We start from the raw sequence: 47,611 nt of genomic DNA on the forward strand, positions 1-47,611 counted from the left end.
ATCCAACTCATTGATATTCAAGGAGTTTTTCGTTCCTGCTACGCTGGAAGTGGGGCGAAGTATAAAGACTTCTGGAAACCCGTCAAGCGCTATTCGCAATAAATCTGTCACATCGGTCAAAAACGCTGAAAAACAAAAGAGGGAGGCCTTGCGGCCTCCCTCCTTTCAGCCCGCCCTCAAAGGCTTGGGAATGCGAACTGCGATGCTTCATGGCTGGCGCGCTGCGGCCAACGCTGGGTGATCGCCTTGCGCCGGGTATAGAAGCGCACGCCATCCGGGCCGTAGGCATGCAGGTCGCCAAACAGCGAGCGCTTCCAGCCACCGAAGCTGTGATAGGCCACCGGCACCGGCAACGGAACGTTGACCCCCACCATGCCCACTTCGATCTCGTCGCAGAACAGACGCGCCGCTTCCCCATCACGGGTGAAGATGCAGGTACCGTTGCCGTATTCATGATCGTTGATCAACTGCATGGCCTGCTCGAGGCTATTCACCCGTACCACACACAGCACCGGGCCGAAGATCTCTTCCTTATAGATACGCATCTCGGGGCTGACCCGATCGAACAGCGTACCGCCCACGAAGTAACCTTGCTCATGCCCCGCAACACTGTAGCCGCGGCCGTCCACCACCAATTCGGCACCGGCGGCCAGGCCGTCATCGATATAGCCAACCACCTTGTCGCGCGCAGCCGCAGTCACCAACGGCCCCATGTCCAGACCGCAACTGGTACCGGCACCGATCTTCAGCGCCTTGATCTGCGGCACCAGCTTGGCCACCAGTGCATCGGCCACCTGGTCACCCACGCACACCGCTACCGAGATTGCCATGCAGCGTTCACCGCACGAACCGTACGCCGCGCCCATCAGTGCGCTGACCGCGTTGTCCAGGTCGGCATCGGGCATCAGCACCGCGTGGTTCTTCGCACCACCCAGCGCCTGCACACGCTTGCCACGACGAGTGCCCTCGGCATAGATGTACTCGGCAATCGGCGTGGAGCCCACAAAGCTCAGCGCCTTGACCTCTGGGGCTTCGATCAGCGCGTCCACCGCCACCTTGTCGCCATGCACCACGTTCAGCACGCCCTTGGGCAAGCCGGCTTCCAGCAACAGCTGGGCAATGAACAGCGACGAGCTCGGATCGCGCTCGGACGGTTTGAGAATGAAGCAGTTGCCACAGGCAATCGCCAGCGGGTACATCCACAGCGGCACCATGGCCGGGAAGTTGAACGGGGTGATCCCCGCAACGATGCCCAGCGGCTGGAAGTCGGACCATGCATCGATGTTCGGGCCCACGTTGCGGCTGTATTCGCCTTTGAGCACTTCGGGGGCAGCGCAGGCGAACTCGACGTTCTCGATACCGCGCTTGAGTTCACCCGCCGCATCCTCGAGGGTCTTGCCATGCTCTTCGCTGATCATCTGCGCAATGCGCGACTCGTTCTGCTCAAGCAGTTGCTTGAAGCGAAACATCACCTGGGCCCGCTTGGCCGGCGGGGTATTGCGCCAGGCCGGGAATGCCGACTTGGCCGAATCGATGGCCTGCTGCACGGTTTCCCGGCTGGCCAGCGCCACCTTGCGTACCGCCTGGCCGGTGGACGGGTTGAACACATCGGCGGTGCGCTCACCGCTGGAAACCATTTCACCGTGGATCAGATGCTGAACAATGCTCATGCAGAACTCCAGAAAGGGGGTTCAGGCGCGGCACCGCGCGCCTGCTTATATAAAGAGAAGGATCAGCCGACCTGGTTGATCGCTTCGCCCACCGCATCGAACAGGCGATCCAGTTCTTGCGGGGTGGTGTTGAAAGTCGGGCCGAACTGCAGGGTGTCGCCGCCGTAGCGAACATAGAAGCCGGCGTTCCACAGCTTCATGGCGATCTCGAACGGACGCACGATGGCATCCCCGTCCCGCGCGGCAATCTGGATGGCACCGGCCAGGCCGTAGTTGCGAATGTCGACGATGTTCTTCGCGCCCTTGACTCCGTGCAGCACACGTTTGAAATGCGGTGCCAGGTCGGCAGCCGACTGCACCAGGTTCTCCTTCTCCAGCAGGTCGAGTGCAGCCAGGCCGGCAGCGCAGGCAACCGGGTGCGCGGAGTAGGTGTAGCCGTGCGGGAATTCGACCGCGTATTCCGGGGTCGGCTGGTTCATGAAGGTCTGGTAGATCTCGCTACTGGCGATCACCGCGCCCATCGGGATGGCGCCGTTGGTAACCTGCTTGGCGATACACATCAGGTCGGGCGTCACACCAAAGGCGTCGGCACCGAACATGGCACCCATACGGCCAAAACCGGTGATCACTTCGTCGAAGATCAGCAGAATGTTGTGCTGGTCGCAGATCTCGCGCAGGCGCTTGAGGTAGCCCTTGGGCGGTGGCAGTACACCGGCGGAGCCGGCCAGCGGCTCGACGATCAGTGCCGCGATGTTCGACGCATCGTGCAGCTCGATCAGCTTGAGCATCTCGTCGGCCAGGGCGATACCGCCCTCCTCCGGCATCCCCTTGCTGAATGCGTTGCCCGGCAGCAGGGTGTGCGGGATATGGTCCACATCCAGCAACTGGCCGAACATCTTGCGGTTGCCGTTGACGCCGCCCAGGCTGGTGCCGGCGATGTTCACGCCGTGGTAGCCACGGGCACGGCCGATCAGCTTGGTCTTGGTCGCCTGGCCTTTGAGGCGCCAGTAGGCACGCACCATCTTCAGCGCGGTATCGGCGCATTCGGAACCGGAGTTGGTATAGAAGACGTGGTTCAGGTTGCCCGGGGTCAGGTCGGTGATCTTCTCGGCCAGCTGGAACGACAGCGGGTGGCCGAACTGGAAGGCCGGCGAATAATCCAGCACACCCAGCTGACGCGACACCGCTTCCTGAATCTGCTTGCGGGTATGCCCGGCGCCGCAGGTCCACAGCCCCGACAGCGCATCATAGATCTTGCGCCCCTTGTCATCCGTCAGGTAGCTGCCTTCAGCGGCGACGATCAGGCGCGGGTCGCGCTGAAAGTTGCGGTTGGCGGTATAGGGCATCCAGTGCGCATCCAGCTTGAGCTGGCTGGCAAGGCCGAGGGGAGCGTTTTCAGGCAGATTCATGGGACAAACCTCGCAAGGCAATGAGCAACATGAGGGAGGCAAACGTTGTTGCAGCTAAGTTGTCACGGGGATAAAGTCTGAAAAAGCCTACTTTTCTAATCTTCAGTTAGCTGGACACTAAACTATGAGCCGTCGCCCGGAGCCGCTTGCGCAGGTCAGTGATTTCGACATCCGCCTGTTGAAAATCTACCGCAGCGTGGTGGAATGCGGCGGCTTCTCCGCAGCCGAGAACGTGCTGGGCATCGGCCGCTCGGCCATCAGCCAGCAGATGAGCGACCTGGAGCAACGCCTGGGCCTGCGCCTGTGTCAGCGTGGCCGTGCCGGGTTCTCGCTGACCGAAGAGGGCCGCGAGGTGTACCAGAGCGCACTGCAACTGCTCGGCGCGCTGGAAAGCTTTCGCACCGAAGTCAACGGCCTGCACCAGCACTTGCGCGGCGAGCTGAACATCGGCCTCACCGACAACCTGGTGACCCTGCCGCACATGCGCATCACCCATGCCCTGGCGCAGCTCAAGGACCGGGGGCCGGAGGTACGCATCCAGATCCGCATGATCGCTCCCAGCCAGGTCGAACAGGGCGTGCTCGACGGCAGCCTGCACGTCGGCGTGGTCCCCCAGACCAGCCCGCTGTCGGGGCTCGAGTACCAGCCACTGTACAGTGAGCGCTCACTGCTCTATTGCGCGGTCGGGCACCCGCTGTTCTATGCCGATGACCGCCAGCTGGACGACGACCGCCTCAACAGCCAGGACGCGATCGCCCCCACCTTCCGCCTCCCGGCCGAGATCCAGGCCCAGTATCAGGACCTGCACTGCACCGCCAGCGCCTCGGACCGCGAAGGCATGGCGTTCCTGATTCTTACCGGGCGCTACATCGGCTACCTGCCCGACCACTACGCCAACGCCTGGGTACAGCAGGGGCGCCTGCGCGCCCTCAAACCCGACGAACGCTTCTATGACCTGAGCCTGTGCTGGGTTACCCGCAAGGGACGGCGCCCGCACCTGGTGCTCGAGAGCTTCCTGGACAGCCTGGCGGCCACCCGCTGATGCGGTTTATCGGCTTTTTCGCCGATGAGCGCTTGCCCGCCTGCCACGGCTGGGTTATCAGTGCATGTGCCACACTACCCCGCTCTGTCCGGAATCGCCCATGACCTTCGAAGTCCCCGCACACCGCCTCCAGGCTGCCAGGCCTGCCGGCCGTATCCGCCAGAAGAACGAGCAGGCCATCATCCAGGCTGCCGAAGACGAGTTCGCCCGTCACGGCTTCAAGGGCACCAGCATGAACACCATCGCGCTGAACGCCGGGCTGCCCAAGGCCAACCTGCACTATTACTTCACCAACAAGCTGGGCCTGTACGTGGCGGTGCTGAGCAACATCATCGAGTTGTGGGACAGCACCTTCAACACCCTGAGTGCCGACGACGACCCGGCCGAGGCGCTGAGCCGCTACATTCGCGCCAAGATGGAATTCTCGCGGCGCAACCCGCAGGCCTCGCGGATCTTCGCCATGGAGATCATCAGCGGCGGCCAGTGCCTGACCGACTACTTCAGCCAGGACTACCGCGACTGGTTCAAGGGCCGGGCCGCCGTGTTCGAAAGCTGGATGAATGCCGGCAAGATGGACCGCCTCGACCCGGTACACCTGATCTTCCTGCTCTGGGGCAGCACCCAGCACTATGCCGACTTTTCCACACAGATCTGCCAGGTAACCGGCCGCAGCCGCCTGACCAAGCAGGACATGGAAGACGCCAGCAACAACCTTATCCACATCATCCTCAAAGGCTGTGGCCTGACCCCACCGAACTGAACCCTGCTTATGCCTTTTACCCTGTTGGACACTTGCGAGTTTCGCGAAGAGATCCGCAAGAGCCGCTTCATCACCCTGGCCGGCCCCATCAGCAGCCCGGCCGAGGCCCAGGCCTTCATCGAACGGCACAGCGACCTGGCCGCCACCCACAACTGCTGGGCCTGGAAACTGGGGGCGCAGTACCGCAGCAGCGACGACGGCGAACCCGGCGGTACGGCCGGGCGCCCGATCCTGGCGGCCATCGAGGCGCAGGACTGCGACCAGGTAGTGGTGCTGGTGATTCGCTGGTACGGCGGCATTCAGCTGGGCACCGGTGGCCTGGCCCGGGCCTATGGCGGTGGCGCCAACAAGTGCCTGCAACAGGCCGAAAAGCGCCTGCTGGTAAGCCGTGTCGAGCTGCACTGCAGTTGCGCATTCAGCGAACTGGCCCTGCTCAAGCTACGCGTCGCCGAAGCCGACGGCCTGGTGATGGACGAGCAGTTCACCGCCAACGGTGTCGACCTGTTGCTGGCGCTTGGCGAGGAGCAGATCGAACCGGTGCAACGACAACTGGCCGACCTGAGCCGCGGGCGCATTCTGCTCGAACGGCGCTGACACTTGCCCACATCCACTGTGGGCCCGGCTGTGGATAACCTCTTAGCACTCGGCTGCAGCCCTTCTGGATCAAGGCTCGCAGAGAAACGATCATATTTTGATCAAGATTTGATGACAGGCCATCAAGCGGCGTCGAATCAGTGACTTATCCCCAGCCAGGTGTCCTTTAGGGCCGGCTCCATGGCCACAAAACCGTGCCTGGCGCTTGCACACAAATACTGTGGAGCAAGCTGTGGATAAACCGTGAGCGCCTGCGCCAAAGGCCTGCCGGCCAATGCTCAGCGTCGATTGATCATTTTATGAGCAGCCTCCAGGCCATGCTACGCTGCGTATCCTCTGCCCACCTGTACGGAGTTATCCCATGACCGCCCCCAAAACCGCACTGATCATTGGCGCATCCCGTGGCCTGGGCCTTGGCCTTGTGCAGCGCCTGCGCGAGCAGGGCTGGAACGTGACCGCCACCGTTCGGGACCCTGCCAGGGCCCCTGCGCTGGCCGCGGTGCCCGGCGTACAGGTCGAGACCCTGGAAATGAACAGCACCGATCAGCTCGATGCACTGCAGGCGCGCCTCAAGGGTCAGACCTTCGACCTGCTGTTCGTCAATGCGGGGGTCAAGGGCCCTGATGACCAGAACCCGGAGCGGGTACAACTGGCGGATATCGGCGAACTGTTCATGACCAACAGCGTCGCGCCGATTCGCGTGGCGCAGCGCTTGAGCCCGCAGCTCAACGACAAGGGTGGGGTGATCGCCTTCATGAGCTCGGTGCTGGGCAGCGTGAGCATCCCCGACGCGCCCGACCTGGCCCTGTACAAGGCCAGCAAGGCGGCGCTCAATTCCATGATCAACAGCTTCGTCGTGCAGCTGGGCGACACCGGCCTGACCGTGCTGGCCATGCACCCGGGCTGGGTCCAGACCGACATGGGCGGCGAAGGCGCTGAAATCGACGTGCCTACCAGCACGGGCGGGATGGTTGAACAGGTCACCCTCAACAGCGGCAAGGGTGGCCTGCATTTCATCAACTACAAGGGCGAAAAACTGATCTGGTGATCTGACGCGCGGTGGGTGTAGACTCGGCCCTTCGCCCACCGCGGCGGACCTGGATCAGCAGACAGGGCAACACTGAGCTGGCTAACCTGAACCCACTTTCAGAGGAGCCGGCACCATGCCTGCGACCCGTATCTGGTTGAAAAACCCGCTTGCCATCTTTACCGCCAACACCCTCGACGCCCGTGGCGGCCTGGTGCTCGAAGGCGGCATCATCCGCGAAGTCCTCGGCCTCGGCCAAACCCCCGCCACACCTTGCCAGCAGACCTTCGATGCCCGTGAGCACGTGGTACTGCCAGGCCTGATCAACACCCACCACCACTTCTACCAGACCCTTACCCGTGCCTGGGCTCCGGTGGTCAACCAGCCGCTGTTCCCCTGGCTCAAGACGCTGTACCCGGTGTGGGCCCGGCTCACCCCGGCCAAGCTGGAGCTGGCGACCCAGGTAGCCCTGGCCGAACTGCTGCTGTCGGGCTGCACCACCGCTGCCGACCACCACTACCTGTTCCCCGACGGCCTGGAAAACGCCATCGACGTACAAGTGGAGAGTGTGCGCAAACTCGGCATGCGCGCCATGCTCACCCGCGGTTCCATGAGCCTGGGTGAAGCCGATGGTGGCCTGCCACCGCAGCAGACGGTGCAGCAGGGCGAGGTGATCCTGGCCGACAGCCAACGACTTATCCACAGTTACCACGAGCGTGACGCGGGCGCGCAGATCCAGATCGCCCTGGCCCCCTGCTCACCGTTCTCGGTCACGCCCGAAATCATGCGCGCCAGCGCGACCCTGGCCCAAGAGCTGGACGTGCGCCTGCACACGCACCTGGCCGAAACCCTCGACGAGGAAGACTTCTGCCTGCAGCGCTTTGGCCTGCGTACCGTCGACTATCTGGACAGTGTCGGCTGGCTCGGCCCGCGCACCTGGCTGGCCCACGGCATCCACTTCAACCCCGACGAGATTGCCCGCCTGGGCGCCGCCGGCACCGGCATCTGCCATTGCCCCAGCTCCAACATGCGCCTGGCATCGGGCATCTGCCCCACCGTGGAACTGACCGACGCGGGTGCGCCAGTGGGCCTGGGTGTGGATGGCTCGGCCTCCAACGATGCGTCCAACATGATCCTCGAAACCCGCCAGGCCCTGTACCTGCAGCGCCTGCGCTACGGTGCCGAGGCCATTACCCCCGAGCGCGTGCTGGGCTGGGCCACACGAGGTTCGGCGCAACTGCTGGGGCGCGACGACATCGACGAGCTGGCCGTGGGCAAGCAGGCCGATCTGGCCCTGTTCAAGCTGGATGAACTGCGTTTTTCCGGCAGCCATGATCCGCTCTCCGCTCTGCTGCTGTGCGGTGCCGACCGAGCCGACCGGGTGATGGTCGGCGGCCGGTGGCGAGTGATCGATGGCCAGATCGAAGGGCTGGACGTGAAGGGCCTGATCGCCGATCACCGCCAGGCCGCCGCGCAACTGATCGCCGGCTAGGCAGCTACAGGCCCAGCAGCGCCAGCATGATGAACGTGGCGAACAGCACGAAGTGGGTCATACCCTCGATCGCGTTGGTTTCGCCATCGTTCAGGTTGATGGCGCTGACGATCAGCGTGATGAAGATCATCACCGTCTGCACCGGGGTCATGGCCATCTGGAACGGCTGACCGGTGTACAGGGCCATGGCCTCCATCAGCGGCACGGTGAGGATCACCGTCGACAGCGAGGCCCCCAGGGCGATGTTGACCACCGATTGCATGCGGTTGGCCAGCGCCGCGCGCAATGCGGTGAGAATCTCCGGCGCGGCAGAGATGGCCGCCACCACGATTGCCGTCAGTACCGGCGGTGCTCCGCTGCCCTCCAGGCCATAGTCCAGGGTCTTGGACATGACTTCGGCCAGCAGGCCGATCACCACCACCCCCGAAATCAGAATCGCGATCGATCGCGCCTTGTGGCCGCCCGGCGTACCTGCCACCGGGTCGCGGCGTTTCTTCTGCGGGTAGCTGTAGCTGAAAAAGTAGCTGTGCGGCCCCACCTGCATGCGCAGAAACAGCGTATACAGCACCACCATCGCGCCGATGGTGAAGGCCGAATACAGATGCCACTGGGCTTCGGGAATGAACTCGGGCACCACCATCGACACGCCCATCGCGGTCATGATCATCACGCTGTAGGTGCGTGCCGAATCGTCGTTGTAGCTCTGCTCGCCGTGCTTGAGCCCGCCCATCAACGCGGCCAGGCCCAGGATCCCGTTGATATCGAGCATCACCGCCGAGTAGATGGTGTCGCGCACCAGCGTCGGCGAGGCCTCATTGCTCATCATGATGGCCAGGATCACCACCTCCACCAAGACCGCCGAGAGGGTCAGGATCATGGTGCCGTAGGGGTCGCCGACCTTTTCCGCCAGCAGCTCGGCATGCTGTGCAACCCGCATCGAGGCGCACACGATCGCCCCCACCAGCGCGAACCCGGCCAACAACGCCACGCCATGGCCGTGCCCCAGCAACAACGGCTCCAATGGCCAGGCCAACAGGGCGGTCACCACGGCCAGCAGCAAGAGCTTTTCCTGGGTCAGTAGCTTGAGCATCGGCGGCCTTGAACAGAAGGGGTGTGGCTAGAGACTGTAGCTGCTGTGGAAGGTTTCCTGCTGCCGGACCATCCGGCCAGGTTTCGCGCCGCCCCTCGTCAACCGCTGTAGAATGGCGCGCAACCGCTCCTTGATGAGAACACGCTATGTACGACTGGCTTAACGCGCTGCCCAAGGCAGAATTGCACCTGCACCTAGAGGGATCGCTCGAGCCCGAACTGCTGTTCGCTCTGGCCGAACGCAATGGCATCGCCCTGCCCTGGAACGATGTGGAGGCCCTGCGCGCGGCCTATGCGTTCAACAACCTGCAGGAGTTCCTCGACCTGTACTACCAGGGCGCCGACGTGCTGCGCACCGAGCAGGACTTCTACGATCTTACCTGGGCCTACCTGCTGCGCTGCAAGGCACAGAACGTGATCCACACCGAACCGTTCTTCGACCCCCAGACCCATACCGACCGGGGCATCCCATTCGAGGTGGTACTGGCCGGCATCAGCGCAGCCCTCAAGGATGGCCAGCGCAAGCTGGGCATCAGCAGTGGCCTGATCCTGAGCTTCCTGCGCCACCTGAGCGAAGACGAGGCCCACGCCACCCTCGATCAGGCCCTGCCCTTTCGCGATGCCTTCATCGCCGTGGGGCTGGACAGCTCGGAGCAAGGCTACCCGCCCAGCAAGTTCCAGCGCGTGTTCGACCGCGCCCGTAGCGAAGGCTTCCTGACGGTCGCGCACGCCGGCGAGGAAGGCCCGCCCGAGTACATCTGGGAAGCCCTGGACCTGCTCAAGATCCAGCGTATCGACCACGGCGTGCGCGCCATCGAGGACGAGCGCCTGATGCAGCGCATCATCGACGAACAGATCCCGCTGACCGTCTGCCCTCTGTCCAACACCAAGCTGTGCGTGTTCGACCACATGCGCGAACACAACATCCTCGAGATGCTCGAACGTGGCGTGAAGGTCACGGTGAACTCGGACGACCCAGCCTATTTCGGTGGCTACGTGACCGAGAACTTCCATGCCCTGCATACCCACCTCGGCATGACCCAGGACCAGGCCAGGCGTCTGGCGCAGAACAGCCTGGATGCGCGCCTGCTCAAGCCCTGACCTCTGCGCGGGCAGGTCGACCCATCACCGGTGGGTCGGCCTTGCCCGCCACCTGCGGCTACTCCCCCACCGCCAACGGCATGGGCGACTGTGCAATCAGCGGGATTTCACGCAACCCGGCGGGGGTGACGTGCAAGGCGCGCGAGTCACCGTTCATGCGCACCCAGCCCGACTGCACGAAAAGCCTGAGCAGGCTGCTGCCCAGGGCCCCGCCCAGGTGCGGGCGCTGCTCGCTCCACTCGCTGCAGCAACTGCACGCGCTGCAGGCTCTGCCCTCGCGCAGTGCCAATGCCTCGACGAAGATGCCAAAGTCGGCAAAGTGCAGGCGCCCCAGCGAGCTGACCTCCAACTGGCGGTCGCAAAGCTCCAGCCACTTGGCTTCCTGCAAGCGCTGGTAAAGGTCGGCCGCCAGCTCACCGCCCAGGTGGTCACGGCACAAGCGTGCGCGGCGCATCGCCAGCGGGATCCCCGGCGCCTCCCGGCTGACACGCACGCCCTGACGAAAATGCTCGCGCACCGGCACACTGGCCAGCGCCTCCACAGCGGCGCCCACCTCCGGGGCTGCCAGCCGAAAATACCGTTTGCGCCCGCGCGCCTCTATCTTCAGCAGCCCCCCTGCCAGCAGGCGCCCAAGGTGAGCGCAGGTGGAAGAAGGTGTCAGGCCGGTCATCCTGGCCAACTCGTCGGAGGGGCGGGCCAGACCGTCGATCAAGGCCCACAGCATGGCGCTGCGCTTGGGGTCAGCCAGCAGGCTGGCGATCACACTGATACTTGCTACAGGTTTCATATCTGCACTCCCTGCGGATTCCGAAGACGTAACTTGCCCGCCCCTGCAATGGAAACGTCTCTTGCTGGTAACGACTGCGGGGGCAAGTATATGCCGGCCTGTAAGCACTTAAACGGCCTCTATCTCCGGCAAAATTGCCCGTTTTGGGCAACCATGTGGCCTTCTGCAAAGGTCACTTTCGGGTGACGGGCCTTCCGCCCCTGGCACCACAGCCGCATGGGGGCGGCTTTCCCTGCAGAGCGAGGGTTGCGCTCAAGGGCCGATGAGCGCGCAACACCCTACATCCAAGGTAAACAAGTCATTCAACCTAAAATGAAATGTATGACCCTGATCCAGCGCCCGACAGGCGGCCCTGCCTAGCCGGTCATCGCCAGCAGCGGCTCCAGCAGGTGCCGGCATCTGGCCTTGAGTTCGTCGCGCAGCAACTGCACCGGCTTGCCAAGCTGCGCCCGGTGGGTGCACAGCAGATTCAGCGGCGCAGCTTCACCCCGCACCCCGGGCAGCAGCACTTCGAGGCGCCCGGCCTTCACATCGGCTGCCACATCCAGCCAGGACTTGTAGGCAATGCCCACACCTGCCACGGCCCAGCGCCGTACCACGTCGGCGTCGTCGCAAAAGCGGTCGCCACGCACCAGCACCGTCTGTGTCGCGGCCCCGTCACTGAAGCGCCACTGGTCATGCACACGGCCACCCAACTGGTACAGCAGGCAGTTGTGCTCGGCCAGCTGTGCAACCGTCGCCGGTTGGCCATGGCGCGCCAGATAATCAGGTGCGGCGCACAGCACCCGGCGGTTGTCGGGGCACAGGGGCAGCGCCACCAGGCTCGAGTCTTCGGGGGTGCCGTAGCGCAGCGCCACATCCACCGGCTGGCGAAACAGGTCGGCATTGCGATCGCCCAGCAGCAGGCGCACGTTCAGCAACGGGTGCGCCTGCTGCAACTGGTCCAGCCAGGGCAACAGCACATTGCGTCCGAAATCCGACGGTGCCGACAACTGCAGCACGCCGCTCACCTCGGCCTGGCCCTGAGCCAACGCCCGCCGCCCCTCCTCAAGGCTGGCCAAGGCTACCCGGGCGTGGTTGAGGAACCCCTCGCCTTCAGCGGTCAGGCGCAGACTGCGCGTCGAACGGGCCAGCAGCCGCACCTTCAATTGCGCCTCAAGGCGCTTGAGCGCTGCGCTCGCCACTGCCGGCGAAAGGTCGAGCTGGCGCGCAGCGGCCGACAGGCTGCCCAGTTCCGCGGCGCGCACGAACAGTTGCAGATCATCGGTACGCAGCACTTGTCGGCCTCATTATCAAAAACAAATTGAAAGTATCTGCCGTTTTATCGGGTTTTAACCCCAAGTGAAAGCACTGATGATGGCGGCACTCCCCCCTCAAGGACCTCTTCATGAAAGCCATTGCCTACTATCAATCGTTGCCGATCGCCGACCCCGCCGCGCTGCAGGACATCGAGCTGCCCGCCCCGCAGCCTGGCCCGCGCGACCTGCTGGTGCAGGTGCACGCCATCTCGGTCAACCCGGTCGACACCAAGGTGCGCCAGAACGTGCAACCCGAGGCCGGCGTGGCCAAGGTGCTGGGGTGGGACGTTGCCGGTGTGGTCAAGGCGGTGGGCAGCGAGGTCAGCCTGTTCCAGCCTGGCGACAAGGTCTACTACGCAGGCTCCATCGCCCGCGCCGGGGGCAACAGCGAGCTGCACGTGGTCGACGAGCGCATCGTCGGGCACATGCCCCGAACCCTGGGTTTCGCCGAAGCCGCCGCATTGCCGCTGACCGCCATTACCGCCTGGGAGCTGCTGTTCGAACGCCTGCAGATCGCCGAAGGCAAGGCCGACCTGGGCCAGAGCCTGCTGATCGTCGGTGGCGCCGGCGGCGTCGGCTCGATCCTGACTCAACTGGCCAGCCAACTGACCGGGCTCAAGGTCATCGCCAGCGCTTCACGCCCCGAAACCCAGGCCTGGGTAAGGGAGCTGGGCGCCGATGTGGTAGTCGATCACCGTCAGCCCCTGGCCCAGGGCCTGAAGGCGCAGGGTATCGATAGCGTTACCCACGTTGCCAGCCTGACGCAGACCGACCAGCACCTGGACCAGCTGGTCGAGGCACTCGCCCCGCAGGGCAAGCTGGCGCTGATCGACGACCCCAAGCAGTTGGACGTGACCAAGCTCAAGCGCAAGAGCCTGTCGCTGCACTGGGAATTCATGTACACCCGCTCGCTGTTCGAAACCGCCGACATGCAGGCGCAGCACACGCTGCTCAACCGCGTGGCCGAGCTGATCGACGCAGGCACCCTCAAGACCACCCTGGGCGAGCATTTCGGCCCGATCAATGCAGCCAACCTGCGCCGGGCCCATGCGCTGCTCGAAAGCGGTGCAGCCAAGGGCAAGATCGTGCTGGAAGGGTTCTGAGCCCCTCCGGGCCCCGGCATGACCGTCAGTCAGTACACTGACGCCGGTCATGCCGGGGCCCGGTCGCGGCGCTACAATGCTGCTGCATTTACCCAACCACACAGGTAGGCAGCGATGAAGATTATCGTCAGTGCATCAGCCCGCAAACCCGGGTGCCCGTGGCAGGTTCAGCTCGACCAGCATGTGGTCAGCTTTCGCAGTGAGGCCGAGGCTCGCGCCTTTGTCGACACCCTGCAACAACGCTTGCGGGCCCCGCACCCGCTCAAGCAGGTCGGCTGAGCTGCAGGCGTCGGGTCAACATAGCCACGCCCACTGCCGCCGTACCGCACAGGCTGATGACCAGCGCCATCGGCAGCGCGCTGCCGTCATGCAGCACTCCCACCAGGGCAGCCGCACCCGCCGCCACGCTGAACTGCACGCACCCCAGCAACGCCGATGCACTGCCGGCGCGGGCACCCTGCCCGCTCATGGCGCAGGCCGAGGCGTTGGGGATGATGCAGCCAAGGCTGGCAATGCACACGAACAGCGGCACCAGCAACGGCCACAGCGCCTGCGTATGCAGCGCGCTGATTCCCAGCAGCACCAGCCCGGCCGCCAGGTATACCCACACCGTGCGGGCCAGCAAAAAGGCAGGCCCACGCTTGGCCAGCAATCGCGCATTCACCTGCGCCACCAGGATGAAGCCCGCCGCATTGCTGCCGAACAGCCAGCCGTAATGTTCGGCCGGTACGCCATAAAGCTTGATGAACACGAAGGGCGACCCGGCGATATAGGCGAACATGCCGGCAATCGCGATGCCGCCGGTCAGTGCATGCCCCATGAACACGCGGTCCTTGAGCAGGCGCCCGTATTGGCGCAACGCCCCCGACAGCGGCTGGCGTGGTTGGTTGGAAGGCAGGCTCTCCGGCAGGCCCAGGGCAACGGCCAGCGTACAGCCGGCGCTGAACAGGGTGAGCACGAGGAAGATCGACTGCCAGCCATACAGGTTGACCAGCACCCCGCCCAGCATCGGGGCAAGGATCGGCGCCAGGCCCATCACCAGCATCAGTTGCGAGAACACCTTGGCCGAAGCCACTGCATCACACTTGTCGCTGACGATGGCCCGCGACAGCACCATGCCTGCGCAACCACCCAGGGCCTGTACAAAACGCGCGGCGATCAGGGCGTCCAGGCTCGGTGCAAAGGCACAGGCCAGCGACGCCAGGGTAAACAGGGTCACCCCGACCAGCAGCGGAATGCGTCGACCGAAGCGGTCGGCCACCGGGCCATAGGCCAGCTGCCCCAGCGACAGGCCCAGGAAATAGGCCGCCAGGGTGGTCTGGATGTGTTTTTCGTCGGTCGCAAAGGCCAGGGCCATTGCCGGGAAGCCGGGCAAGTAGAAATCGATCGCCAACGGCCCGAACGCACTGAGTGCGCCGAGAATCAGGATGGTGCGCAGGTTCATCGGGAATCCATAGCAGGCTAAGCAAGTGCCTTAGTCTAACCGGGCTGCCATGGATAAGCCGCGAATCTTTTGCCGAATTCGCTGGCACGTGTGCCCCTTGTTGGAGCCGGCCTTGCCGGCGATCGAGCGCGCAGCGCTCGCACACCGGAATGCACAGTGCAGCAGACACACCGCCCATGCAGGGTCGGTAGCCGCTTCGCGCCGGTTCGCCAGCAAGGCTGGCTCCTACAGGCGAAGCGGCTACCGGCTTGTTCAGGCCACAAGCTCGGCCTTGTAACCCTCATCGACAATCGCCTGCACGATCTGCGGCGCCTGCAGCGAACTGTCGACGCGCACCTGCTTGCTGGCCAGGTCCACCTCAACGATGGCCTGTGCATCCTGGCTCTGTACCGCACGGGTCACGGCCTTCACACAGTGGCCACAGGTCATGCCTTGAACAGTGAATACTTGCATGGGAACTACCTCCTTGGGATTTGAGCGCAGTCTCAAGCTTGCCATCGGGACAAGGTCAAGTGCATGCCGAACTGGAAATCCGCGCCAAGCTCGGCCAAGCTGCGCCCTTGTCGAACGATCAGCAGGAGATTCATTCATGGGCAGGGCAGCATTGGGCCTTATCGGTTTGCTCGGGTTGTGCAGCATCGTGCCCCTGGCCAGCGCCGAAGGGCCGTCGGACTACAGCGTGTTGATCATTTCCCGCGAGCGTCTGGAGGTCGCCACGTCCTGCGAGATCGGCATCTATCTCAACGACCAGCTGTCGGCGCGACTGTTCCAGGAACACTCCACCTCGTTCAACCTGCCGGGCGGCCCGGTGAACGTGCGCCTGCGCCTGCTTCCCGGGCAGGCACCGGGCTGCAACAACGGCATCGAGAACCAGCGCAGCACGCGAATCAACGTACTGGCGGGCCAGGTCAACAAGTACCGCATCGTCATGGACAACAATGGCCTCAGCCTGAAGAAGGCCGCTCTGGGCTATTGACCTTGCCAATGGGGTAAGGTTGATGCTTGGCGCCTGTCCAAGGAGGAGAGCCCCATGTCCGCATCAACCACCTTCGATCTGCCGATTCAAGGCATGACCTGCGCCAGCTGCGCCGGTCGTGTCGAGCGCGCCCTGCGCAAAGTCGCCGGCGCCGAACACGTCAGCGTCAACCTCGCTACCGAACACGCCCGGGTGCAAGCCCCTGCCGACGCCCTGCCGGCACTGGTCGACGCCGTCAGCCAGGCCGGTTACAGCGTGCCCGCCCAGAGCCTCGAACTGCAGATTGGCGGCATGACCTGCGCCAGCTGTGCCGGGCGCGTGGAGCGGGCCTTGAACAAGGTGCCCGGCGTACAGCGGGTCAGCGTCAACCTGGCCAACGAGCGCGCGCACATCGAGCTGCTGGGGCAGGTCGACAGCGCGCTGCTGATCGACGCGGTGACCCAGGCAGGTTACACGGCCAGCCTGCCGCAAGCGGGCAAGGCCGACCAGGCCGACGCCGAGCGACGCCTGCGCAAGGAGCGCTGGTCGGTCGGCCTGGCCATACTGCTGGCCCTGCCGCTGGTGCTGCCGATGCTGCTGCAGCCCTTCGGCATCCACTGGATGCTGCCGGCCTGGGCACAGTTCGTACTGGCCACCCCCGTGCAGTTCATCCTGGGCGCACGCTTCTATGTCGCGGCCTGGAAGGCGGTACGCGCCGGGGCCGGCAACATGGACCTGCTGGTAGCCCTGGGCACCAGCGCCGGTTACGGCCTGAGCCTGTACGAATGGGCGCGGGCCACCGCAGGCAGCATGCCGCACCTGTATTTCGAAGCCTCGGCGGTGGTCATCGCCCTGGTGCTGCTGGGCAAGTACCTGGAAAGCCGCGCCAAGCGCCAGACCGCCAGTGCCATCCGCGCCCTCGAAGCCCTGCGCCCTGAGCGCGCCCTGCAGGTGATCGACGGCCAGGAGCGGGACGTACCCATCAGCGCCCTGCGCCTGCATGACCTGGTACGCGTGCTGCCCGGCGAACGCTTCCCGGTGGACGGTGAGGTGATCGAGGGCCAGAGCCATGCCGACGAAGCCCTGATCAGCGGCGAAAGCCTGCCCGTGCCCAAGCAGCCGGGCGACCGCGTGACCGGCGGCGCCATCAACGGCGAAGGCCGCCTGCTGGTAAGTGTGCTGGCCCTGGGTACTGAAACCGTGCTGGCGCGCATCATCCGCCTGGTCGAAGACGCCCAGGCCGCCAAGGCCCCCATCCAGAAACTGGTCGACCGGGTCAGCCAGGTGTTCGTGCCAGCCGTGCTGGTGCTGGCCCTGGCAACCCTGGTCGGCTGGTGGCTGGCCGGCGCGCCAATCGAAACCGCGCTGATCAATGCCGTGGCCGTGCTGGTCATCGCCTGCCCCTGTGCCCTGGGCCTGGCCACACCCACCGCGATCATGGCCGGTACCGGCGTGGCCGCGCGCCACGGCATCCTGATCAAGGACGCCGAAGCGCTGGAGCGTGCCCATGCAGTCAACCGCGTGGTGTTCGACAAGACCGGCACCCTCACTTCCGGCAGCCCGCGCATCGTTCACAGCAAGGCCCAGGGCATCGAGGCAGGCGAACTGCTGCAACTGGCCGGCGCCCTGCAACGCGGCAGCGAACACCCGCTGGCCAAGGCGGTACTGGATGCCTGCCAGGAGCAGGGCCTGACCGTACCCGACATCGACGACAGCCAATCGCTGACCGGCCGCGGCATCGCCGGCCACCTCAATGGCCGCGACCTGGCCCTGGGCAACCGTCGCCTGCTGGAAGAAAGCGGCCTGCAACCGGGTGAACTCGCCACCAGCGCCCAGGCCTGGGAGGCCGAGGGGCGCACCTTGTCGTGGCTGATCGAGCGCGGTGCGCAACCACGGGTGCTGGGCCTGTTCGCCTTCGGCGACAGCCTCAAGCCTGGCGCAGACGCCGCCGTACGCCAGCTGAGCCAACAGGGCATCAGCAGCCACCTGCTGACCGGCGACAACCGCGGTAGCGCCAAGGTGGTGGCCCAGGCCCTTGGCATCAATGACGTGTACGCCGAGGTGCTGCCGGCCGACAAGGCCGCCACTGTTCTCGAACTGAAGAAATCGGGTGTGGTAGCGATGGTGGGTGACGGTATCAACGACGCGCCGGCCCTGGCCGCCGCCGACATCGGCATCGCCATGGGTGGCGGCACCGACGTGGCCATGCAGGCCGCCGGCATCACCCTGATGCGCGGCGACCCGCGCCTGGTACCGGCCGCCCTGGAGATCAGCCGCAAGACCTACGCCAAGATCCGCCAGAACCTGTTCTGGGCCTTCATCTATAACCTGATCGGTATTCCGCTGGCGGCCTTCGGCCTGCTCAACCCGGTGCTGGCCGGTGCGGCCATGGCCCTGTCGAGCGTCAGCGTGGTCAGCAACGCCTTGCTGCTCAAAACCTGGAAACCGCAAACGCCGCCACAGGACGATGCCCCATGAACATCGGACAAGCCGCCAAACGTACCGGCCTGAGCGCCAAGATGATCCGCTACTACGAGTCCATCGGCCTGCTCAAGCCGGCCTCGCGCAGCGACAGTGGCTACCGCCTCTACCAGCAGGACGACCTGCACGCGCTGGCATTCATCAAGCGCTCGCGAGACCTGGGGTTTTCATTGGAGGAAGTGGCCAAACTGCTGACCTTGTGGCAGGACCGCCAGCGCGCCAGCGCCGACGTGAAAGCCCTGGCCAACGAGCATATAGCCGACCTGAACCGGCGCATCGACGAGCTGGTGAGCCTGCGCGATACGCTGAGCGAGCTGGTCGCCCACTGCCAGGGGGACGATCGCCCCGACTGCCCGATCCTCAAGGACCTGGCAGCCGGCAGCTGCTGTCACTAGCGCATTACTGCATCCATGGCGGTGGCGGTTCCTCGGCCTTGGCCGGGCCGTTCTCCGCCTCGGCGCGTGCAGCCTGCCGGCGCGCCTCGTCCAGGCGCGCCGCTTCGATCTCGCGCATCACCCCGTCGACATCGGCGCTGTGCTCGTCCTCCGCGAACTGCCCGCTCAGCGGGCTTTCCGGAGTCAGCTCGCCGGCCTCGTACAACGCCCACATTTCCTTGGCGTAGCGGGTGGCCTTGAGCTCCGGGGCAAACTGGCCGAAGTACCCGGCCATGTTCCCCACGTCGCGCTCGAGCATGCTGAACGCATGGTTGTTGCCGGCCGCATCCACCGCCTGGGGCAGGTCGATGATCACCGGGCCGTCAGGGCCGAGCAGCACGTTGAATTCCGACAGGTCGCCATGCACCAGGCCGGTGCACAGCATCAGCACGATCTGGCGGATCACGAAGTCGTGGTACTCGCGGGCCTGATCGGCCTCCAGGTGCACGTCGTTCAGGCGTGGCGCCGCATCGCCATGGGCATCGGACACCAGCTCCATCAACAGCACGCCATCGAGAAAGTCGAACGGCTTGGGTACCCGCACGCCGGCACTGGCCAGGCGAAACAGGGCTGCCACCTCGGCATTCTGCCAGGCCTCCTCGGCCTCCTTGCGCCCATACTTGGAGCCCTTGGCCATGGCCCGCGCCTGGCGGCTGTTGCGCACCTTGCGGCCCTCCTGGTATTCGGCGGCCTGACGGAAGCTGCGCTTGTTGGCCTCTTTGTAGACCTTGGCGCAGCGCAGCTCGGTACCGCACCGCACCACGTACACCGCGGCTTCCTTGCCACTCATCAGGGGTCGGATGACTTCATCGACCAGCCCGTCTTCTATCAGTGGTTCTATGCGTTTTGGAGTCTTCATCGGCTTTTGTTCTGGGTCCTGTTTTGCCAAACACACGGGTATCACGGGTTGCCGGCCATCGTCTCACAGCCATGAGCCAGATGCGCGCTCACGATACAACAAGGCCCTCAAAGGAAGTGGACCCGATAATGTCCAAATAATTTAATCCCGCCTGCACCGAGTGCCCCCTGGCTTCCCGGACATGGCAGACACTCACTGCCTGAACAGTTCCCCCGGCGTTGCCCCGAACAAGCCCTTGAACGCCACGATGAACGCCGACGTCGACTCATAGCCGCAACCCAGCGCCGCCTGGGTCACACTCTGCCCCTGCTCCAGCGCCTGCAGCGACGACAGCAGGCGCATGCGCTGGCGCCAGCCGCGAAAGCTCAGCCCCGTCTCGCGCTGAAACAAACGCATCAGGGTCTTCTGCGAACGCCCCAGGCGCTCGGCCCAATAGGCCAGGCCGGCGTCCCGCTCCGGGTGCGCCAGCAATGCATTGCACACCTCGAGCAGGCGCGGGTGCTGCGGCAGCGGCAACGAAAAACCCACCTCCGGCAGCCCCTGCAACTGCTCCAGCAGCACCTGCACCAGATGGGCCTCGGGGCTCTCGCCTTCGGCGTAATCCACCGGGAACAGGCAGAACTGCTTGATCAGCTCACGGGCCAGCGGCGTCACCTCCAGCACCCGGCAGCGCGGCCCGGCCCACGCCGCATCGGCCTGACGCACATACAGGCTGCGCATTTCGGCACGAGTCGAGGTAATCACCTCATGCTCCACCCCGGCCGGTATCCACACGCCCCACTGCGGCGGTGCAAAAAAACTGCCCTCGGCGGTGTACACCCCCAGCACCCCGCTGATCGCATAGGAAAACTGTATCCAGTCGTGTCGATGACGCGGCGTCCACGAGCCGGCCCCCAGGCTTTCGGCACGCGCATACAGTGGCCGCGGCAGGGCATCGAGCAGTGGGATTGGGCGTGGCAGCAGATTTTGTCCGTTACTCGGCATCGCTTGGCCTTGTGTCGCGAGACGGAAGAATGGCCACAGGTTAGCCTGCCGCTTCGTTATTACAAGATGATTCGCAGGCCCGCCTATGCAAGCTCACCTCAAGCGCGTGGTAACCGACTGGTTTCTGTGCGGCATGTTTCTCGCCACCTTCCTCGCCTGGCTGTTCCCGCACTTCGGTGCCAGCGGCGGCTCGATGCACGCCGAATACGTGATCAACATCGGCGTGTTCGTGGTGTTCTTCCTGCACGGCATCAACCTGTCCAGCGAACAGATCCGCCATGGCCTGAAGAACTGGCGCCTGCACCTGATGGTGCAGGGCTTCACCTTCGTGGTGTTCCCGCTGCTGTGGTGGCTGGGCAACAGCGTGCTGGGCAGCCATGTGCCGGCGCTGCTGATGCTGGGCTTTCTGTACCTGTGCGCCCTGCCCTCGACCATCTCCTCGTCGGTGGCGCTGACCGGCAGCGCCGGCGGCAACGTGCCCGCCGCGATCCTCAACGCCAGCCTCTCCAGCGTGCTGGGCATCTTCCTGACCCCGTGGCTGGTGAGCCTGGTGGTGGGCAACGGCAGCGATGGCATCGACCTGGGCGCCACCCTGCTCGACCTGTGCGCCATGCTCCTGCTGCCGCTGGTGCTGGGGCAGTTGCTGCGCCCGTGGCTGGGCCGCTTCTTTGCCCGCCACAAGCGCTACACCAACGTGATGGACAAGGTGGTGATCCTGCTACTGGTGTACGCGGCGTTCTGCAACTCGATGATCTCGGGGCTGTGGCAGCAGCAGGGTGGCTCGGTACTGCTCACCGCCGTTCTGGGCAGCGCGTTGCTGCTGGCGCTGATCCTGTGGCTGACCACCCGCAGCGCGCGGCTGCTCAGGTTCAGCCCGGCCGACGAGATCGCCGCAGTGTTCTGCGCCAGCAAGAAATCCCTGGCCGCCGGCGCACCGATGGCCGCATTGATCTTCGGCGCCCATCCCGGGCTGGGACTGATTCTGCTGCCGATCATGATCTATCACCCGCTGCAGTTGATCGTGTGCTCGATCATGGCCGAACACTACGCCAACCGCCCGGCGCCCCTGGCCAAGGAGGCACCGCTGGTCAGCGCTCGATGATCGCGGTCACGCCCTGCCCGCCCGCGGCGCAGATCGAAATCAGCCCGCGGCCCTGGCCGGCCTCGTCCAGCAGCTTGGCCAGGTTGGCCAGAATGCGCCCGCCGGTGGCGGCGAACGGGTGCCCTGCTGCCAGCGAACTGCCCTTGACGTTGAGCCTGTCGCGGTCGATGGCACCCAACGGCTCGCTCAGGCCCAGCCGGCTCTGGCAGTAGTCGGCGTCTTCCCAGGCCTTCAGCGTGCACAGCACCTGGGCGGCGAAGGCTTCGTGGATCTCGTAGAAGTCGAAGTCCTGCAGGGTCAGGCCGTTGCGCTCCAGCAGTCGAGGTACCGCATAGGCCGGCGCCATCAGCAGCCCCTCCTGGCCTTTGACGAAATCCACCGCAGCATTCTGACCATCGAGAAAATACGCCTTGATCGGCAGCCCGCGCTCGCGGGCCCACTCTTCGCTGGCCAGCAGTACCACCGAAGCGCCATCGGTCAGTGGCGTGGAGTTGCCCGCCGTCAGCGTGCCCTTGGCGCTGCGCTCGAACACCGGCTTGAGGCTGGCAAGTTTCTCCAGGGTCAGGTCCGGGCGCAGGTTGTGATCGCGGGTCAGGCCCAGAAAGGGCGTGAGCAGGTCGTCCTGCCAGCCTTCGGCAAACGCCCGGGCCAGGTTCTGGTGGCTGCGCAAGGCCAGCTCGTCCTGCTCGGCACGCCCTATCTGCCAGGTCTGCGCCATCAGCTCGCAGTGCTCGCCCATCGACAGCCCGGTACGCGGCTCGCCATTGCGCGGCAGCTCGGGCTTGAGGTGCCAGGGCCTCAGTTGCAGGAACACCTTGAGCTTGTCGCCCGTGGTCTTGGCCCGATTGGCCTGCAGCAGCAACTTGCGCAGCCCCTCGTTGACCGCAATCGGCGCATCGGAGGTGGTGTCCACACCGCCGGCAATGCCGCTGTCGATCTGCCCCAGGGCGATCTTGTTGGCCACCATCAGCGCGGTTTCCAGCCCCGTGGCGCAGGCCTGCTGCAGGTCATAGGCCGGGGTCTGCGGCGACAGCCGCGAGCCCAGCACGCATTCGCGGGTCAGGTTCATGTCGCGCGAGTGCTTGAGCACCGCGCCCGCCGCCACTTCGCCCAGTTGCAGGCCATGCAGGCCGAAACGCTCCACCAGCCCTTCGATTGCCGCAGTCAGCATCGCCTGGTTGCTGGCCGTGGCGTAGGGCCCGTTGGAGCGGGCGAACGGGATTCGATTGCCGCCGATGATCGCGACCCGACGTAAAGCGCGCATGCACAGACTTCCTTATTCCGAGACGGGATAGACCCGCTATAGCGTAGGTGTTTTTTCGCCAGTCGAACGACCGAAGGCGAAACATGGTCCACACTTTGGTGCTTAATTTCCGGGAGACGTTCACATGAGCGACCGCTATATCGACTTCGCCAACTCTTCATTCGGTCGGCGCGTGGCCGGTGCCGTCGGCCTGCCCACCCCCGCCCGCCTGGAGCGCTGGGAAGCCGGCAGGCTGCGCCCGGTCGAAGGCGCCCTGCTGCTCGGCGGCGGGCCGCTGGTGACGAACGTGGCCGCCTTTGCCAGGCGCCTGACCGACGAGGTCTACAGCTATGCCGATGAAAGCCTCGAACTGCCGGCCTGGGTCGCGGGCCTGGGGCCCAAGCTCAAGGCCGTGGTGTTCGACGCCAGCCACCTGACCGACAGCGACCAGCTCAAGCAACTGCGCGAGTTCTTCCAGCCGCTGCTGCGCAGCCTGGCTGCCAGTGCGCACATCGTGATCCTGGGGCGCGCGCCCGAATCGCTGGACGACCCGCTGGCCAGCGTGGCGCAGCGGGCCCTGGAAGGTTTCAGCCGTTCGCTGGCCAAGGAACTGCGCAACGGCGCCACCCTGCAACTGCTGTATGTGGACCCGGCCGCGCAGGAACAGCTCGAAGGCGCGCTGCGCTTCTTCCTCTCGCCCAAGAGCGCCTTCATCAGCGGCCAGGTGCTGCGCCTGACCGCCTGCGCCACCCAGGTACAGGACTGGTCGCGCCCGCTGGCTGGGCGCAAGGCGCTGGTCACCGGTGCGGCCCGCGGCATCGGCGCCGCCATCGCCGAAACCCTGGCCCGTGACGGCGCCGAGGTGGTGCTGCTCGACGTGCCCCAGGCCAAGGCCGACCTCGACGCCCTGGCCGCGCGCCTGGGTGGGCGCAGCGTGGCGCTGGACATCTGCGCCAGCGATGCATCGGCGCACCTGCTCGAAGCGCTCCCCGAGGGCATCGACATCGTCGTGCACAACGCCGGCATCACCCGCGACAAGACCCTGGCCAACATGACCCCCGAACACTGGGACGCCGTGCTCGCGGTCAACCTCAAGGCCCCCCAGGTGCTGACCCAGGCGCTGCTCGACGGCGGCGCGCTGCACGACAACGCACGCATCGTGCTGCTGGCCTCGATCAGCGGTATCGCCGGCAACCGCGGGCAGGCCAACTATGCCGCCAGCAAGGCCGGCCTGATCGGCCTGGCCCAGGCCTGGGCGCCGCTGCTGGCCAAGCGGGGTGCCAGCATCAATGCCGTGGCCCCCGGCTTCATCGAAACACGCATGACGGCGGCAATCCCCTTCGCCCTGCGCGAAGCCGGGCGACGCATGAGTTCCCTGGGCCAGGGCGGCCTGCCGCAGGACGTTGCCGAAGCCGTGGCCTGGCTGGGACAGCCCGGCAGTGGCGCGGTCAACGGCCAGGTGCTGCGCGTATGCGGCCAGGCCGTGATGGGGGCATGAGCATGGACCGACACTGGCACGATCTGCACCGCACGCAAGGGCTGAGCGGGCTGTACCTGAAGGCTGCGCGCAAGCGCAGCATCACCGGCGACAGCCTGCCCGCCAGCGGCCTGCACTGCGCCATCGGCGTGAATCCACAGCGCCTGCAGGCCTACCGCAAGCTCTGCCACTTCGGCGACGACAGCCACCTGCCGCCGACCTTCCCCCATGTGATGGCGTTCGCCCTGCAATTGCAACTGCTGACCGCCGACGACTTCCCGTTCCCGCTGCTGGGCCTGGTGCACCTGAACAACCGCATCCGCGTGGTGCGCCCGCTGGGTGGCATCGGCACGCTGCGCTTCAGCGTGTTCGTCGACAACCTGCAGCCCCACGCCAAGGGCGCGACCTTCGACCTGATGACCGAAGCCGAAGACAGCCTGGGGCTGCTCTGGCACGAGCGCAGCCGCATGCTGTGTCGCGGCGTCAAGCTCGAAGGCGAGCCACCCGCCGTCGACACCCCTGAACCGCTGCCTCTGGGCGAGCTGACCCGCTGGTATGCCGACAGCGACATCGGCCGGCGCTACGCCAAGGTCTGCGGCGACTACAACCCCATCCACCTGAGTGCGCTCAGCGCTCGCCTGTTCGGGTTTCCCCAGGCCATCGCCCATGGCATGTGGAGCAAGGCCATGGCGCTGGCCGCGCTGCGCGGGCACCTGCCGCTCAGCGGCTACGAGGTGGACGTGGCCTTTCACAAGCCTGTGCGCCTGCCCAGCGAAGTGGTGCTGGAGGGCAGCGCAGTCGCACCCGACGGCCAGTTCCGCCTGGTGGGCCACGGCGACCTGGTGCACATGGCCGGCAGTTGGTACACGCTGCACGAATCTTCTAGACCTGCCTGACGGACCGGGCGATAACGGTTTTCTTTGCCGGTAGCACACGATGAACAGCAACTGGATAGACCTGCGCCAGGAGCCCGATACCGGCATCGAGACCCTGCGCGCGCATTTTCGCGGGCATGCCTATGATCCGCATTGGCACGACAGCTACCTGGTGGGCGTGACCGAACAGGGCGTCCAGCAGTTCACCTGTCGCCGCGCCCGCCACCAGAGCACACCGGGCAAGGTGTTTCTGCTCGAGCCCGGCGAGTTGCACGACGGCGATGCGCTCAGCCCCGAGGGCTTCACCTACCGCATGCTCTACCTGGACCCGCAATGGCTGGAGCGCGAGCTGCGCGGCTTTACCGAGCATGCCCCGCCCGCCAGCCAACCCGGTTTTGCCCACACCCTGGCCAGCGACCCGCGCCTGGCAGCGGCCACCGCTTGCGCCTTCCAGTCGCTGCACGAACCGGAGCTGCGCATGGTGCGCCAGGCGGCACTGGACCAGTTGCTGGAGCACCTGAGCGGGCATCTGCAATGGCGCCGCCGGCTCGACCCCGACCCGCGCCTGCCGCTGGTGGCGCAGCGGGCACGCGACTACCTGCATGCACACCTGCACCACGACATCGGCCTCGAGCAACTGGCCGCAGCGTGCAACATCGACCGCTTTCGTCTGAGCCGCGCCTTCAAGGCCGCGTTCGGCCTGGCGCCCCACGCCTACCTGGTGCAACTGCGCCTGGCCCATGCACGCCGGCTGCTGGCGGCAGGGTCGAGCCCGGCACAGGTGGCGCCAGCGCTGGGCTTTGCCGACCAGAGCCACCTGGGGCGCTGGTTCCTGCGCGCCTATGGCATGACCCCGGCACAGTACCGCAGGCGCTGCACAAAGCTTCCAGACTGACGCGCGCCAACACGCGAGCATGCAAGCCCCTCTACCAAGGAGCCTGCCCATGCTGGCCTTCATGCTGTTTGCCTTCGTTGCGTCCATCACCCCCGGGCCGACCAATTTCCTGGTACTGAGCAACAGCGCCAGCCATGGCCTGCGCGCTGCATTGCCAATCATCCTGGGGGCCGGTGCAGGGGCCGCGCTGATCGTCTGGCTGGTGGGCAGTGGCATGGGCGAGGCACTGTTCCGGGCCCCGGCAGTGCAGCCGCTGCTCAACGGGCTGGGCGTGGCCTGGCTGACCTGGCTGGCCTGGAAGATCTTTCGCAGCCCAGTGCAGGTGCAGCAATCGGGCGCGACGTCGGCCAGGCTCGGCCTGTGGGGCGCGGCGGCGTTGCAGGTGATCAACCCCAAGACGTGGATGATGGCGCTGGCGGTGGCCAGCGTGTTCATCGATGCCGCAGCCAGCGACCGCCTGCTGCAGGTGACGCACCTGAGCCTGGTGTTCTTCGTGATCGCGCTGCCCTGCCTGGGTGGCTGGGCCTTGCTCGGCAGCGGGGCGCGGCGCCTGAGCGGTTCGCCGGTGGTGCTGCGCCGGGTCAACCAGGGGCTGGCGCTGCTGTTGCTGGTGTCGGCCTGGGCCAGCCTCTGGCAGTGAGGCCCCATGCACCTGACACAGGGCTTGCAGGAGCCGGCGTTGCCGGCGAACAGGCCAGCACAATCCCCTGAAAAACCCGCCGACCCGCGCTAAGCTACGCCGCACGAGGAGAGCCCCCACCCATGAACCTGCAAGAACTCACCACCCGCCTGCACACCATCCGCGACAACAACGACTGGCGCGGCTTCCACAGCCCCAAGAACCTGGCCATGGCCGCCAGCGTGGAAATGGCCGAGCTGGTGGAGATCTTCCAGTGGCTCAGCGAGGACCAGTCGCGCCAGCTGTCCCCCGAGCAGCTCGAACACGCCGGCCAGGAAGTCGGCGACGTGGTGCTCTACCTGTTGCTGCTGTGCAGCGAACTGGGCCTGGACATGGACAAGGTGGTGCGCAGCAAGCTGGCCGACAGCGAACGGCGCTTCGCCCGATGAAAGACCGCCACTTCGACGCACTGGCGACCCGCTTCGCCGAAAAGATCTACGGCGGCGCCAAGGGCGCCATCCGCCTCGCGGTGCTCCAGGCCGACCTCGCCGAAGCACTGCCCGACCGCCCCCTGCGCGTGCTCGACATCGGCGCGGGCCTGGGCCACATGGCCCTGTGGCTGGCCGAACGTGGCCACCAGGTGACCCTGGCCGAACCCGCCGCGCCTATGCTCGAGGGCGCCCGCGAACGCTTCGCCGCCGCCGGCCAGCCAGCCACTTTCATCCAGGCGCCCTGGCAGGAACTGCTTGGCCAGCTCACCGAACCCTACGACCTGGTGCTGTGCCACGCCGTGCTCGAATGGCTGGCCGAACCCGAGACCATCCTGCCGGTGCTGCACCAGCTCACCCGCACCGACGGCCTGCTGTCGCTGGCCTTCTACAACCGCGACGCACTGGTGTACCGCAACCTGCTCAAGGGCCATTTCCGCAAACTGCGCAGGGCCAGCCTGGCCGGTGAAAAGCAGAGCCTGACCCCGCAAAAACCACTTGATCCGCGCGAACTCCGGGCGCACCTTGAAGGTCTGTGGGATATACACAGCGAGAGCGGTGTACGGGTGTTCCACGACTACATGCCCGTCGAGTTCCAGGCCAAGGCAGAACTGCTCGACCTGCTCGAAATGGAACTGGCGCACCGCCGCCACCCGGCCTTTGCCGGCCTGGGCCGCTACCTGCACTGGATGTGCCACCCACGCTGAGTACCGAGCCGTGTCTGCCGGGAGACTGCCATGCCGTACCGTTTGATCCTGGGCCTGCTGTGCCTGGCCCTGGCCGCCTGCCAGGGCAGCAACCCGTATGTGGCCAGCTCCCGACCGCTGCCGCCGGCCCCGCCCCAGGCGGCCACCACCTTCGACGCCAGCGCCTACCCGGCACCAGCCCGTGACTATGGCCGTTACCGCAGCTGGTCATGGCGCAACGGCCAGCTCCCGGCCGGCAGCGCCTCCAGCGACCCGGCCGAGCTTGCCGACGCAGTCAGCGCCGCCCTCGACCAGCGCGGCCTGCGGCCTGCGCGCAACACCCGCAGCGACCTGCTGGTCAGTGCCGACCTGCGCATGGAACGGCGCCTGCGCCAGGTGCGCGACGATTACTACCCCTATGACAACTACGGCTACGGGGGCATCGGCTACAACCGCTACGGCGGCTATCGCAACGGCTATGGTGTGTATGGCAGCGTGCCGATCATACGCACCTACCAGGTCGACGTGATGGTGGTGCGCCTGGACCTGTTCGATGCCGGCAGCGGCCAGCCGGTCTGGAGCGCCAGCGCAGAAACCACCAGCCAGGGCTCACCGAGCGAGCGCGCCCGCGCCCTGCGCGATGCCGTGCACAAGGCCCTGGATGGCTACCCCCCAAGCTGAAGGCAACCGGAGAATCATCATGCTGCGCCGTCTCGCTCTACTCCCCCTGTTCGCTCTGCTGGCGCTGCTCGGCGCCTGCCAGAGCAACAACGTCACCCAGGACTTCGATGCCAGCCGCGACTTTGCGGCCTACCGCAGCTGGAGCTGGCAGGAGCCGGCCCTGCAATATCGCCCGGACGACCCGCGAATCAAGAGCGACCTCACCGAGCAGCGCATCCGTCAGGCCGTCAGCGAACAGCTCGACCAGCGTGGCCTGCGCCCGGCCCAGGGCAACGCCAGGGGTGACCTCAAGGTGCAGACCTACCTGATCGTCGAAAACCGCCAGCAGCAGATCACCACCAACTACGGCGGTGCCTGGGGCGGTTACTGGGGTGGCTACTGGGGCGGCCCGGCCTACAACGAGACCCGCAGCGTCGACTACAAGGTCGCCACCATCCAGGTCGACCTGTTCGACAGCCGCGACGGCAAGCTGGTATGGCGCGGCAGCGCCGAGCAGATCATGAACAACTACCCGCCCGGCCCCACCGAGCGCAACACCGCGATCCAGAATACCGTGGCCAAGGTACTGGCCAACTACCCGCCCCACTGAGCCGGCGATGGCCGGTCGCCACCTCAAGGCGACTGGCCATTATCTTGACTACACTTCTTTGACGCATGCGTTCGCGCACGGCCTGGTGCCGGCAAAGGAGTGCTCGTGGCTACCCGATTCCCAACCCGGCAGCGTGGCGCGATCGGCCTGATGGCCGCCCTGACACTGGCCCTGGCGCTGGTGTTCGCCCTGTTGGTGATCGATAGCGGGCGGCTCTATCTGGAACAGCGTTCGCTGCAGCGGGTGGTCGACATGGCCGCCCTCGAAGCGGCTGGGCAAAGTGCGGTGTGCACCGGCAGCGGCCCGCAGGCGGCGACCGTGGCCCAGGCCAGCGCCGCACGCAACGGCTTCGCGCCCGGCGCCAAGCATACCCTGGCCACCACCTGCGGCACCTTGCAGACCGGTGCCGGCAGCCGGCGCACCTATACCGTCAACCCGAGCAAGAGCGAAGCGGTCCGGGTCAGTGCCAGCAGCGCCGTGGCCACCAGCATTGCCGCCGGTGTACAGGCCCTGCTGAGCGGCGACGCCGTGCCGGCCACCACCACCCTGCACGCCAGTGCGGTGGCCTCGCTGCCCAAGCCACCGCAGGCGATGCTGCGTCTGCAAACCACGCTGGCCGTGGTCGACTCGCGAAAATCCGCTCTGCTCAATGCACTGCTCGACCCGCTGGGCGGCAAGGCGACCCTCGATGCCGTCGGTTGGCAAGGCATCGCCAACGTCGACATCAACCTGCTTGCCTACATCGACCAGTTGGCCGTGAATGTTGGCGTCGGCGTCGGCCACTACGACGAGCTCCTGGCCAAGAACCTCAAGGCCACGGACCTGATCAAGGCAGCCATCTACGTGGCACAACGAGGTGGCGCCACGACCAAAGTCATCGCCGATCTGGGCAAGGTGCTGGCCGCCGCCAATATCGAAACCGACCTCCAGCTGGGTAGCATCCTCGATATTCAGAGCGGCACAGTCGCCTCAGGGCTGGATGCCAGCGTGCAACTGCTCCAATTGCTGCAGGCCGTGATCCTGCTGGCCAACAAGCAAAGTGCAGCGGTGGTTGATCTGCCCCTGAGCGTACTTGGCCTACTCACCGGCTCGATCAAACTGAAGGTCGTCGAGCCGCCGCAGTTCTCTGCAGTCGGCAACCCGGTCAAGGCCAAGGCCGCGCCACTGGGCAGCGACCAGATCATGGTCAAGACTGCGCAGATACGCGCCATGGTGTCGATCAACATGGGGCTGCTGAGCGGCATCGGTGGCCTGGTTGGCGCCATTTCCACGATTGCCTCGCCCCTGACCTCTGCAGTCAGCAACCTGCTGGGGCTCAACCTCAAGGGCACCATCACCGCACTGCTGTGCGTAGTGGGGCCATGCGAGGCAGGCGACATCGTGCCCTTCGGCTCACCCACCATCGACATCAGCCTGGAGGTCGCGCAGGCACGCAGCTACGTGACCGACTACAGCTGCGGGGCCAGCAAGAGCCTGACTGCACGCACCGACAGCGCCGCACTCGACCTCAAGCTGGGCAAGATCGTGCCGGCCAGCAACTTCAACAGCAGCCCAACCGTGTATCCCCTGCCACTGATCGATATCGGCACACGCACCTGCAGCCTGCTGCTGATATGTGGTCCGCACAAGGAATTCACCGGGGGTGGCGTCGGCATAAAGATCGACACTGCGCTGCTCAAGAGCAGTAACGTCGACCTTCTGTTCAGCGCAGTCAACAGCACCACACCGCCCGATATCGGCAAACCGCCCGCGTACAACACGAGCCAGGCGACCAACATCCTGCAGAGCCTCACCACGACGGTCGACGGCATCGAGCTGCAGGTCTACCGCCCCCAGAACGGCAACCTGCTGGGCAGCCTGTTGGTAGTCGCCGACGAACTGCTGACAAGCGTGAGAAAGCTGCTGGATCCGGTCATCGAAAACCTGCTCAGCCCCCTGCTGGACCCGATCCTCAACAGCCTGCTCAAGGGTCTGGGCATCGACCTCAACCATGTCGAGGTCGGTGCCAATCTCACCTGCGGCAGCAACCGCGCTCAGCTGATGCTCTGAACCGGCAGCTCGATCACGAAACACGCACCCTCGGCGCCATTGTGTGCGCTGAGCAACCCGCCCATGCCCTCGATGATTCCGCCACTCACCGACAGGCCCAGCCCGGTACCCACGCCGCTGGGCTTGGTGGTGAAGAACGGCTCGAAAATCCGCTCCAGCAGCCGCGGGTCAATGCCGCCGGCATTGTCGCGCACCTGCAGGCGCACCCCACCCGCCACCGGCTCGGCCTCCACCGTGATCCAGGGGCGCAACTGCGGGTCGGCCTCACGCCGGCCCAGCAAGGCGTCGCGGGCATTCACCACCAGGTTGATCAGCACCTGCTCCAGCTGATCGGCATGGCCGCGCACATGGCAGCCGCTCAGCGCCGGGCCCAGGTTCAGCGCCACACCCTTGCCGGCCAGGCCGTCGGCCAGCAACGACACGGCACCCTCAACCGCTTGCCAGGGCTCGAACAGTTGCTGTTCGACCTCCGAACGCCGCCCGAACACGCGCATGTGGTCCACCACCTTCGAGGCCCGCAGCACCTGCGCATCGATGCGCCTGAGCTTGTCCTGCAGGTATTCCACCTGCACGTCGCCGTTCTCCAGGCGCTTGAGCGCGTTGACCACCGCCATGCGCATCACGTTCAACGGCTGATTGATCTCGTGGGCGAGGCCGGTGGCCATTTCGCCCAGGGTGGCCATCTTCGCGCTCTGCAACAGCTGCTGCTGGCTGCGCCGCAGCGCCGTGTTGTCGCGCCCCACCGCCTGTACCTCCAGCAGACGGCCCTGCTCATCGAACAGGCCGCGGTCGGACCACACCCACCAGGCATGTTCGCGCCCCGGCAGCTCCAGGCAGATTTCGGCACTGCTCACCGGCTGCTGCGGGGTCAGGCCGGCCAGGCGCTGCACGAACGCCTCGCGCTGGGCCGGCGACATCCACTGCCCCAGGTCGCTCCCAGGCAACTGGTCAGGTAGGCACTCCAGGTAGTCGGCCAGCGGGCGGTTGCCGAACAACACAGTCAGGTCGGGCCGGTAGCGGCAGATCATCGCCGGCGAGTCCTCCACCAGCACCCGGTAACGTTCCTCGCTCTCGCGCACCCGCTGGGCGGCCAGGGTCGCCTCGGTCACGTCGAGCCAGATACCCACGGCTTCCACCGGCAGGCCCAGGTCGTCACGCAGCAGGCGCGCTTCATCCAGCACCCAGTGGTAGATGCCCTGCGCATCGCGCAGGCGGTAGCGGCTGCGCACCTGGCCCTGGCGCAGCAGGTCGCGGGTACGTTGCAGCCACAGCGCCTGGTCGTCGGGGTGTACCCAGTGCGCCGGTTGCAGGTCGGCAGCGGGCGTCCAGCCAAGCAGCGGCTGCAGGCTGGCACTGAAGAATTCGGCCTGCAGCGCGCCGGCGTCATAGCGCTGGATATAGATCACTGCCGGCGAGCTGGCGATCAGGTTGTCCAGCCGTGCGTGCGCGGCACTGGCCTGCTGCTCCTGGGCCTTGATATCGCTGATGTCGAGCATGAAACCCTGCAGACGTCGCTGCTGCCCCTGCCCGTGCACATCGCCACAGATGCGGTACCAGCGCAGCGACGCGGCCTGCAGGCGCACGCACAGTTGCAGGCTGCAGCCCTCGCGCTGCAGCGCCTCGAACGCCAGTTGCGCCGCCTCCCGGTCGGCCGGGTGCAGCAGCGCCCACCAGGCCGGCAGCGCCAGTTGCGCACTCACGCCGAAACTGGCCGCCAGCCCCGGTGCCAGGTGCAGGTAGGGCTCGTGCAGCGACCACTCCCACCAGCCCGCACCGAGCAACCCCTGTACATTGTTCAGGCGCTGCTGGCTGGCCTGCAGCCGGTCGCCCGCCAGGCGCGCCAGCAGCGGCTCGGCCATGGCATCGAGCAGCAGGGGGGCCGCCTCGGGCCGGGCCTGCCCGCCCTCGTCCGCGCACAGCAGCCAGGCCTGGGCCTGATGCTGCTGCGCATGGCCCACCACATACAGTGCGTGAGTCGGGCAGAGCACCTGCAAGGCCGGAAACTCGGCGCTGCACAGCACGCGCCCCGACGGCAGGCGGTCGAGTACCGCGCTCAGGCGTGCATCGTCGGCCCAGGGCACGCTCGATGCATCCCGCGCGAAGGTCTGCCAGCCGCCGGGGGTGCGCAGCAGCAGCGCCGCCCAGCCCATGCGCCAGTGCCAGGCCAGGCGCTGCAACTGCTCGGCGGCCACCTGGGGCAGGCGCTCCAGGCTGCAATCGCGCAGTGCTGCGCCCACCTGGCGGGCCAGTTGCTGCTGGCGCCGGGCATCCTGGCCCTGCTGACGCTGCTGCAGCAGATCGCCCACATCGAACAACTGCAACAGCCAGTCCTCGCCCTGGGCCAGCAACCAGCCGCGGGTGTGCAGGGTGCTGCCATTGGCGGTTCTGAAGTCCAGGTCCAGCGGTTGTGCCTGCCAGTCGGCGGGCTCGCCCTCGAGCACCAGCAGGCTGTGCGCCTGCACGTAGTCCTGCACCCGCGCAGCAGCCTGCGCGGGCAGCGCCAGGGCACTGCGCAGCGGGCCGCCCAGGCGCAGCACGCGGCCCTTGTCATCGAGCCACAGCTGCAGGCCCACCGCCGCCGGTACCGGGGCCTGCGGTGCGGCCACCGCGGCGGCCGGGCGCCCGCGCCAGCGATCGAACAGGCCGTGGCCACCGCTCAAAGCTGAAGGCTCGCGGTGGCGCCAAGGGTTGCCGGCAGGCGTGGCACCTCGCCCACCACCGGCAGGTCGAGCACCGGCAGCACCGTCGTGAGCCGGGCCTTGGCGTAGTTGATGCGCACGGTCAGCAGGTTGGTGTTGCTCAGGGTCACGACCGCGTCGGTGCCGGGCTGGAACTTCAGCGTTCCCGGCATCCACGCCAACTGCTGGGCCAGTACCTCGCGGGCCAGTGCCGGCACATCGGTGCGGTAGGTGGCGCTGGTCGGGTCCAGCGCCATGCAGCGACGCACCGCCTCGCTGCTGGCCTGGTGGAACGACTGCAGCATCAGCAGTGGCAGGGCGTAGCTGACCACCCCGTAGAACACCGCGAAGAACACCACGAACACGGCGGCGAATTCGATCGCCGCCGCACCTTTTTGCCGTCTTGCAAGGCCTGCTTTCATGATCGCGTCTACCCTGACAATGACACCCGCAATCAAGCATAGAATCAATCACGACCAAGGGATGGCATTTCGCCTATGCAAAGCATCGTCCTGCTGCTGTGGCTCGCATTGTGTGCCGAACAGGATGCCCGAGAAAGGCAGATCAACAACACCTTGACCCTTGGCGCCGCAGCCTGCGCCCTGGCCTATCTCTTCATCACCGGGCACACCTGGATCGGCGCCGATGCCAGCGAGGGTGGCTGGGCGCTGCTGATCGTGATGCTGCTGACCCTGCCCGGCTACATGCTCGGGCGCCTGGGCGCCGCCGATGTGAAACTGCTGGGTGCGCTGGCGCTTGCCACTGATCGGATGTACCTACTGGGCACCTTCATCGGTGCCGGGGTGGCGGTGGTGATCTGGTTGCTCAGCCGCCGCTGGCTGTGGTCCCTTCTGAGTCAGAAGGTTAAGCAACGCTTCAGGCAGGTGATCGAAGAAGCGTCAAAAAAACAGCCCTTCGCCCCCTTCGTGCTGGCCGGCTTTTTATTGGCTGCGGTATGGATCCATTGATCGAACAACCCGTCTAACCTGCTGTACATACGTTGTACATAGCCGCCAACTGCGTCTATTTTTCTAGTCACTGCCCCTCGATACCACAAGCGTCATGGCCGTACCAGGAAGGGCACGTCAGCAGGGAGTTGCGTGTGAACAAGCCAGTGAGTCCATTCAAGGTGTTGATCGTCGACGACCAGCAGTTGATCGTCGAAGAGCTGTGTGAATTCATCGAGGGCAGCGGGTACCGGTGCGTACCGTGCCACAGCAGCCAGCAGGCCATCGAGCGGTTTACCGAAGACCCGGCAATCGGCCTGGTGCTGTGCGACCTGCACATGCCCGAGCGTGACGGCATCGAGCTGGTCAAGGCGCTCAAGGCCATTGCCGGCAAGCAGCGGATCTTCGAGGCGATCATGCTCACCGGGCGGGCCGAGAAGCAGGATGTGATCAAGGCGCTGCGCGAAGGGTTCGCCGACTACTACCAGAAGCCGGTGGACCTCCCCGAATTGCTCGAAGGGCTCAAGCGCCAGGAGACCGCGTTGCTGGAGCGCCAGAAGAACTTCCAGCACCTGGGCCACCTCAACCAGAAGCTGCAGTACCTGGCCGAATCCATCGACGACCTCTACCAGGACCTGGGCAAGGCCCGCGAGCAGGTGGTGGGCACGGGCCTGGGTGGCGAGGATGCAACGGCAGCCGAGAGCATGCCGGCGATCTTCGACCAGCTGTCACCGCGCCAGCTGGACGTCGCGCGGCTGGTGGGCAAGGGCCAGACCAACTATCAGATCGCCTGCGAGCTGGGCATTACCGAGAACACGGTGAAGCTGTATGTGTCGCAGGTGCTGCGCCTGACCCACATGCACAACCGCACCCAGCTGGCCCTGGCGCTGGCGCCCAACCCCTCGGCGCTGCGTCAGCGCATCACGGCGCATTGATCGAATTCTTGTGGGAGCGGAGTCACCCGCTCCCACGGGTTTTCGCTCTGTGCAAGGACTGCTTCTGGCCAAAGGCCGTGGGAGCTGGCTTGCCAGCGAATCGAGCGCGAAGCGGTCGCTAAGCTCGAGTGCACGGTATATCAGGCAGACCGGGGCGCAGGCCTGGCTGCCGCTGTGCGCCAGATCGCGGATGAATCCGCTCAGATATAGGGCTGCTCCCACCGCTGGTGCAATGCGCTCTCACTTGTCGCTATTGCTGGTCTTCTCCCACCGGAAGAAATCCGGAATCACGTATTTGTAGGTATCCAGCCAGCGTTGCATGCTCTGGTCGCGCTCCTTGGGCGTGGCGCTCTGCGGGGTCTTGGAGGCCTGCGCGCCGCTGGCCTGCACCTGCAACCACGCCTCGGTGGCCGACTGTGCCCTGGACGAAGGCCCGGGCTCGATCGCCTGGGCCAGGCCCGGCAGCACTACCAGCATCACCAGTATCCGACTGTTCATGACGACCTCTGCACGGCAGCCACACTGCCAGGTTTGAGTTGTTGGGCGCGCGCCTGCGCTTCGTTGAATTGCGCCGCACTCAGGCCCAGCCGGCTCACCAGGTCGGCCGCCTGCTGCCACTTGTCCTGGTACAGCAGCAAGGTCACCAGGTTGACCGCCGCCAGACGGTCGCTGTCCTTGAGTTCGATTGCGGTCAGAAACTCGAAGCGCGCCTGCTCCAGCTTGCCCTGGTTCAGGTACACCACCCCCAGGTCGTTGCGGATCTTCTCGTCGGTGGGGGCCAGTTGCATGGCCCGTTGCAGATGCTGCAGCGCCTGCGCGTTGTCGCCGCGGGCCGCCGCCATCTGCCCCAGCCCATGCTCACCCTCGGCCGCCAGGCACCCGCCAAGCAGGCTGCGGTACAGCGGCTCGGCCTCGCTGCGTCCAAGCAGGCGCAGCACCTTGGCCTTGCGCACCCGCACCTGGGCCAGATCGGCCGGCAGCGCCTCCAGGTGCGCAAGGCTGGCATGCGGGCGCCCGTCGGCAAGCATCTCGTCGGCCATGTTCAGCGACAGCTCCTGGCTCGAATCGGGCTTGGCACAACTGGCCGTCGAGCCCGGCATGGCCAGCCACGGCGCCGAGCCATCCGTGGCGCAACCACCGAGCAACAACAACCCCAGCGCCGCGATGCATGCCTTCATTGCGTCCACTCCTCTCAAGCCCCGAATGCCCTGGCCAGGGCGGTGAAGCCCGGGCCGGCGAGTACGATCAGCAACGCCGGGAACAGAAACAGCATCATCACTGCCGACATCTTTCCCGACATCTTCGAAATCCGTTCCTGCAAGGTGGTCAGGCGCCGGTCATCGAGCAGTTGCTTGAGTGCCAGCAGCGACTTCATCGCCCCGCCCCCCTGGGTCAGCAACTGGCGCAGGATGATGCAGGTGTCGCTGAACGCCTCCACCCCCAGCAACTGCGCGCTCTTCTCCAGCTCCGGCGCCAGCGCCAACCCCGAATCGACCCGCGCCAGCAACAGCCGCAACTCCTCGCTCAACACCGGCAGCAGGCGCTGCCCCTCCAGGCTCAGCAGGCGCAGGCTCTGCTCCACCGCCAGGCCCGACTCGAACATGATGCGCAGCAGCGGTATGAAGGTCGACACCTCCTGCGCCACCTGGCGCTGACGGCGTGCCGCCAGCAGCGCCAGCAACCGCTTGGGCAGCAGGTAGCCCAACCCCAGCCCCATCAGCGGGAACAACCAGGGCGAACGGCTCTCGCGAAAGAACACCTCCTGCACCAGCACCGCCGCCCCCATCAGGCATAGCGGCAAGCCCACTTGGCAGGCCGCGAACAGCGAGCGCTGGCGCGAACGCCGCCAACCCACCCGGTCGAGCAACTGGCGGGTCTCGCCGTCCAGGTTCAGCGAACGTTGCCCCAGCCGGCTGTCGCCCATGCGCTGCAACCAGCCGCGCAGTGCCGGCTCGTCCGGCGCACGCCCCTGCAGGCGTTGCTCCACCAGGCGCTGGCTGCGCCGCTGACGCAGCCACTGTCCCAGCAGCAGGGCGAACGCGCCAAACAACAACACCGCACTGAGCAACAAGGCCATCTCAGATACTCCGCAACATGCGCCACAGCGCCAGACACCCCAGCGCCTGCAGCACGAAGGCACTGAACAGCAGGCGCTGGCCGACACTGTCATGCCACATGGTCAGCAGGTAATTGGGGTTGCTGAACATGAAGTAGCCGGCCACGCTGACCGGCAGCACCGCCAACACCACGGCGGTGATGCGGGTTTCACCGGTCATCGCGCGCAGCTGCCGCGCGCCCTGCTCGCGCTCGCGAATCACCTTGATCAGGTTCTCCAGCAACTCGCTGGCATTGCCGCCATAGCGGTGGTTGATGCGCAGGCCCAGGGCGAACAGGCGCAGCTCTTCGCGCGCATACAGTTCGGCCAGATCCGACATCGCATCGTCCAGGCTCACCCCCAACTGCACGTTGCGCTTGACTCGCTGCATGGCCCCCAGCAACGGCTCGCGCGAGGCATCGATGGCCCCCAGCACCGCATCGCTCAGCGTGCGCCCGGCCTTCAGGCTGCGCACGCAATGGTCGAGCAGCACCGGCAACTGTTCGATAAGGCGGCGTACCCGGTGCTGGTAGCGCCAGGCCAGGAACAGGCGCAACAGCAACGGCCCCGCCAGCAGCACCAGCAGCAGGCCAGGCCAGCCGCCGTACAGCCCGGCGCACACGGCCAGCAGCAGCCAGCCTGCCACCCACGCCATCAGCCGATCATTGCGGCGGTCGAAACCTGCACGCAACAGCATCAGCTCGAGCCAGTCGGGGCCACGTGGCCCGCTGTTGTCGGCGGCCTGCTGGCGCTGGCCCAGGCGCTGCAGAATGCGCTCGTTGCCCGAGCGGTGCAGGCTGATATAGAACAGGCGCATCGAGATGCCGAACATGACCAGGCTCACCAGCCACAACCACACCGCGCCGCTCACGGCCCGGGCTCCGCATCGTTGAGGTCACGGCGCAGCTTGTCGCTGGCCGGGTTGACCGCCTCGCGCAGGAAGGTGTCGCCGCCGCGCCGGTCGAGGCGAAACAGCGTGTTGGTGACATACACGTCGTCGCGCACCCCCACCACCTCCAGCACCTCGCTCACGCAGCGACGGCCATCGGGCAGGCGAGCCAGCTGGATCACCACGTCGAGCGCGGCGCAGATCATCTGGCGCAAGGTCTTCTCGGCCACCTGGCGACCGGTCAGGCCCACCAGGGTCTCCAGGCGCAGCAGCGCGTCCTGCGCGTTGTTGGCGTGCACCGTGCTCATCGAACCGTCGTGGCCGGTGTTCATCGCGGTCAGTACATCGAGCACCTCGACCCCGCGGATCTCGCCCAGGATGATGCGGTCCGGACGCATGCGCAGGGCGTTGCGAATGAGCTCGCTGGCCTTGATCTCGCCATGCCCCTCGGCATTGGGCGGGCGGGTTTCCAGGCGTACCACGTGCGGGTGATCCAGCTGCAGCTCGGCCACGTCCTCGATGGTCACCAGGCGTTCACGGGGGCTGATCAACTGGCTGAGGATGTTCAGCAAGGTGGTCTTGCCGGTGCCGGTGCCGCCGCTGACCAGGATGTTGCAGCGCTTGCCCACGGCTCGTTGCAGAAAGTCGAGGATCGCCTGGTCGATGGCGCGGGTGGCCAGCAGGTCGGCGCTCTTGAGCATGTCCTTGCGAAACTTGCGGATCGACAGGCACGGCCCGTCCAGCGCCACCGGCGGGATGATCGCATTCACCCGGCTGCCGTCGGGCATGCGCGCATCGACCATCGGCGACGACTCGTCCAGGCGCCGCCCCAACGGCGCGAGGATGCGCTGCATCACACGCTCCACGTGATGCGCGTCGATAAAGCGCAGGTCGGTCTGCTGCAGCACGCCCGCGCGCTCGATGAACACCCGGTGCGGGCCGTTGACCAGGATCTCGGTGACGCCCGCATCGCGCAGCAGTACCTCAAGCGGGCCGAAGCCGGTGAGCTCGTCGACGATCTCCTCGGCCAGGCGCTCCATCTCGTAGCGCGACACGGCCAGGTGCTGACGCGCGATGTAGTCGCCCACCTGCTCCACCACGAACTGCGCCAGCGCCGGGCGGGCGCCCTCCAGCAGGTTGAGGCCGGTATCCTCGATGGCATCGATGATGTGCCGGTGCAAGGCCCGCTTGAGCCCCTGCGGGTCGCTGCCCGGGTTTTGCCGCGGGCCGCCGAACAGCTCGTCGCCGCTCATCTACTTGTGCCCCCACAGTCGCTTCATCCAGTTGCCCGCCTTCGGTTGCAGGCTTTCCGAACGTCGTGCCAGCCGCTCGCCCAAGGCCTTGAGCGCCTGGGTCAAGGACTCGCGCGGGGCCACCTCGAACAGCGACAACCCCTGGTTCTTGGCGTTCAGGCGCACCTCGGGGCTGTAGGGCAGCACCACCAGCACCGGCAGGCCATAGCGCTTGCCCAGCGCGTCGGAGTCGGGCGCCACGCTGCGCAGGTAGCGGTCCACCAGCAGGCTCGCGTGTTCCAGTTTCATGCCCTTTTCGCGCCACAGGGTCAGCACCTCCAGGTTGCGCCGGCAGTCCAGCACGTTCTGGTCGGTGTACCAGATCAGCTTGTCGCAATGGCTGACGAAGGTGCGCAAGGGCTCGCTGTCGGGCTGCCCGGCCAGGTTCACCACGATGTGCTGGAAGTGCTGGCGCAGCGCGCTGAGCAGCATGTACAGCTCGGCCGCGCTGGTGCGCTCCAGTGCCTCGTCGCTGTCGGTATAGGCCAGCAGGCGCAGGCCCGAGGGTTCGCGGGCGAACGCGCTGTCGATCAGGGTGGCATCCAGGCGGCGCAGGTGGCGCAGCGCATCACCGAAATGAAACGAGGCCTCCAGCCCCAGCAGCGCCAGGCTGTCGCCACGGGGCAGGCCCAGGTCCAGCAACAGGGTCTGCTGACCACTGCCCTGCACAACCCGCGCCAGGTGACTGGTGAGCAGGGCGCCGTCGCTGGCGCACTGGGTGCCGTACAGCACCGTCAGGCCGCCCAGGTGCGGGTTGCTGGTCACCGGTGGCAGGCGCTTGCTCAGGCGGCGCACCAACCCGGCCACTTCGCTTGAGCGCGAGCCGTAGGCGACGAAGTCCCGCGCACCGGCGCGCATCGCATTGAGCACCAGCTGGTTGTCCATGCCATCGCCCAGGGCAACGATTGCCAGCATCGGCTTGGCCTCCAGCACCCCTTCGATCAGCGCGCACTGGCTCACCACCTGCTCGCGGTCCAGGCCCACGAACACCAGGTTGGCGAAGGTCACATCCACCAGTGCGAGCAGTTCGTCGAGGCTGCCGCTGCCGGCCCCCACCACCTGGCCCAGCGGCGCCAGGGCGGTTTTCAGCCACTGCAGGTCACCGTCGTCACGGGTGATCGCAAGGAAGGTCTGGCTCAGGCTCTGGCTCATTGGCTCAATCCACTGCGCTGTTCGAAATTGCCGTTCTCGAGAAAGAACAGACGCCCCCAGCTCGGGTCGTAGGTGCGCAGGCGCTCGCCGGGCAACTCGGGCAACTTGGCATTGGCCGCCAGCGGCTGCACCAGGCGCGGGGTCACGATCATCAGCAGTTCGGTCTCCTCACGGCTGATCGACGACTGGCGAAAGAACGCGCCCAGGATCGGCACGTCGCCCAGGCCCGGAAACTTGTCCACCGCCGAGCGCGCACTGCTGCTGATCAGGCCGCTGATGATGAAGCTCTCGCCATCGGCCAGCGACACGCTGGTGTCGGTGCGCCGCACCGTCAGGCCCGGCACGGTGACGCCGGCGATGCGCACTGCGTTGTTGTAGTCCAGCTCGCTGACCTCCGGCGCCACCTTGAGGGTGATGCGGTCGCGGCTGACCACCGTGGGTGACAACGCCAGGCGAATGCCGAACTCCTTGTACTCGATGGTCACCGTGTCGCTGCCGGTGCTGGGCACCGGAATGGGGATTTCGCCGCCGGCCAGAAAGCTCGCGGTCAGGCCGCTGAGTACCACCAGGCTGGGGCGCGCCAGGGTGTAGGCGAAGCCGCTGCTCTCCAGCGCATCGATGGCCGCCAGGAAGCGGCTGCTGCCGCCGCCCCACACGATATTGAACACATCGTTGTTCAGCGGGATGCTCGGGCGCACCTTGACCAGCCCGCCAACGCCGCCACCATCGGGGCTGGTCACCGCACCCGGCACGTAGCCCGGCGACACCGTGGTGTTGGGCACGCTGCCCGGCGAACCGAACAGCGAGTTGTTGGAGCCCTTGAAGAACAGCCGCGTACCGGCCTCCTTGAGCTTGGTGCGGCTGACCTCGACAAAGCGGATATCGGCCTGCACCTGGCTCGGCAGCAAGGGGTCGAGGCTGGGCGGCAAGGCGCTGTCGGCCATCTCGGCAGTGGCCCGGCCCTTGATGAACAGCATGCTCTGGCGCGGCACGCTGGCGCATGCGGTCCACAGCATCAGGCTGGTGGCACCGGGGCCCACGGCGCTGACCACCACGCCGCGCTCGCCACTGGCCTGCACATCGGCGATGTTGGGGTCGCCAACCGCCGCCCGGGTGATCGGCACCGGCAGGCGGATCTCCTGCTGCAGGCCCTGGTCCAGCTCGATGCTGGCCGGCACCGGGCTCAGCCCGGCACAACCCGACGGCGCCGCCAGGGCATGGGCAGCCGGCCCCCCCAGCAACAACAGGGTCAGGATGGAACGCTTGAACATCAGCTCGGAACGACTGCTCATCAACGGGCATCCTTGCTTCGATCAGGGGGTGGGCGTTGAAGCCTGGGGGCCTCGAATGATCTGCATCTGGTGCCTGGGCACCTGGCCTGCAACCGGGGTTGCGGCCGGGGTCATGGCCAGTTGACTGAAGCGAAAGAGGTCGCGGTTGGCGTTGTCCAGTTGCGGTGCAGCGGCCTGCGGGTCGGCCCAGTAGCTGGCCAGGCGTTTCTCTTCGGCGCTGCGTACCGCCAGGCGCAGGCTGCCTGCCTGGGCGGCCAGCAACAGGCGGCTGGCCAGGGCTTCAGGTACCGCCAGCACCACGGTGCGCGCCATGGCGCGACGCTGTTCCTGGGCCGCCTTGGCATCGGTGTCGGCCTCCGGCGGGCGGCCATCGTTGGCCAGCCCCAGTTGCTCGCCCACGCTGAGCAGGCGCAAGGCTGGCACGGCCACCTGGGCCGAGGCCTGCGGGTTGAGGTTGTCTTCGCGCAGGTACAGCAGCACATCCACGTAGTCGCCGGGGCGCAGTTGTCCGGCGGCGCCGACCACTTCGTCCACCGCCACCGCCAGGGCGCGCTCGCCGGGGTGGATCATGCGCGCCAGCGGCCCACCGGCCTCGAAACTGCTCTCCTCCAGCCAGGTACCTGCAGGCAGGGCCCGCCAGCTGGTGCGGCCCAGCACCTGCTCGGGGCGCTGGAAGCTGCCGGCCGGGGCCACCAGCAGGCGCTCGACACTCAGATCCTCGGCTGTCAGCACGGTGTAGGCGGGTACGTCGCGGCGCAGCACCAGCACGGGCTTGCGCAATGCGTCGGTGCCAGCCTCCGTGGCCTGGTCCACCGGCTGAGCCGGGCCGGCCGGCCCTGGCGCCCCCGCTTGCGGGGGCTCCGGTGCCTCGGATGCACGGCTGAGCACCAGCCCCCAGTAACCTGCCAGCACGGCACCGATCAGGAACAGCACGGCAAAGATCATGGTGATGCGACTGCTCATGTCGGCGCTCCCTCTGCCTGAACATCCCTTCGGCCGCGCGGTGTGCGAACTGGCCCGCAAACATGAAGTTGCAAGTAACTATTTCGCTATTTGACGGTAGCGCAGCTAGGACAAAACGCCATTACCCGTCAGTTTTTTTTCGGTCCGAAACCCGACACCCCCTGAAAACAACAGCTTATTGGCGCCAGCGTTGACACCCTTACTTTGGTATTAATGCCTTCTTACATTTGCCGGTTTCGAACCGCTTGACGATGCTGTGATGGCAAAGGGGAATCACCGTTTCCGGGCCCCATTACCCGCGCCTGTGGCGCAAGGAGAAGTACCATGGTCCTTTCCCGCATCCTCAAGCACTGCAAGCTGTTCTTCCATCGCAAGGACGGCGCGTCCGGTATCGAATATGCCATCGTGGCCGCCATGGTGGCCGTGGTGATCATCGGGGTCTCGACCGATGTGGGGGGCGGGGTGAAAAAGGTCTTCGACGACATCGTCGCCGCCCTGCCCTCAGCCTGATGACAGGAACTGAACATGCCGGCTTCCCACTCACGTCAACAGCTGCTGCTGGTGGATGACGAAGAAGACGCACTGCTGGAGCTGGCCGAGCTGCTGGAGGGCGAGGGCTTCTGTTGTCACACGGCAACCTCGGTCAAGCTCGCCCTGCAGCAGTTGACGCGACATCCCGACATTGCCCTGGTGATCACCGACCTGAACATGCCGGAAGAGAGCGGCATCTCGCTGATCAGGCGCCTGCGCGAGCACACGGCGCGTCAGCACCTGCCGGTGATCGTCACCTCGGGGCATGCCGACATGGATGCGGTCAGCGATCTGCTGCGCCTGCAGGTACTCGACCTGTTCCGCAAGCCGATCTACCACCTGCGCCTGCTGGAAACCCTGGACAACCTGTTCCCCAAGCCCCGCCTGCAACTGGTTCAGTAACGCCTGGCCGCCACGCGGCCATCGCGGGTCAAGCCCGCTCCCACAGGTAGTGCGCGTACCTTGTGGGAGCGGGCTTGACCCGCGATCGGTCGTCACAGCTGGTAACTGAAACTCAACGTGTACCGTGGCCGCCGATTGAAGCTGTCCAGCGCGATATCCGACATCGGCTTGGCCGCCTCCAGCGAGATGTTGTAGTAGCGCGCATCGCCAAAGCGCAGCCCCAGCGCCGCCGACGACAATCGTGAATCACGCACCGCCAGCTCGTTGAACCAGGTACGCGCGGCGTCCACCACCACGTACGGCTGCAGTACCTTGAGCCAGCTGCCATCGCGCTTGAAACTGTAGTTGACCTCGTATGCCGCACCCCAGCCCTTGTCGCCGGAAGCCTGATCGCTGGGGTAGCCGCGGCCGAAGTTCTGCCCGCCGAACACCGCGCGCTCGCTGTCGGGCAGGCTGTCGTCGGTCCAGTACAGCGCCGCCGATGCCACCCCCTGCCAGTTCTGCAAGAACCGGTCACTCTGCACCCCCGACAGGCGCAGGCGCAAAAAGTCCAGGTCGTAGTCGCTGTCGGTCTTGGCACCGAAGTGATCGAGGCCCTGGTACACACCGGCACTGAGGATGCGCAGCTGCTGCGCGTCCGACTTGCTCCAGTCTGCCTCGAAGGCAAAAGCGCGCACATCGGTGCGGGTACTGACCTTCAATGGCAGGCCGACCACCCGGTAGTCGGTGCTGTCGTTCACCGCATAGAAGCGCGCTGCCACGTTCAGCCATTCGTTGCTCGAGGCGATCAGCGCCTGGCTCAGGCCAATGGAGTAACGGTCGTTCTCGCGGTGCTGCTTGAGGTCTATGCCGTTCTCCAGGCGCACCCGCGCCGCCGGGTTGCTGCGGTAGGTCGAGGCCGAAAGATTGAGCTGGGTGCCTTCGGCGTCCACGTACTGCGAGTAGTCGAGACGGTAGTAGCGTTCGTCATCCTGCCCCGGCGGGAACAGCGCGCTGAAGCTCAACTGCTCGGCCACCGCGGTCTGGGCGTTGCTGTTCAGGCCGAGCAGCGCCTGGGTGTCGTCGCGGCTGCCGTCGGTGAGGCTCAAGGTACTGGTGAACGGCTTGCGCGAGGCCTGCGCGATCAGCCGCGTGGCGCCGTCGGTGGTGCCCGGCGGCGGCACCTGGGCCTGCAAGGTCAGGCCCGGCACCCGGCTCATCAGCGCGGTGTAGCGTTCGAAGGTCTTGCGGGTGAGCGGGCGCTCGGCCTTGAGCTTGCCCACCAGCTTGTCGAGGTAGGCCGACACCGGCCCCACATCGCCCTGCAGTTCGTAATCACGTATGTAGCCTTCCACCAGCACCACGCGCAGACGGCCTTCGGCGAAGTCCTGCGGCGGCAGGTAGGCATACGACAACAGGTAGCCATCCTGCTGGTAGCGCTGGGTGAGGCGGCGGGTGGCCTCGATCAGCTCGCCCAGGGTCACCTCGCGGTCGAGCAGGCCCTGGTAGTTGTCGCGCAGTTCGCTGAGCGGGTAGATGGTGCCGCCTTCGATGCGCACCCGCTGCACGCGCACCCGCGTGCCCATCAGCAGCGGCTGTGGCTGCTGGCCGGCATCCGGTGCGGGCAGGTTCAGTTGGGGAGTGACGGGGCGAAAGGCATCGGCGGGCAGGTTGGGCGCTGGCAGCTTGCGCTCGGTCTCGTTGCTGTTGAGGAAGCTCGGCAGGGGCTCGGCATGCAGCGAAGCCACCCAGGACAGACCCAATAACGCGACGAACATCGATCGCATAGGACACTCCATGATCCTGAAAAATACGAGGGAACCAAAGACGGTTCCCTCGTCAGCCTCAAGCGTAGGTGTTGCCCGTAAAATCGTCTAATCGATGATGGCCATTTAGTTACTTGTTACCCCCGAGGCCGCCTTTCAGGCCCGTGGTCAGGCCATTGAGCAGACCGCCCACGCCGCCGCCCCCTTGCCCGTTGCCGTTGACCAGGGTACCGACCTGGCCCACGGTGCCGCCCACGGCATTGACCGTCGCCCCCAACTGGGTGGTGACCGGGTTGTTGCCGGCCGCGGCAATCTGATTGCCCACCCCGCTGACTGCGCTGCCCACCTGGGTGACCAGGCCGTTGACCGGCGCACCGATGCCGGTTGCCGCGCCTACCTGCTGGGTAACGCTGGTCACACCGCTCACCACCGGGGTGAGGCCAGCGCCCACGCTGTTGCCCAACGCAGCGGTGGGCACCCCGGCCGGCACGCTGGCCACGCCATTGCCGCCCAGTACCGGCCCCAGCGAGGCCACGGTCTGGCCCATCTTGTTGACCGTGCTGCCTGCGGCGTCGAGCAGGCCGTTGCTGCTGCCGGCGCCGAGCCCGCTGCCCAGGCCCGCCACGGCGCCACCGGCGGTTTCCAGCAGCCCCGCACCGGGGGCGCTGCCACCGCTGCCGGTGCCGGTGTTGACCAGGCCACCGCTGGTGCCGACCGCCGTGCCGACATGGCTTACCAGCCCGCCGACGGCGGTGGTCAGCGGGTTGCCGTTGCCGGCACTGGCGACCTTGTCGCCCACCCCGTCGACTGCGCTGCCAACCTTGTTCAACAGGCCGCTGACCGGTGCACCCACCCCGGTGGCATCACCCACCTTGCCGGTGGCGCCTTCCACCAGCGACACCACCTTGACCACCTGGTTGCTCAATTGCTGGTTCAGGTTGCCCAGCTTGCCGGTGGTGCTCTGGGTGCTGAGGGTATCGCCAAGCATCACCACCACGTCGCCGACCTTGTCCACCACACCGTTGACCACGGGTATCTGTTCGATCAACTGGCTGCTGGCCACCGACTTGACCCCGCCGCCGATATCCGACACCCCGTTGCCCACGCCCTTGACCGTCTCGCCCAGGGCATTGCCGCCAGTGCCAAGCGTACCCAGGCCCTTGCCCAGGCCATCGCCGATGCTGGTGACGGCGTTGCCGGTGGCCGTCACCAGGTCGCCGGCACCGGTGCTGCCCACTACCGGTACGCCGCTGACGGCGTTGCCCACGCCGGACACGCCCGTGCCCACGCCCGACACGCCGCTGCCAACCTGGGCCACCACCTGGCCGACGACCGTGGTCGAGGTCGTGCCACCACCGTTGTTGCCGCCACCACCATTGTTGCCACCGCCGCCATTGTTACCGCCACCGCCGTTGTTGCCACCGCCGCCATCCGTACCGCCACCGCCGGTGCCACCA

The 47,611-nt window shown here is 66.1% G+C and carries 47 protein-coding genes; 25 read left to right on the forward strand and 22 right to left on the reverse strand.

Annotation, left to right across the window (positions count from 1 at the left end):
- Positions 1-176 precede the first annotated feature (176 nt).
- Entirely contained in the window at positions 177-1,670 is a 1,494-nt protein-coding gene (locus tag DN388_RS24060; RefSeq protein ID WP_043860970.1) for a CoA-acylating methylmalonate-semialdehyde dehydrogenase, read from the reverse strand.
- 62 nt (positions 1,671-1,732) lie between these two features.
- Positions 1,733-3,079: an aspartate aminotransferase family protein gene (locus DN388_RS24065; RefSeq protein ID WP_255002503.1), complete on the reverse strand. Its 1,347-nt coding sequence runs from the start codon at positions 3,077-3,079 to the stop codon at positions 1,733-1,735.
- A 124-nt stretch (positions 3,080-3,203) separates the two neighbouring features.
- Here DN388_RS24065 and DN388_RS24070 point away from each other — a divergent pair, with 124 nt between their 5' ends.
- The 5 genes from DN388_RS24070 to DN388_RS24090 all read left to right on the forward strand — a co-directional run bounded on the left by DN388_RS24070 (position 3,204) and on the right by DN388_RS24090 (position 7,994).
- Positions 3,204-4,121 (forward strand): LysR family transcriptional regulator, encoded by a 918-nt coding sequence (locus DN388_RS24070; RefSeq protein WP_043860968.1) that lies wholly within the window; start codon positions 3,204-3,206, stop codon positions 4,119-4,121.
- Between the two features lie 100 nt (positions 4,122-4,221).
- Entirely contained in the window at positions 4,222-4,881 is a 660-nt protein-coding gene (locus tag DN388_RS24075; RefSeq protein WP_043860967.1) for a TetR/AcrR family transcriptional regulator, read from the forward strand.
- Between the two features lie 9 nt (positions 4,882-4,890).
- On the forward strand, positions 4,891-5,475 hold the full coding sequence (locus DN388_RS24080) for a YigZ family protein (RefSeq protein ID WP_043860966.1): 585 nt from the start codon (positions 4,891-4,893) through the stop codon (positions 5,473-5,475).
- Positions 5,476-5,836: 361 nt separating this feature from the next.
- Positions 5,837-6,523: an SDR family oxidoreductase gene (locus tag DN388_RS24085; RefSeq protein WP_043860965.1), complete on the forward strand. Its 687-nt coding sequence runs from the start codon at positions 5,837-5,839 to the stop codon at positions 6,521-6,523.
- A 115-nt stretch (positions 6,524-6,638) separates the two neighbouring features.
- Positions 6,639-7,994, forward strand: a complete 1,356-nt coding sequence (locus DN388_RS24090; protein ID WP_255002508.1) for an 8-oxoguanine deaminase — start codon at positions 6,639-6,641, stop codon at positions 7,992-7,994.
- Between the two features lie 4 nt (positions 7,995-7,998).
- On the opposite strand, the gene DN388_RS24095 is transcribed toward DN388_RS24090, so the two are convergent.
- Positions 7,999-9,084 carry a calcium:proton antiporter gene (locus tag DN388_RS24095; protein WP_043860963.1) on the reverse strand — a complete coding sequence of 362 codons (1,086 nt, stop codon included), beginning with the start codon at positions 9,082-9,084 and terminating at the stop codon, positions 7,999-8,001.
- Between the two features lie 146 nt (positions 9,085-9,230).
- Between DN388_RS24095 and DN388_RS24100 the strand changes: the two genes are divergently transcribed.
- On the forward strand, positions 9,231-10,184 hold the full coding sequence (locus DN388_RS24100) for an adenosine deaminase (protein WP_255002514.1): 954 nt from the start codon (positions 9,231-9,233) through the stop codon (positions 10,182-10,184).
- Positions 10,185-10,242: 58 nt separating this feature from the next.
- Here the strand turns inward: DN388_RS24100 and DN388_RS24105 are convergent, their stop codons facing one another.
- Both DN388_RS24105 and DN388_RS24110 read right to left on the reverse strand, forming a co-directional pair.
- Positions 10,243-10,971 carry a helix-turn-helix transcriptional regulator gene (locus DN388_RS24105; protein ID WP_043860961.1) on the reverse strand — a complete coding sequence of 243 codons (729 nt, stop codon included), beginning with the start codon at positions 10,969-10,971 and terminating at the stop codon, positions 10,243-10,245.
- Positions 10,972-11,327: 356 nt separating this feature from the next.
- On the reverse strand, positions 11,328-12,248 hold the full coding sequence (locus DN388_RS24110; protein WP_043860960.1) for a LysR family transcriptional regulator: 921 nt from the start codon (positions 12,246-12,248) through the stop codon (positions 11,328-11,330).
- A gap of 110 nt (positions 12,249-12,358) precedes the next feature.
- Between DN388_RS24110 and DN388_RS24115 the strand changes: the two genes are divergently transcribed.
- Entirely contained in the window at positions 12,359-13,372 is a 1,014-nt protein-coding gene (locus tag DN388_RS24115) for a zinc-binding alcohol dehydrogenase family protein (RefSeq protein WP_255002519.1), read from the forward strand.
- Between the two features lie 114 nt (positions 13,373-13,486).
- The gene (locus DN388_RS24120; RefSeq protein WP_116052671.1) at positions 13,487-13,651 is read left to right on the forward strand and encodes a sensor domain-containing protein; all 165 of its coding nucleotides are present in this window, start codon (positions 13,487-13,489) and stop codon (positions 13,649-13,651) included.
- On the opposite strand, the gene DN388_RS24125 is transcribed toward DN388_RS24120, so the two are convergent.
- Both DN388_RS24125 and DN388_RS24130 read right to left on the reverse strand, forming a co-directional pair.
- Positions 13,635-14,816: a multidrug effflux MFS transporter gene (locus DN388_RS24125; protein WP_255002522.1), complete on the reverse strand. Its 1,182-nt coding sequence runs from the start codon at positions 14,814-14,816 to the stop codon at positions 13,635-13,637. The two genes, DN388_RS24120 and DN388_RS24125, sit on opposite strands and share 17 nt — an antisense overlap.
- Positions 14,817-15,068: 252 nt before the next feature.
- Positions 15,069-15,269 (reverse strand): heavy-metal-associated domain-containing protein, encoded by a 201-nt coding sequence (locus DN388_RS24130; protein WP_043860957.1) that lies wholly within the window; start codon positions 15,267-15,269, stop codon positions 15,069-15,071.
- A 136-nt stretch (positions 15,270-15,405) separates the two neighbouring features.
- Between DN388_RS24130 and DN388_RS24135 the strand changes: the two genes are divergently transcribed.
- Genes DN388_RS24135 through cueR form a run of 3 tightly spaced genes read left to right on the forward strand, consistent with a single transcriptional unit; the run spans position 15,406 to position 18,647 of the window.
- Positions 15,406-15,792, forward strand: a complete 387-nt coding sequence (locus DN388_RS24135) for a hypothetical protein (RefSeq protein WP_054916634.1) — start codon at positions 15,406-15,408, stop codon at positions 15,790-15,792.
- A 54-nt stretch (positions 15,793-15,846) separates the two neighbouring features.
- Positions 15,847-18,249 carry a heavy metal translocating P-type ATPase gene (locus DN388_RS24140; RefSeq protein WP_058540777.1) on the forward strand — a complete coding sequence of 801 codons (2,403 nt, stop codon included), beginning with the start codon at positions 15,847-15,849 and terminating at the stop codon, positions 18,247-18,249.
- Positions 18,246-18,647, forward strand: coding sequence for a Cu(I)-responsive transcriptional regulator (gene cueR, locus DN388_RS24145; protein ID WP_043860954.1), 402 nt, complete (start codon positions 18,246-18,248; stop codon positions 18,645-18,647). Before DN388_RS24140 ends, cueR begins: the two co-directional genes overlap by 4 nt.
- A gap of 4 nt (positions 18,648-18,651) precedes the next feature.
- Here cueR and DN388_RS24150 read toward each other — a convergent pair whose 3' ends face one another.
- Together DN388_RS24150 and DN388_RS24155 are read right to left on the reverse strand one after the other, a co-directional pair.
- The gene (locus tag DN388_RS24150) at positions 18,652-19,545 is read right to left on the reverse strand and encodes a PA4780 family RIO1-like protein kinase (RefSeq protein ID WP_043860953.1); all 894 of its coding nucleotides are present in this window, start codon (positions 19,543-19,545) and stop codon (positions 18,652-18,654) included.
- 192 nt (positions 19,546-19,737) lie between these two features.
- Positions 19,738-20,529: a helix-turn-helix domain-containing protein gene (locus tag DN388_RS24155; RefSeq protein WP_054916636.1), complete on the reverse strand. Its 792-nt coding sequence runs from the start codon at positions 20,527-20,529 to the stop codon at positions 19,738-19,740.
- 85 nt (positions 20,530-20,614) lie between these two features.
- On the opposite strand from DN388_RS24155, the gene DN388_RS24160 reads away from it, so the two are divergent.
- A complete protein-coding gene (locus DN388_RS24160; RefSeq protein WP_043860951.1) occupies positions 20,615-21,631 on the forward strand; it encodes a bile acid:sodium symporter family protein in 1,017 nt (338 codons plus the stop codon).
- Here the strand turns inward: DN388_RS24160 and DN388_RS24165 are convergent.
- On the reverse strand, positions 21,618-22,895 hold the full coding sequence (locus tag DN388_RS24165; RefSeq protein WP_043860950.1) for an acetyl-CoA C-acetyltransferase: 1,278 nt from the start codon (positions 22,893-22,895) through the stop codon (positions 21,618-21,620). The two genes, DN388_RS24160 and DN388_RS24165, sit on opposite strands and share 14 nt — an antisense overlap.
- A 124-nt stretch (positions 22,896-23,019) precedes the next feature.
- Between DN388_RS24165 and DN388_RS24170 the strand changes: the two genes are divergently transcribed.
- The 9 genes from DN388_RS24170 to DN388_RS24210 all read left to right on the forward strand — a co-directional run bounded on the left by DN388_RS24170 (position 23,020) and on the right by DN388_RS24210 (position 31,233).
- The gene (locus DN388_RS24170; RefSeq protein WP_255002527.1) at positions 23,020-24,372 is read left to right on the forward strand and encodes a 3-oxoacyl-ACP reductase; all 1,353 of its coding nucleotides are present in this window, start codon (positions 23,020-23,022) and stop codon (positions 24,370-24,372) included.
- Positions 24,373-24,374: 2 nt separating this feature from the next.
- Positions 24,375-25,247, forward strand: coding sequence for a MaoC/PaaZ C-terminal domain-containing protein (locus tag DN388_RS24175; RefSeq protein ID WP_255002529.1), 873 nt, complete (start codon positions 24,375-24,377; stop codon positions 25,245-25,247).
- 40 nt (positions 25,248-25,287) lie between these two features.
- Positions 25,288-26,121 (forward strand): AraC family transcriptional regulator, encoded by an 834-nt coding sequence (locus DN388_RS24180; RefSeq protein WP_255002531.1) that lies wholly within the window; start codon positions 25,288-25,290, stop codon positions 26,119-26,121.
- A 49-nt stretch (positions 26,122-26,170) separates the two neighbouring features.
- Positions 26,171-26,761, forward strand: a complete 591-nt coding sequence (locus DN388_RS24185; RefSeq protein WP_104572955.1) for a LysE family translocator — start codon at positions 26,171-26,173, stop codon at positions 26,759-26,761.
- 122 nt (positions 26,762-26,883) lie between these two features.
- Positions 26,884-27,189 (forward strand): MazG-like family protein, encoded by a 306-nt coding sequence (locus DN388_RS24190; RefSeq protein ID WP_255002534.1) that lies wholly within the window; start codon positions 26,884-26,886, stop codon positions 27,187-27,189.
- Positions 27,186-27,935 (forward strand): methyltransferase domain-containing protein, encoded by a 750-nt coding sequence (locus DN388_RS24195; protein WP_255002537.1) that lies wholly within the window; start codon positions 27,186-27,188, stop codon positions 27,933-27,935. The genes DN388_RS24190 and DN388_RS24195 overlap by 4 nt, the downstream gene beginning before the upstream one ends.
- Before the next feature lie 30 nt (positions 27,936-27,965).
- Positions 27,966-28,595, forward strand: a complete 630-nt coding sequence (locus tag DN388_RS24200; protein ID WP_058540783.1) for a DUF4136 domain-containing protein — start codon at positions 27,966-27,968, stop codon at positions 28,593-28,595.
- Between the two features lie 19 nt (positions 28,596-28,614).
- The gene (locus tag DN388_RS24205; RefSeq protein WP_123753268.1) at positions 28,615-29,184 is read left to right on the forward strand and encodes a DUF4136 domain-containing protein; all 570 of its coding nucleotides are present in this window, start codon (positions 28,615-28,617) and stop codon (positions 29,182-29,184) included.
- Between the two features lie 105 nt (positions 29,185-29,289).
- Entirely contained in the window at positions 29,290-31,233 is a 1,944-nt protein-coding gene (locus DN388_RS24210; RefSeq protein WP_255002541.1) for a pilus assembly protein TadG-related protein, read from the forward strand.
- Here DN388_RS24210 and DN388_RS24215 read toward each other — a convergent pair.
- Positions 31,218-33,893 carry an ATP-binding protein gene (locus DN388_RS24215; RefSeq protein ID WP_255002542.1) on the reverse strand — a complete coding sequence of 892 codons (2,676 nt, stop codon included), beginning with the start codon at positions 33,891-33,893 and terminating at the stop codon, positions 31,218-31,220. The two genes, DN388_RS24210 and DN388_RS24215, sit on opposite strands and share 16 nt — an antisense overlap.
- Complete coding sequence (locus DN388_RS24220; RefSeq protein WP_043860940.1) at positions 33,890-34,333, reverse strand: TadE/TadG family type IV pilus assembly protein; 444 nt, start codon at positions 34,331-34,333, stop codon at positions 33,890-33,892. Before DN388_RS24220 ends, DN388_RS24215 begins: the two co-directional genes overlap by 4 nt.
- A 75-nt stretch (positions 34,334-34,408) precedes the next feature.
- Between DN388_RS24220 and DN388_RS24225 the strand changes: the two genes are divergently transcribed.
- Entirely contained in the window at positions 34,409-34,879 is a 471-nt protein-coding gene (locus DN388_RS24225) for an A24 family peptidase (RefSeq protein WP_043860939.1), read from the forward strand.
- Positions 34,880-35,013: 134 nt separating this feature from the next.
- Positions 35,014-35,793, forward strand: coding sequence for a response regulator transcription factor (locus DN388_RS24230; RefSeq protein WP_255002544.1), 780 nt, complete (start codon positions 35,014-35,016; stop codon positions 35,791-35,793).
- Positions 35,794-36,033: 240 nt separating this feature from the next.
- Here DN388_RS24230 and DN388_RS24235 read toward each other — a convergent pair whose 3' ends face one another.
- From DN388_RS24235 to cpaB, 8 genes are read right to left on the reverse strand one after another with little or no spacing between them, the layout of a single operon-like run.
- Positions 36,034-36,291 (reverse strand): DUF3613 domain-containing protein, encoded by a 258-nt coding sequence (locus DN388_RS24235; RefSeq protein WP_088514179.1) that lies wholly within the window; start codon positions 36,289-36,291, stop codon positions 36,034-36,036.
- Positions 36,288-36,971, reverse strand: coding sequence for a tetratricopeptide repeat protein (locus tag DN388_RS24240; protein WP_043860936.1), 684 nt, complete (start codon positions 36,969-36,971; stop codon positions 36,288-36,290). The genes DN388_RS24235 and DN388_RS24240 overlap by 4 nt, the downstream gene beginning before the upstream one ends.
- A gap of 14 nt (positions 36,972-36,985) precedes the next feature.
- On the reverse strand, positions 36,986-37,870 hold the full coding sequence (locus tag DN388_RS24245) for a type II secretion system F family protein (protein WP_078481558.1): 885 nt from the start codon (positions 37,868-37,870) through the stop codon (positions 36,986-36,988).
- A gap of 1 nt (position 37,871) precedes the next feature.
- Positions 37,872-38,759: a type II secretion system F family protein gene (locus DN388_RS24250; protein WP_255002547.1), complete on the reverse strand. Its 888-nt coding sequence runs from the start codon at positions 38,757-38,759 to the stop codon at positions 37,872-37,874.
- Positions 38,756-40,030, reverse strand: a complete 1,275-nt coding sequence (locus DN388_RS24255) for a CpaF family protein (protein ID WP_043860934.1) — start codon at positions 40,028-40,030, stop codon at positions 38,756-38,758. Before DN388_RS24255 ends, DN388_RS24250 begins: the two co-directional genes overlap by 4 nt.
- On the reverse strand, positions 40,031-41,221 hold the full coding sequence (locus tag DN388_RS24260; protein WP_255002551.1) for a pilus assembly protein: 1,191 nt from the start codon (positions 41,219-41,221) through the stop codon (positions 40,031-40,033).
- On the reverse strand, positions 41,218-42,513 hold the full coding sequence (locus DN388_RS24265; protein ID WP_054916708.1) for a type II and III secretion system protein family protein: 1,296 nt from the start codon (positions 42,511-42,513) through the stop codon (positions 41,218-41,220). Before DN388_RS24265 ends, DN388_RS24260 begins: the two co-directional genes overlap by 4 nt.
- Positions 42,514-42,534: 21 nt before the next feature.
- The gene (cpaB, locus tag DN388_RS24270) at positions 42,535-43,476 is read right to left on the reverse strand and encodes a Flp pilus assembly protein CpaB (RefSeq protein ID WP_255002554.1); all 942 of its coding nucleotides are present in this window, start codon (positions 43,474-43,476) and stop codon (positions 42,535-42,537) included.
- A gap of 324 nt (positions 43,477-43,800) precedes the next feature.
- Here cpaB and DN388_RS24275 point away from each other — a divergent pair, with 324 nt between their 5' ends.
- Positions 43,801-43,986, forward strand: coding sequence for a Flp family type IVb pilin (locus DN388_RS24275; protein ID WP_043860930.1), 186 nt, complete (start codon positions 43,801-43,803; stop codon positions 43,984-43,986).
- 15 nt (positions 43,987-44,001) lie between these two features.
- Positions 44,002-44,409 carry a response regulator gene (locus DN388_RS24280; RefSeq protein WP_043860929.1) on the forward strand — a complete coding sequence of 136 codons (408 nt, stop codon included), beginning with the start codon at positions 44,002-44,004 and terminating at the stop codon, positions 44,407-44,409.
- A 92-nt stretch (positions 44,410-44,501) separates the two neighbouring features.
- Here the strand turns inward: DN388_RS24280 and DN388_RS24285 are convergent, their stop codons facing one another.
- Both DN388_RS24285 and DN388_RS24290 read right to left on the reverse strand, forming a co-directional pair.
- Positions 44,502-46,175, reverse strand: coding sequence for a ShlB/FhaC/HecB family hemolysin secretion/activation protein (locus DN388_RS24285; protein WP_043860928.1), 1,674 nt, complete (start codon positions 46,173-46,175; stop codon positions 44,502-44,504).
- A gap of 109 nt (positions 46,176-46,284) precedes the next feature.
- Positions 46,285-47,611, reverse strand: a 1,327-nt coding sequence (locus DN388_RS24290) for a collagen-like triple helix repeat-containing protein (protein WP_255002558.1), incomplete at its 5' end; no start/stop codon positions are given.

It is taken from the genome of Pseudomonas sp. S12(2018) (genome assembly GCF_024355235.1).
Classification (GTDB): Bacteria; Pseudomonadota; Gammaproteobacteria; order Pseudomonadales; family Pseudomonadaceae; genus Aquipseudomonas; species Aquipseudomonas palmensis.

Excerpts from the sequence above, each read along its gene's own strand:
- DN388_RS24060 (WP_043860970.1), bottom strand. The coding sequence starts at position 1,670 with ATGAGCATTGTTCAGCATCTGATCCACGGTGAAATGGTTTCCAGCGGT.
- DN388_RS24065 (WP_255002503.1), bottom strand. The coding sequence starts at position 3,079 with ATGAATCTGCCTGAAAACGCTCCCCTCGGCCTTGCCAGCCAGCTCAAG.
- DN388_RS24070 (WP_043860968.1), top strand. The coding sequence starts at position 3,204 with ATGAGCCGTCGCCCGGAGCCGCTTGCGCAGGTCAGTGATTTCGACATC.
- DN388_RS24075 (WP_043860967.1), top strand. The coding sequence starts at position 4,222 with ATGACCTTCGAAGTCCCCGCACACCGCCTCCAGGCTGCCAGGCCTGCC.
- DN388_RS24080 (WP_043860966.1), top strand. The coding sequence starts at position 4,891 with ATGCCTTTTACCCTGTTGGACACTTGCGAGTTTCGCGAAGAGATCCGC.
- DN388_RS24085 (WP_043860965.1), top strand. The coding sequence starts at position 5,837 with ATGACCGCCCCCAAAACCGCACTGATCATTGGCGCATCCCGTGGCCTG.
- DN388_RS24090 (WP_255002508.1), top strand. The coding sequence starts at position 6,639 with ATGCCTGCGACCCGTATCTGGTTGAAAAACCCGCTTGCCATCTTTACC.
- DN388_RS24095 (WP_043860963.1), bottom strand. The coding sequence starts at position 9,084 with ATGCTCAAGCTACTGACCCAGGAAAAGCTCTTGCTGCTGGCCGTGGTG.
- DN388_RS24100 (WP_255002514.1), top strand. The coding sequence starts at position 9,231 with ATGTACGACTGGCTTAACGCGCTGCCCAAGGCAGAATTGCACCTGCAC.
- DN388_RS24105 (WP_043860961.1), bottom strand. The coding sequence starts at position 10,971 with ATGAAACCTGTAGCAAGTATCAGTGTGATCGCCAGCCTGCTGGCTGAC.
- DN388_RS24115 (WP_255002519.1), top strand. The coding sequence starts at position 12,359 with ATGAAAGCCATTGCCTACTATCAATCGTTGCCGATCGCCGACCCCGCC.
- DN388_RS24120 (WP_116052671.1), top strand. The coding sequence starts at position 13,487 with ATGAAGATTATCGTCAGTGCATCAGCCCGCAAACCCGGGTGCCCGTGG.
- DN388_RS24125 (WP_255002522.1), bottom strand. The coding sequence starts at position 14,816 with ATGAACCTGCGCACCATCCTGATTCTCGGCGCACTCAGTGCGTTCGGG.
- DN388_RS24130 (WP_043860957.1), bottom strand. The coding sequence starts at position 15,269 with ATGCAAGTATTCACTGTTCAAGGCATGACCTGTGGCCACTGTGTGAAG.
- DN388_RS24135 (WP_054916634.1), top strand. The coding sequence starts at position 15,406 with ATGGGCAGGGCAGCATTGGGCCTTATCGGTTTGCTCGGGTTGTGCAGC.
- DN388_RS24140 (WP_058540777.1), top strand. The coding sequence starts at position 15,847 with ATGTCCGCATCAACCACCTTCGATCTGCCGATTCAAGGCATGACCTGC.
- cueR (WP_043860954.1), top strand. The coding sequence starts at position 18,246 with ATGAACATCGGACAAGCCGCCAAACGTACCGGCCTGAGCGCCAAGATG.
- DN388_RS24150 (WP_043860953.1), bottom strand. The coding sequence starts at position 19,545 with ATGAAGACTCCAAAACGCATAGAACCACTGATAGAAGACGGGCTGGTC.
- DN388_RS24155 (WP_054916636.1), bottom strand. The coding sequence starts at position 20,529 with ATGCCGAGTAACGGACAAAATCTGCTGCCACGCCCAATCCCACTGCTC.
- DN388_RS24160 (WP_043860951.1), top strand. The coding sequence starts at position 20,615 with ATGCAAGCTCACCTCAAGCGCGTGGTAACCGACTGGTTTCTGTGCGGC.
- DN388_RS24165 (WP_043860950.1), bottom strand. The coding sequence starts at position 22,895 with ATGCGCGCTTTACGTCGGGTCGCGATCATCGGCGGCAATCGAATCCCG.
- DN388_RS24170 (WP_255002527.1), top strand. The coding sequence starts at position 23,020 with ATGAGCGACCGCTATATCGACTTCGCCAACTCTTCATTCGGTCGGCGC.
- DN388_RS24175 (WP_255002529.1), top strand. The coding sequence starts at position 24,375 with ATGGACCGACACTGGCACGATCTGCACCGCACGCAAGGGCTGAGCGGG.
- DN388_RS24180 (WP_255002531.1), top strand. The coding sequence starts at position 25,288 with ATGAACAGCAACTGGATAGACCTGCGCCAGGAGCCCGATACCGGCATC.
- DN388_RS24185 (WP_104572955.1), top strand. The coding sequence starts at position 26,171 with ATGCTGGCCTTCATGCTGTTTGCCTTCGTTGCGTCCATCACCCCCGGG.
- DN388_RS24190 (WP_255002534.1), top strand. The coding sequence starts at position 26,884 with ATGAACCTGCAAGAACTCACCACCCGCCTGCACACCATCCGCGACAAC.
- DN388_RS24195 (WP_255002537.1), top strand. The coding sequence starts at position 27,186 with ATGAAAGACCGCCACTTCGACGCACTGGCGACCCGCTTCGCCGAAAAG.
- DN388_RS24200 (WP_058540783.1), top strand. The coding sequence starts at position 27,966 with ATGCCGTACCGTTTGATCCTGGGCCTGCTGTGCCTGGCCCTGGCCGCC.
- DN388_RS24205 (WP_123753268.1), top strand. The coding sequence starts at position 28,615 with ATGCTGCGCCGTCTCGCTCTACTCCCCCTGTTCGCTCTGCTGGCGCTG.
- DN388_RS24220 (WP_043860940.1), bottom strand. The coding sequence starts at position 34,333 with ATGAAAGCAGGCCTTGCAAGACGGCAAAAAGGTGCGGCGGCGATCGAA.
- DN388_RS24225 (WP_043860939.1), top strand. The coding sequence starts at position 34,409 with ATGCAAAGCATCGTCCTGCTGCTGTGGCTCGCATTGTGTGCCGAACAG.
- DN388_RS24235 (WP_088514179.1), bottom strand. The coding sequence starts at position 36,291 with ATGAACAGTCGGATACTGGTGATGCTGGTAGTGCTGCCGGGCCTGGCC.
- DN388_RS24240 (WP_043860936.1), bottom strand. The coding sequence starts at position 36,971 with ATGAAGGCATGCATCGCGGCGCTGGGGTTGTTGTTGCTCGGTGGTTGC.
- DN388_RS24245 (WP_078481558.1), bottom strand. The coding sequence starts at position 37,870 with ATGGCCTTGTTGCTCAGTGCGGTGTTGTTGTTTGGCGCGTTCGCCCTG.
- DN388_RS24255 (WP_043860934.1), bottom strand. The coding sequence starts at position 40,030 with ATGAGCGGCGACGAGCTGTTCGGCGGCCCGCGGCAAAACCCGGGCAGC.
- DN388_RS24260 (WP_255002551.1), bottom strand. The coding sequence starts at position 41,221 with ATGAGCCAGAGCCTGAGCCAGACCTTCCTTGCGATCACCCGTGACGAC.
- DN388_RS24265 (WP_054916708.1), bottom strand. The coding sequence starts at position 42,513 with ATGAGCAGTCGTTCCGAGCTGATGTTCAAGCGTTCCATCCTGACCCTG.
- cpaB (WP_255002554.1), bottom strand. The coding sequence starts at position 43,476 with ATGAGCAGTCGCATCACCATGATCTTTGCCGTGCTGTTCCTGATCGGT.
- DN388_RS24275 (WP_043860930.1), top strand. The coding sequence starts at position 43,801 with ATGGTCCTTTCCCGCATCCTCAAGCACTGCAAGCTGTTCTTCCATCGC.
- DN388_RS24280 (WP_043860929.1), top strand. The coding sequence starts at position 44,002 with ATGCCGGCTTCCCACTCACGTCAACAGCTGCTGCTGGTGGATGACGAA.
- DN388_RS24285 (WP_043860928.1), bottom strand. The coding sequence starts at position 46,175 with ATGCGATCGATGTTCGTCGCGTTATTGGGTCTGTCCTGGGTGGCTTCG.